The 56,309-nt window shown below is 70.7% G+C and carries 50 protein-coding genes and 3 tRNA genes (2 of these 53 cut by a window edge); 34 read left to right on the top strand and 19 right to left on the bottom strand.

What is annotated here, in order from left to right; all coding sequences use genetic code 11:
* A protein-coding gene (locus AC0Z9V_RS03940) for a glycosyltransferase family 9 protein (protein WP_485140763.1) crosses the window boundary here: on the bottom strand, positions 1-941 show its 5' portion. Its footprint begins 112 nt before the window's first position; 941 of the gene's 1,053 nt are visible here — the first part of the coding sequence; the start codon lies at positions 939-941; its stop codon lies off the left edge, out of view.
* 140 nt (positions 942-1,081) lie between these two features.
* Between AC0Z9V_RS03940 and AC0Z9V_RS03935 the strand changes: the two genes are divergently transcribed.
* From AC0Z9V_RS03935 to AC0Z9V_RS03905, 7 genes are all read left to right on the top strand, one after another.
* Positions 1,082-1,630 carry a D-glycero-alpha-D-manno-heptose-1,7-bisphosphate 7-phosphatase gene (locus AC0Z9V_RS03935; RefSeq protein ID WP_459268658.1) on the top strand — a complete coding sequence of 183 codons (549 nt, stop codon included), beginning with the start codon at positions 1,082-1,084 and terminating at the stop codon, positions 1,628-1,630.
* Positions 1,627-2,730, top strand: coding sequence for a glycosyltransferase family 9 protein (locus AC0Z9V_RS03930; RefSeq protein ID WP_485140762.1), 1,104 nt, complete (start codon positions 1,627-1,629; stop codon positions 2,728-2,730). Before AC0Z9V_RS03935 ends, AC0Z9V_RS03930 begins: the two co-directional genes overlap by 4 nt.
* Complete coding sequence (locus AC0Z9V_RS03925; RefSeq protein WP_485140761.1) at positions 2,727-3,728, top strand: glycosyltransferase; 1,002 nt, start codon at positions 2,727-2,729, stop codon at positions 3,726-3,728. Before AC0Z9V_RS03930 ends, AC0Z9V_RS03925 begins: the two co-directional genes overlap by 4 nt.
* Positions 3,725-5,017, top strand: coding sequence for a glycosyltransferase (locus AC0Z9V_RS03920; protein ID WP_485140760.1), 1,293 nt, complete (start codon positions 3,725-3,727; stop codon positions 5,015-5,017). The genes AC0Z9V_RS03925 and AC0Z9V_RS03920 overlap by 4 nt, the downstream gene beginning before the upstream one ends.
* 95 nt (positions 5,018-5,112) lie before the next feature.
* Entirely contained in the window at positions 5,113-5,715 is a 603-nt protein-coding gene (locus AC0Z9V_RS03915) for a D-sedoheptulose-7-phosphate isomerase (RefSeq protein ID WP_133081028.1), read from the top strand.
* The gene (rfaE2, locus tag AC0Z9V_RS03910) at positions 5,712-7,079 is read left to right on the top strand and encodes a D-glycero-beta-D-manno-heptose 1-phosphate adenylyltransferase (protein WP_485140759.1); all 1,368 of its coding nucleotides are present in this window, start codon (positions 5,712-5,714) and stop codon (positions 7,077-7,079) included. Before AC0Z9V_RS03915 ends, rfaE2 begins: the two co-directional genes overlap by 4 nt.
* A gap of 59 nt (positions 7,080-7,138) precedes the next feature.
* A complete protein-coding gene (locus AC0Z9V_RS03905; protein ID WP_459268663.1) occupies positions 7,139-7,864 on the top strand; it encodes an SDR family oxidoreductase in 726 nt (241 codons plus the stop codon).
* Here the strand turns inward: AC0Z9V_RS03905 and AC0Z9V_RS03900 are convergent.
* The gene (locus AC0Z9V_RS03900) at positions 7,830-8,981 is read right to left on the bottom strand and encodes a glycosyltransferase family 9 protein (RefSeq protein WP_485140758.1); all 1,152 of its coding nucleotides are present in this window, start codon (positions 8,979-8,981) and stop codon (positions 7,830-7,832) included. The two genes, AC0Z9V_RS03905 and AC0Z9V_RS03900, sit on opposite strands and share 35 nt — an antisense overlap.
* Positions 8,982-9,275: 294 nt before the next feature.
* On the opposite strand from AC0Z9V_RS03900, the gene AC0Z9V_RS03895 reads away from it, so the two are divergent.
* From AC0Z9V_RS03895 to AC0Z9V_RS03875, 5 genes are all read left to right on the top strand, one after another.
* On the top strand, positions 9,276-10,688 hold the full coding sequence (locus tag AC0Z9V_RS03895) for an aldehyde dehydrogenase family protein (RefSeq protein WP_485140757.1): 1,413 nt from the start codon (positions 9,276-9,278) through the stop codon (positions 10,686-10,688).
* Complete coding sequence (locus tag AC0Z9V_RS03890; RefSeq protein WP_485140756.1) at positions 10,688-12,232, top strand: PfkB family carbohydrate kinase; 1,545 nt, start codon at positions 10,688-10,690, stop codon at positions 12,230-12,232. Before AC0Z9V_RS03895 ends, AC0Z9V_RS03890 begins: the two co-directional genes overlap by 1 nt.
* On the top strand, positions 12,229-13,092 hold the full coding sequence (locus AC0Z9V_RS03885; RefSeq protein ID WP_485140755.1) for a glycosyltransferase family 2 protein: 864 nt from the start codon (positions 12,229-12,231) through the stop codon (positions 13,090-13,092). Before AC0Z9V_RS03890 ends, AC0Z9V_RS03885 begins: the two co-directional genes overlap by 4 nt.
* Before the next feature lie 59 nt (positions 13,093-13,151).
* The gene (locus AC0Z9V_RS03880) at positions 13,152-13,340 is read left to right on the top strand and encodes a DUF2795 domain-containing protein (RefSeq protein ID WP_133080780.1); all 189 of its coding nucleotides are present in this window, start codon (positions 13,152-13,154) and stop codon (positions 13,338-13,340) included.
* 64 nt (positions 13,341-13,404) lie between these two features.
* Entirely contained in the window at positions 13,405-14,418 is a 1,014-nt protein-coding gene (locus AC0Z9V_RS03875) for a cation diffusion facilitator family transporter (RefSeq protein WP_485140754.1), read from the top strand.
* A gap of 2 nt (positions 14,419-14,420) precedes the next feature.
* On the opposite strand, the gene AC0Z9V_RS03870 is transcribed toward AC0Z9V_RS03875, so the two are convergent.
* The 3 genes from AC0Z9V_RS03870 to AC0Z9V_RS03860 form a co-directional block, all read right to left on the bottom strand.
* Positions 14,421-14,906, bottom strand: coding sequence for a VOC family protein (locus AC0Z9V_RS03870; RefSeq protein ID WP_208741733.1), 486 nt, complete (start codon positions 14,904-14,906; stop codon positions 14,421-14,423).
* Positions 14,907-15,002: 96 nt separating this feature from the next.
* Entirely contained in the window at positions 15,003-15,710 is a 708-nt protein-coding gene (locus AC0Z9V_RS03865; RefSeq protein WP_485140753.1) for a hypothetical protein, read from the bottom strand.
* 39 nt (positions 15,711-15,749) lie between these two features.
* Entirely contained in the window at positions 15,750-15,992 is a 243-nt protein-coding gene (locus AC0Z9V_RS03860; RefSeq protein WP_485140752.1) for a hypothetical protein, read from the bottom strand.
* Between the two features lie 301 nt (positions 15,993-16,293).
* Between AC0Z9V_RS03860 and AC0Z9V_RS03855 the strand changes: the two genes are divergently transcribed.
* Positions 16,294-16,431, top strand: a complete 138-nt coding sequence (locus tag AC0Z9V_RS03855; RefSeq protein ID WP_208741437.1) for a hypothetical protein — start codon at positions 16,294-16,296, stop codon at positions 16,429-16,431.
* 364 nt (positions 16,432-16,795) lie between these two features.
* Here AC0Z9V_RS03855 and AC0Z9V_RS03850 read toward each other — a convergent pair.
* Together AC0Z9V_RS03850 and AC0Z9V_RS03845 are read right to left on the bottom strand one after the other, a co-directional pair.
* Positions 16,796-16,868 (bottom strand) — tRNA-Lys (locus AC0Z9V_RS03850).
* Positions 16,869-16,973: 105 nt separating this feature from the next.
* Complete coding sequence (locus AC0Z9V_RS03845) at positions 16,974-18,101, bottom strand: PQQ-dependent sugar dehydrogenase (RefSeq protein WP_485140751.1); 1,128 nt, start codon at positions 18,099-18,101, stop codon at positions 16,974-16,976.
* 85 nt (positions 18,102-18,186) lie between these two features.
* Here AC0Z9V_RS03845 and AC0Z9V_RS03840 point away from each other — a divergent pair, with 85 nt between their 5' ends.
* Positions 18,187-19,161 carry a 2-hydroxyacid dehydrogenase gene (locus AC0Z9V_RS03840; protein ID WP_485140750.1) on the top strand — a complete coding sequence of 325 codons (975 nt, stop codon included), beginning with the start codon at positions 18,187-18,189 and terminating at the stop codon, positions 19,159-19,161.
* Between the two features lie 5 nt (positions 19,162-19,166).
* On the opposite strand, the gene AC0Z9V_RS03835 is transcribed toward AC0Z9V_RS03840, so the two are convergent.
* A complete protein-coding gene (locus AC0Z9V_RS03835; RefSeq protein ID WP_485140749.1) occupies positions 19,167-19,634 on the bottom strand; it encodes a hypothetical protein in 468 nt (155 codons plus the stop codon).
* 222 nt (positions 19,635-19,856) lie between these two features.
* On the opposite strand from AC0Z9V_RS03835, the gene ilvD reads away from it, so the two are divergent.
* From ilvD to metG, 7 genes are all read left to right on the top strand, one after another.
* The gene (gene ilvD / locus AC0Z9V_RS03830) at positions 19,857-21,560 is read left to right on the top strand and encodes a dihydroxy-acid dehydratase (RefSeq protein ID WP_133080773.1); all 1,704 of its coding nucleotides are present in this window, start codon (positions 19,857-19,859) and stop codon (positions 21,558-21,560) included.
* A 361-nt stretch (positions 21,561-21,921) separates the two neighbouring features.
* Positions 21,922-23,802, top strand: a complete 1,881-nt coding sequence (locus AC0Z9V_RS03825) for an acetolactate synthase large subunit (RefSeq protein WP_459268672.1) — start codon at positions 21,922-21,924, stop codon at positions 23,800-23,802.
* A 1-nt stretch (position 23,803) separates the two neighbouring features.
* Entirely contained in the window at positions 23,804-24,316 is a 513-nt protein-coding gene (gene ilvN / locus AC0Z9V_RS03820) for an acetolactate synthase small subunit (protein WP_133080771.1), read from the top strand.
* Positions 24,317-24,366: 50 nt separating this feature from the next.
* Positions 24,367-25,392, top strand: coding sequence for a ketol-acid reductoisomerase (gene ilvC, locus AC0Z9V_RS03815; protein ID WP_208741431.1), 1,026 nt, complete (start codon positions 24,367-24,369; stop codon positions 25,390-25,392).
* A gap of 136 nt (positions 25,393-25,528) precedes the next feature.
* Positions 25,529-27,121: a phosphoglycerate dehydrogenase gene (gene serA / locus AC0Z9V_RS03810; protein ID WP_485140748.1), complete on the top strand. Its 1,593-nt coding sequence runs from the start codon at positions 25,529-25,531 to the stop codon at positions 27,119-27,121.
* Positions 27,122-27,132: 11 nt separating this feature from the next.
* Positions 27,133-28,062 carry an acetamidase/formamidase family protein gene (locus AC0Z9V_RS03805; protein ID WP_485140747.1) on the top strand — a complete coding sequence of 310 codons (930 nt, stop codon included), beginning with the start codon at positions 27,133-27,135 and terminating at the stop codon, positions 28,060-28,062.
* A 45-nt stretch (positions 28,063-28,107) separates the two neighbouring features.
* Complete coding sequence (gene metG, locus AC0Z9V_RS03800) at positions 28,108-29,682, top strand: methionine--tRNA ligase (protein WP_485140746.1); 1,575 nt, start codon at positions 28,108-28,110, stop codon at positions 29,680-29,682.
* Positions 29,683-29,734: 52 nt separating this feature from the next.
* On the opposite strand, the gene AC0Z9V_RS03795 is transcribed toward metG, so the two are convergent.
* The 6 genes from AC0Z9V_RS03795 to AC0Z9V_RS03770 form a co-directional block, all read right to left on the bottom strand.
* Positions 29,735-30,274: a hypothetical protein gene (locus tag AC0Z9V_RS03795; protein WP_133080766.1), complete on the bottom strand. Its 540-nt coding sequence runs from the start codon at positions 30,272-30,274 to the stop codon at positions 29,735-29,737.
* Positions 30,275-30,305: 31 nt separating this feature from the next.
* Complete coding sequence (locus tag AC0Z9V_RS03790; protein ID WP_485140745.1) at positions 30,306-32,030, bottom strand: ATP-binding protein; 1,725 nt, start codon at positions 32,028-32,030, stop codon at positions 30,306-30,308.
* Between the two features lie 58 nt (positions 32,031-32,088).
* On the bottom strand, positions 32,089-34,647 hold the full coding sequence (locus tag AC0Z9V_RS03785) for an ABC transporter permease (RefSeq protein ID WP_485140744.1): 2,559 nt from the start codon (positions 34,645-34,647) through the stop codon (positions 32,089-32,091).
* A 1-nt stretch (position 34,648) separates the two neighbouring features.
* Positions 34,649-35,434, bottom strand: a complete 786-nt coding sequence (locus tag AC0Z9V_RS03780; protein ID WP_485140743.1) for an ABC transporter ATP-binding protein — start codon at positions 35,432-35,434, stop codon at positions 34,649-34,651.
* A gap of 161 nt (positions 35,435-35,595) precedes the next feature.
* Complete coding sequence (locus AC0Z9V_RS03775) at positions 35,596-36,249, bottom strand: LuxR C-terminal-related transcriptional regulator (protein ID WP_485141275.1); 654 nt, start codon at positions 36,247-36,249, stop codon at positions 35,596-35,598.
* A 172-nt stretch (positions 36,250-36,421) separates the two neighbouring features.
* The gene (locus AC0Z9V_RS03770) at positions 36,422-37,627 is read right to left on the bottom strand and encodes a sensor histidine kinase (RefSeq protein WP_485140742.1); all 1,206 of its coding nucleotides are present in this window, start codon (positions 37,625-37,627) and stop codon (positions 36,422-36,424) included.
* Positions 37,628-37,737: 110 nt separating this feature from the next.
* Between AC0Z9V_RS03770 and AC0Z9V_RS03765 the strand changes: the two genes are divergently transcribed.
* Positions 37,738-38,790 carry a 3-isopropylmalate dehydrogenase gene (locus AC0Z9V_RS03765; protein WP_133080761.1) on the top strand — a complete coding sequence of 351 codons (1,053 nt, stop codon included), beginning with the start codon at positions 37,738-37,740 and terminating at the stop codon, positions 38,788-38,790.
* 97 nt (positions 38,791-38,887) lie between these two features.
* Positions 38,888-39,994, top strand: coding sequence for a branched-chain amino acid aminotransferase (locus AC0Z9V_RS03760; RefSeq protein ID WP_208741415.1), 1,107 nt, complete (start codon positions 38,888-38,890; stop codon positions 39,992-39,994).
* Between the two features lie 121 nt (positions 39,995-40,115).
* Here the strand turns inward: AC0Z9V_RS03760 and AC0Z9V_RS03755 are convergent, their stop codons facing one another.
* Positions 40,116-41,690 (bottom strand): putative bifunctional diguanylate cyclase/phosphodiesterase, encoded by a 1,575-nt coding sequence (locus AC0Z9V_RS03755; protein WP_133080759.1) that lies wholly within the window; start codon positions 41,688-41,690, stop codon positions 40,116-40,118.
* Between the two features lie 435 nt (positions 41,691-42,125).
* Positions 42,126-43,166 carry a tetratricopeptide repeat protein gene (locus AC0Z9V_RS03750; protein ID WP_459268680.1) on the bottom strand — a complete coding sequence of 347 codons (1,041 nt, stop codon included), beginning with the start codon at positions 43,164-43,166 and terminating at the stop codon, positions 42,126-42,128.
* A 209-nt stretch (positions 43,167-43,375) separates the two neighbouring features.
* Between AC0Z9V_RS03750 and AC0Z9V_RS03745 the strand changes: the two genes are divergently transcribed.
* The 8 genes from AC0Z9V_RS03745 to AC0Z9V_RS03710 all read left to right on the top strand — a co-directional run bounded on the left by AC0Z9V_RS03745 (position 43,376) and on the right by AC0Z9V_RS03710 (position 51,015).
* Complete coding sequence (locus AC0Z9V_RS03745; RefSeq protein WP_459268681.1) at positions 43,376-43,516, top strand: hypothetical protein; 141 nt, start codon at positions 43,376-43,378, stop codon at positions 43,514-43,516.
* Between the two features lie 219 nt (positions 43,517-43,735).
* A complete protein-coding gene (locus AC0Z9V_RS03740) occupies positions 43,736-44,509 on the top strand; it encodes a fumarylacetoacetate hydrolase family protein (RefSeq protein ID WP_133080757.1) in 774 nt (257 codons plus the stop codon).
* 117 nt (positions 44,510-44,626) lie between these two features.
* Positions 44,627-46,135: a glutamate--tRNA ligase gene (gltX, locus tag AC0Z9V_RS03735; protein WP_485140741.1), complete on the top strand. Its 1,509-nt coding sequence runs from the start codon at positions 44,627-44,629 to the stop codon at positions 46,133-46,135.
* 3 nt (positions 46,136-46,138) lie between these two features.
* Entirely contained in the window at positions 46,139-46,969 is an 831-nt protein-coding gene (locus tag AC0Z9V_RS03730) for an HAD family hydrolase (RefSeq protein ID WP_485140740.1), read from the top strand.
* 69 nt (positions 46,970-47,038) lie between these two features.
* A tRNA-Gln gene (locus tag AC0Z9V_RS03725) sits at positions 47,039-47,110 on the top strand.
* 67 nt (positions 47,111-47,177) lie between these two features.
* Positions 47,178-47,250: transfer RNA gene (locus tag AC0Z9V_RS03720), tRNA-Glu, on the top strand.
* A gap of 103 nt (positions 47,251-47,353) precedes the next feature.
* Positions 47,354-49,156, top strand: coding sequence for a dynamin family protein (locus AC0Z9V_RS03715; RefSeq protein ID WP_485140739.1), 1,803 nt, complete (start codon positions 47,354-47,356; stop codon positions 49,154-49,156).
* The gene (locus AC0Z9V_RS03710) at positions 49,153-51,015 is read left to right on the top strand and encodes a GTPase (RefSeq protein WP_485140738.1); all 1,863 of its coding nucleotides are present in this window, start codon (positions 49,153-49,155) and stop codon (positions 51,013-51,015) included. The genes AC0Z9V_RS03715 and AC0Z9V_RS03710 overlap by 4 nt, the downstream gene beginning before the upstream one ends.
* A 106-nt stretch (positions 51,016-51,121) precedes the next feature.
* Here AC0Z9V_RS03710 and AC0Z9V_RS03705 read toward each other — a convergent pair whose 3' ends face one another.
* The 3 genes from AC0Z9V_RS03705 to AC0Z9V_RS03695 all read right to left on the bottom strand — a co-directional run bounded on the left by AC0Z9V_RS03705 (position 51,122) and on the right by AC0Z9V_RS03695 (position 53,131).
* Positions 51,122-51,769 (bottom strand): MBL fold metallo-hydrolase, encoded by a 648-nt coding sequence (locus tag AC0Z9V_RS03705; RefSeq protein WP_485140737.1) that lies wholly within the window; start codon positions 51,767-51,769, stop codon positions 51,122-51,124.
* 71 nt (positions 51,770-51,840) lie between these two features.
* Entirely contained in the window at positions 51,841-52,410 is a 570-nt protein-coding gene (locus AC0Z9V_RS03700) for a DUF1697 domain-containing protein (RefSeq protein WP_485140736.1), read from the bottom strand.
* A gap of 1 nt (position 52,411) precedes the next feature.
* The gene (locus tag AC0Z9V_RS03695; RefSeq protein ID WP_133080752.1) at positions 52,412-53,131 is read right to left on the bottom strand and encodes an IclR family transcriptional regulator; all 720 of its coding nucleotides are present in this window, start codon (positions 53,129-53,131) and stop codon (positions 52,412-52,414) included.
* Between the two features lie 145 nt (positions 53,132-53,276).
* Here AC0Z9V_RS03695 and leuC point away from each other — a divergent pair, with 145 nt between their 5' ends.
* The 3 genes from leuC to murA all read left to right on the top strand — a co-directional run.
* Positions 53,277-54,743, top strand: coding sequence for a 3-isopropylmalate dehydratase large subunit (gene leuC, locus AC0Z9V_RS03690; RefSeq protein WP_485140735.1), 1,467 nt, complete (start codon positions 53,277-53,279; stop codon positions 54,741-54,743).
* Between the two features lie 9 nt (positions 54,744-54,752).
* A complete protein-coding gene (leuD, locus tag AC0Z9V_RS03685; RefSeq protein WP_133080750.1) occupies positions 54,753-55,352 on the top strand; it encodes a 3-isopropylmalate dehydratase small subunit in 600 nt (199 codons plus the stop codon).
* Positions 55,353-55,578: 226 nt separating this feature from the next.
* Positions 55,579-56,309, top strand: the 5' portion of a protein-coding gene (gene murA, locus AC0Z9V_RS03680; RefSeq protein WP_133080749.1) for a UDP-N-acetylglucosamine 1-carboxyvinyltransferase. It continues 619 nt past the right edge of the window; the window shows 731 of its 1,350 coding nt (coding positions 1-731); its start codon is at positions 55,579-55,581; its stop codon lies off the right edge, out of view.

Genomic DNA, 56,309 nt, shown 5'->3' with positions numbered 1-56,309 from the left:
GTCAGGACGGTGTGGGGTCCGGGCGGTGGCCCCCAGGAGGACACCGGCGCCGGCCCGAAGAGGATGACCGACGGTCTCGCATAGGCCGACGCGAGGTGGGCCGCCCCCGTGTCCGCGGAGATGACGAGGGACGCACCCGCGATCAGGCGTGCGAAGCGGTCGAGCGGAAGCTCCCCTGCCGCGACGGACTCCTCGGGCAGCCCTGCGGCGTCGGCGACCGCGAGGGCGCGCGGACGTTCCTTCCCGCTCCCCGTGAACACCACCCTGTGACCGGCTGCGGCCAGGGAACGCGCCACCGCGGCGAACCGCTCCACGGGCCAGAGGCGGCTGCCGTAGGCCGCCCCGACATGGATGACGACGGCGTCCGGGGCGGGACTCTCGCCGTCGGGTATCCGGAGGCGGCAGTCCAGCGGATCGGCAGGGACGCCGTGCCAGCTGACGAGCGAGGCCCAGCGCTCGCGTTCGAGGGCGTCGTTGTCCCACTCGGGACCGTCCCAGCCCGGTGAACGGTGTCCCATGCGGCGCCGTGCCCCGATCTCCTCGAGGCGTCCCCTGCTCTCCGCGCCGTTGCCGTGCAGGTTGACGGCCAGGTCGATCCGGCCGTGCTCGATCGGCAGCGGGTCGTCGAGACCGTGCGTGGGCAGCAGGTCGTCGACGGCGTCGGTGAGCGCCACGACAGGGCGGAGCCACTCCTGTGCCGCGTAGAGGATGCGGTGCTCTGGGAAGGCGCGGCGCAGTCCCCGGAGAGCCGGCACCGCGACGAGGAGGTCCCCGAGCTTCAGCGCCCGCAGGGCCAGGATCTCGGGGCGCCCGTCGGGCGGCGGTGTCGTGGCGGGGACTGTCGTGGCGGGGACCGTCGTGGCGGACGCCGCAGGGGTGGCTGGTGGGTGCTGCTGCGATGCGCGCTCGGCGCTCGTGGCACGGGAGCCCTCGGAAGTCATGCGAATCATCCTGCCAGAGGCAGGCGGGTGCCCGTCGTCGTCGCCCCGTCCAGGGCGCGCCCGGCGGTGCGGGGATCCCCGAGGAGAAGAAGTTCGGTGCGAAGTGTTTAGTACTGCTCCTTCCCGGGAACTAAGCCTGTATGCATACTTCGGCCGAACGATCGCGGACAGCCCCCCGGGCGGTCCTGTTCGACCGCGACGGGACCATCGTCGTGGACGTCCCGTACAACGGGGACCCGACCCTCGTGCGACCCATGCCGGGTGCCCGGGAGGTCCTCGACGGCCTCCGGTCGCGGGGGATCCCGGTCGGCGTCGTCACGAACCAGTCCGGCATCGCGCGCGGCTTCGTGACGCGCGGGCAGGTGGACGCCGTCAACGCCCGCGTGGAGGAACTGCTCGGGCCGTTCGACGTGTGGGAGGTGTGCCCGCACGGGGCGGCGGACGGATGCGCCTGCCGCAAACCGGGGCCCGGCATGATCGTGTCGGCCAGCGAGCGCCTCGGGCTCGACCCGTCCGAGGTGGCCGTCATCGGGGACATCGGAGCGGACATGGGCGCGGCAGAGGCCGCCGGCGCACGCGCGGTGCTGGTGCCGACGGACATTACGCTCGAGGACGAGATCCGCGCGGCCCCGGCCGTCGCGGGCGACCTGGCCGGGGCCGTCGCCTCCCTCTGGGCGGGTACCCCGTGAGGCGCCGCGTCCTGGTCGCCCGCCTCGACAGCGCCGGTGACGTGCTCCTGGCCGGGCCGGCCGTCCGCGCCATCGCCGCCGGCGACCACGGCGACTCGCCGAACGACGTCGTCATGCTGTGCGGACCGCAGGGCGCGGCAGCCGCACGGCTGCTGCCCGGCGTCGTCGACGTCGTCACCTGGTCCGCGCCCTGGATCGTGGATCCCGCCCCCGACCCGACGCCCGACCTCGTCGGTGAGCTCCACGACCGGGTCGTGGCGCTCGGTGTCGACGAGGCCGTGATCCTGACCTCGTTCCACCAGTCGCCCCTGCCGCTCGCGCTGCTGCTCCGCCTCGCCGGGGTGCGGCGCATCGCCGGAGCATCCGTCGACTACGCGGGATCGCTCCTCGACGTGCGGCTCAAGCCGGGGGAGGACTTCCCGGAGGACCAGCCGGAGGCCGAGCGTGCCCTCGGCATCGCGGAGGGCGCGGGGTACGCCCTGGCTCCCGGCGACGACGGCCGGCTCCAGGTCACCGACCTGGTCGACGCCGCGGACCTCGTGGGCCGCGGACCCTACGTCGTCGTCCACCCGGGGGCGTCCGTGCCCGCCCGGGCCTGGCCGCCCCTGCACCACGCGGCCGCCGTCGAACTCCTCACCGCCGCCGGGTTCCGGGTGGTCGTGACCGGCGGCCCGGACGAGACGGACCTGACCTCGACCGTCGCCGGCCCGGAGGCCCTGGACCTCGGCGGCCGGACGGACCTGGCCACACTGGGCTCCGTGCTCGCCGGGGCCACCGTCGTGATCACCGGCAACACCGGCCCTGCCCACCTCGCAGCCGCCGTCGGGACACCGGTGGTGTGCCTGTTCTCGCCCGTGGTGCCCGCGATCCGCTGGGCCCCGTACCGCGTGCCCGTCGAACTGCTCGGTGACCAGGACGCGGCCTGCGCCCTCAGCCGCGCCCGCATCTGTCCCGTCCAGGGCCATCCCTGCCTGTCCAACGTCTCGCCGGAGGACGTCGTCGACGCCGTCCTCCGCCTCAGTTCCGGAATATCGTCGCTCGGCTCGCGCCGCAGCATCGGCCGCACCGACGGCCGCAGAACAACGAGGGGAAACCGATGAGGATCCTGCTATGGCACGTCCACGGAGGATGGACCGACGCCTTCGTGAGGGGCACGCACACCTACCTGCTGCCCACCACGCCCGACGGCGGAGCATGGGGGCTGGGCCGCGCCGGCCGCGACTGGCCAGCCTCCGTCGTCGAGGTGGCCCCGCACGACCTGCGGGACGCCGACATCGACGTCGTGGTGCTGCAGAGGATCGAGGAGATCGCCGAATGCGAGCGGCTCCTCGGACGGACGCCGGGCCGGGACCTCCCCGCCGTCTTCCTCGAGCACAACACACCCCGGCGCGACATCGTCGGCACGGTGCATCCGCTGGCGGACCGGACGGACATACCGATCGTCCACGTCACGCACTTCAACGAGCTCTTCTGGGACAGCGGGATCGCGCGGACCCGGGTCATCGAGCACGGCATCGTCGATCCGGGCTACCTGTACACGGGTGAACTCGAGCAGCTCGCAGCGGTCATCAACGAACCCGTCCGGCGCGGCAGGATCACAGGCACGGACCTGCTCCCGCGGTTCGCGGGCGTGGCTCCGCTCGAGGTCTTCGGCATGGGGACGGACCGGCTCGCCGCCGCCCTCGACCTCGGTCCGGCGGAACTGCGGATCGGCGGGGACCTGGGCATGGCGGACCTGCACGCCCGGCTCGGCCGGTCGCGGGCCTACGTGCACCCGCTGCGGTGGACGTCCCTCGGACTCTCCCTCCTGGAAGCCATGCATGTCGGGCTGCCCGTGCTGGCGCTGGCGACCACGGAGGCGGCGCGCGCCGTGCCGCCCGAGGCAGGGGCGATCTCGACCTGCATCGACGACCTCGTGCGCATGGCGGCACGACTCATCGCGGACCCGGACGAGGCCCGCACACGGGGACTGGCTGCACGGGAAGCGGCACTCGCACGGTACGGGCTCGCCCGGTTCCTCGCCGACTGGGACGACGTCCTGGCGCAGGAACCGACGCGGCACCCGGTCCTGGCGGTAACAGAAAGGAAAGCGCAGTGAGGATATCGATGGTGTCTGAGCATGCAAGTCCACTCGCGGCCCTGGGGGGCGTGGACGCCGGCGGACAGAACGTGCACGTGGCCGAACTGTCCCTCGCGCTCGCCCGCCGCGGACACGAGGTCACGGTGTACACGCGCCGCGACGACCCTGCGCTGCCGGATCGCGTCCGGACCGACCCGAGGCTCGAGGTCGTGCACATCACGGCAGGCCCGGTGCGGATCGTCCCGAAGGACATGCTCCTGCCCTACATGGGCGAGCTCGCCGACGGCATCGTGGCGGACTGGGGCACCGAACCGCCGGACATCGTGCACGGACACTTCTGGATGTCGGGACTGGCCGCCCTGAACGCAGCCGGGCAGTCGCGTGCCGCCGGCCGCCCGGTGCAGGTCCTCCAGACCTTCCATGCGCTCGGCACGGTCAAGCGCCGCCACCAGGGGGCCGAGGACACCAGCCCCTCCGAGCGGCTCATGCTGGAGACGATGGTGGGCCGCAGCGCCGACCGGATCGTCGCGACCTGCTCGGACGAGGTCTTCGAGCTCAAGGCGATGGGCGTACCCGGCAGCCGCGTGTCGATCGCGCCCTGCGGCGTGGACCTCGAACTGTTCACCCCGCACGGACCCGTCGAGGACCGCGGGCAGCCGCACAGGATCGTCAGCGTGGGCAGGCTCGTCCCGCGCAAGGGCATGGACCTCGCCATCCGCTCCCTGCATGAACTCGCCGTGATGGGCCGCGACGACGTCGAACTCGTCATCGTCGGTGGAGCGGGCAACTCGACCGGACTCGAGGACGACCCCGAGGCGCAGCGGCTCCGCGCGCTGGCCGTCGAACTCGGCGTCGCCGACCGGGTGGTGCTCCGGGGCCAGGTCTCCCGCGCCGAGATGCCCGCGGTCCTCCGGAGCGCCGATGCCGTCGTGTGCGCGCCGTGGTACGAGCCGTTCGGCATCGTCCCGCTCGAGGCGATGGCGTGCGGCGTCCCGGTCATCGCGGCTGCCGTCGGGGGCCTGGTGGACACCGTGGTGGACGGCAAGACCGGTCTCCATGTCCCCCCGCAGGACCCGGCGGCCATCGCCGCCGCCATCGCCGACATGGTGGGCGATCCCGAGTGGGCGCGCGAACTGGGCGACAACGGCTACCGCCGCGTGAAGGCCCGCTACTCGTGGAGCCGGATCGCCGCCGACACCGAGAAGGCCTACCAGACGGCCCTGGGCGCCGCAGCACCCGTCCAGCAGACCCCAGCGCGGCGGAGTGCCGCGCGTCGACTCGAAAGCACGGGAGGCAGGGCACTGTGACCACGCATTTCTCCGACGTATACACCGGCGCGCGCACCGATCCGGCCATACCGGCCCGGGGTGCGGGTACTCCCGCCCCGACCGCCGCAGGCACACTGGACCAGGTCCAGGTGGACTCCCGGCGCCTCGTCCTGGACCACCTGCGGGCGGTCACCCCCGCAGTGGAGTCCCTCGTCCAGAACGCGGGCACGCTCGCCGGCTGGGGCGTGGAGATGGCCGGCCGCCTGCTGGCCGGGCAACGCCTCCTCGCAGCCGGCAACGGCGGCTCGGCCGCCGAGGCGCAGCACCTCACCGCGGAACTGGTGGGCCGGTTCGACGGCGAGCGCGAGCCGTTCTCGGCGATCTCCCTGCACGCCGAGAGCTCGGCCGTCACGGCCATCGCGAACGACTACGGTTTCGACCGGATGTTCGCCCGGCAGGTGAGCGCCCATGGCCGCCCCGGCGACATCCTGATGCTCCTGAGCACGAGCGGCAAGAGCCCCAACCTGCTGCACGCCGTGGAGGCCGCGAGATCGGCCGGCATCACGACCTGGGCCCTCACGGGGGTGGGCCCCAACCCGTTGACCGAGTGCGTGGACGACTACGTGGCGATCGATGCGGCGTCGGCCAACGCGCAGGAGGGCCACCTGATCGCGCTGCACGCCATCTGCCGGGCCTTCGACGCCGAGGTCCGCCGCTACCGGGAGGCCCAGCGATGAGGATCGTGGTGGTCGGGGACGTCCTGCTCGACACGGACCTCTCGGGCGGCGCCGGCCGGCTCTCACCCGACGCGCCCGTCCCCGTCGTCGACGTCGACGCGGTCCAGCGCCGTGCGGGAGGAGCGGGTCTCGTGGCCCGCATGCTGCAGGCGGACGGGTACGACGCCGTCCTGGTCACCGTCCTCGGCGAGGACGACGCCGCAGGCCTGCTGCGCGCCGAACTCGACGGCGTGACCGTTGTCGCCGGCCCCTCCGGGGCGCCCACGCCGGTGAAGACACGCGTGCGCGCCTCGGGCCAGCCCGTGGTGCGTTTCGACGAGGGCTGCGCGAAGCCACCCCTCCCGGGCTGCACGGCGGACATGCTCGCGGCGCTCGACGGCGCCGACGCGATCATCGCGGCGGACTACGGCCGCGGTCTCCTCGCCAACGACACACTGCGCGCCCGCCTCGAGGCGCTGGCCGCCTCGGTGCCCGTCGTGTGGGACCCGCATCCCGCCGGCGCGCAACCGGTCCCGGGAGTCGCCGCGGTGACGCCGAACATCGGGGAGGCACTCCGCTTCGCCGAGGTCGAGGGCTCCGGCACGCAGGCCGCCGCCGCGGCCGCCGACGTCCTGCTCCGGACCTGGGGGAGCCGGGCGGTCCTCGTCACGATGGGGGAGCACGGCGCCCTCGTGGCGGCGGCCGGCCTGCTGCCCCAGGTGGTGCCCGCACCGCGCGTCACCGCGTCCGACCCGTGCGGGGCGGGTGACCGCTTCGCGTCCGCGCTCGCCGTCGGGCTCGCAGGCGGAGCCGCGATCGACGTCGCCGCACAGCAGGCGACCGAAGCAGCGGCACACTTCCTCGCCTCGGGAGGTGTCGGCGCGATGGGCCGCAGCCGCGAGGAGGCGCCCGAGCAGTTGCCCGTCGACGGCCTCGACGCACTCATGGTGGCCCGCCGGACGCGGGAATCGGGTGGCACGGTGGTCGCGACCGGCGGGTGCTTCGATCTCCTGCACGCCGGCCACGCCCGCACACTCGCGGCGGCCCGACGGCTCGGGGACTGCCTGATCGTCTGCCTCAACTCCGACGAGTCGGTGCGGGGGCTGAAGGGCGAGCACCGGCCGATCATCAAGCAGGAGGACCGCGCCGAGCTGCTCGCCGCACTCGAGTGCGTCGACGCCGTGCTCGTCTTCGGTGAGTCCACACCGGAGAACGCCATCTCGCGCCTCCAGCCGGACATCTGGGTCAAGGGCGGCGACTACGCGGCGGAGGACCTCCCCGAGGCCGCCCTCGTGAGCAGTTGGGGCGGCAGGACGGTCACCGTCCCGTACATCCCGGCACGCTCCACCACCAAACTTGCAGCCGCGCTGGCACGCGTCGGCTGACGGGCTGCAGATCCGTGCTCGGCCTGATTGCGCCGGGCGCACGCAACGAAAGGAACAGCATGACTGAGAACGCAACCACCACTCCGGGGACCAGCGGCTACAACCCGGGACGGGTCCTGGTGACGGGCGGGGGCTCGGGCCTCGGCGCGGCCATCGTCCAGGGCGTCATCGCCGCCGGCGGCACCCCGGTGGTGCTCGACCGCGACATCAGCCGCGTCACGGGCGTCAAGGCCTTCGAGGTCGACGTCGCGGATCGTGCGGCCGTCGAGGCAGCCGTCCGGGAGGCCGCCGAGACGATGGACGGCCTGGACGCCGTCGTCACCGCGGCGGGCATCGACCGGTGCGGGGCGCTCGACACCGTCCCGGCCGACCAGTGGGAGAAGGTGATCGGCGTGAACCTGATGGGCACGGCCTCCACAGCCCGCGCCGCCCTGCCGTACCTGAAGGAGTCGCACGGCCGCGTGGTCACGATCGCCTCGACGCTCGGCATCAAGGCCGTGGGCGACGCGACGGCCTACTGCGCCTCCAAGTTCGGGGTGATGGGCTTCTCGCAGGCCCTCGCCGCCGAGACCGCCGGCCAGATCGGCGTCACGACGATCATCCCCGGCGGCATGAAGACGCGTTTCTTCGACGACCGCGACGAGCAGTACAAGCCGCAGGACGATTCACGCCTCAACGACCCCGAGCGGGTCGCCGAGGCGATCCTCTTCGCGCTCTCGCAGCCCAAGAGCTGCGAGATCCGCGAGATGGTCATCGCCCACGCAGAAGAAGGCTCGTGGCCCTGAGTTCGGCCACGTCCGGATAGACGACGGCGGGCTGGACGGCCGCGACGAACGAGTCATCGTGCTCGCATCGCTCGGCCGTCCAGCCCACCTGCGTGACGTCCACGCCGCACACCGGGCACCGCGTCACCCAGGAGAAGTGGACGCGGTGCAGGGTGCGTCCCATCGCCCCCGCGTTGATGACGTTACCGATCCAGTAGACGCCGACGGTCGGCGTGCCGACGGCCTGCGCGAGGTGCCGGGGGCCGCTGTCGTTGCCGACCATCACGGCGCTGCGATCCAGGACCCCGGTCAGCTCGCCCAGCGACAGCTGTCCGGCGAGCGACCTCACATCGGCCGCCGGGTCCTGCTCGAGCGCCAGGCGTACGATCTCCTCGGCCGCCGGGACGTCCGTCCCGTCACCCACGACCAGCACCTCGCAGCCGTCCGCCGCTGCGCGCACCGCGACCTCGGCGAACGACGACGACGGCCACCTCCTGCGCGGGTCGGTGGCACCCGGGTGCAGTGCGACCACGGCGCCCTCCCCGGTCAGCCGGGCCGCCCGTTCGACCTCCTGCGGCAGCACCTGGATCCTCGGTTCCAGATCGGTCGGCACCGCCCCGGCCAGGCCGACGACCTCGAGGGCGCGGAACACCTCGTGCTGGTAGTAGACGTACGGGATCGTGCGTTCCAGCCCGACGGCGTCGGGCGTCCGGGTACCGACGGTGTGCCGTGCCTGAAGGCGCAGCAGGAACGGATTGGAGTTGCGCCCGCCGCCGTGGAGCTGGACCGCCAGGTCGAAGGACCCGCGGACCCCGTCGAAGAACCGCTCGACCGCGTCCGGATCCTCGGCACCGGGACGGACCCCGGGGAAGACCGGCAGCTCCAGGACCGCGGACACCGGTCCCGGCCTGCCCTCGAGCAGCGCGGCGTGACCGGGCATGCCCAGCAGCGTGATCTCGGCCTCCGGATAGCGGTTCTTGAGCGCGGCGATGGCCGGCATCGCGAACATGAGATCGCCGAGGCCGCCACCCCGCAGGACGGCGATCCGCCGGATGTCCCGGAACGGGGCGAGCACGGGGCCCACCGACCTCGCCGTGTCGTGCCGTCCGCCGAAATCCGCCGTCGTGTCCTGCTGCATCGGATTCTTCCCCGTTCCTGTCCCTGCCGGCCCATGGCCGTCCGCTTCCGTGGCAGCGCGGGCGCACGCCGGCTGTTCCCCACCTCTACACAGCGCTGCTCCCGCTGTCCATCGGCCGGTGCCGGGAAGCGCGGCCCGCCGCTGCTTCTCCCGCCACATTATGCTAAGCGTGCTGATGGATGCGCCGGGCGCAGAAATCGGCCGACGGCGTGTGTGAACACGCGGGAGCGGGGTACGGGACCACTAGCCGCGTGGTGGAACGAGCTGCGGCGGTACACGACATCAAGGAGCGCAATGTCCATCAACTCCCAGGCACATATCGTGCTTGATGTGCAGGACGACACGTCCCTCACCATCCTCGATCCCCGGGACGGCAGCGAGGTGGGGACCCTGCCCTGCGCCGTCCGCGAGCAGGTCTCCCTCGCGGTCTCGCTGGCCCGCTCCGTGCAGCCCGAATGGGCGGCCACGAGCCCGGCCGATCGCGGTGCGGCCCTGCGCCGTGCGGCCTCCGCGCTGCGGGACGGCGCGCAGGAACTGGCGGAACTGAACACCCGGGAGACGGGCAAGCCGCTGGCGGATGCGCTCGGCGGCATCGAGGCCGGCATCTCCACCCTCGAGCAGTACGCGGAACTCGGCCCGGTCCACCGTGGCCTGAGCCTGCGGGGAGCCGTGACGGCCACGGACTACACCGTCGCGGAACCGCGCGGCGTCGCGGCGCTCCTGACTCCCTGGAACGACCCGGTGGCGGTTGCCGCCGGACTCATCGGCGCTGCCCTCGTGACGGGCAACACGGTTCTCCACAAGCCCAGCGAACGGTGCCCGCACGTGGGTGAGCTGCTCGGGCGGCTGCTGCAGCCGGCCTTCCCGGACGGTGTCCTCACGACGTTGACCGGTGGCGCCGAGGTGGGCCAGATGATCACGATGGAGGCGGACGTGGACGTCTTCGCCCACGTCGGCTCGAGCGCCACCGGCTCCCGGATCGCCCGCGCCGCGGTCCTCACGGGCGCGCACGTGATCCGCGAGAACGGCGGCAACGACCCGCTGATCGTGGACGCCGACGTCGACCCGGTCTGGGCGGCGGGCCAGGCGGCGCTCGGAGCCTTCGCCAACGCGGGCCAGATCTGCACCTCGGTGGAGCGCATCTACGTCCATCGGGCCATCGCGGAACCCTTCCTGGCGGCCCTCACCCTCGAGGCCCGGCAGCGCAACGGGAGCGGGACCTTCCCGCCGCTCGTGGACCGGCGCATGCGCGAGTCCGTCGACGCGCAGGTCGGCGAGGCCGTCAGCCTCGGTGCCGAGCGCCTCGAGGGTGGAGTCGTGCCCGCGGGCCCCGGATCGCACTACCCCGCGACGGTGCTCGCGGGCTGCACGGAGACCATGACGATCATGGCGGAGGAGACCTTCGGACCCGTTGCGCCCGTGACCGTGGTGGACAGCTTCGACGAGGGGCTGCGCCTCGCGGCGGCGGGTCCCTACGGGCTCGCCGCATCGGTCCTCACCGGCAGCATCGCGCACGCGCAGCGGGCGATCGCCGGGCTGTCGGTCGGCACCGTCAAGGTGAATGCGGTGTTCGGCGGTGCACCCGGCGGCTCCGCGCAGCCCCGCGGCATCAGTGGGGCCGGCTTCGGCTACGGACCCGAACTGCTCGACGAATTCGCCCTCGTGAAGGTGGTCCACATCAGCGCTCCACCGCAGGACGGCGCCTGATGGGTGACGGGCTGCAGGACCACCCCGAGGGCGGCCGCGACGGAGCCGATCTGTCGGACGTGCGCGGGCTCGCCGCGTGGGTGCCCGCCGCGATCGCCGACCGTGCCCCGCACGTCACCGTGGTCGGGGACGCGATGCTCGACGGCTGGTGGAGTGGCACGATCGAACGCTTCTGCCGTGAGGCCCCCGCCCCCGTCGTGGACATCACCCGACGGGACTACGCCGCCGGCGGTGCCGCCAACACGGCGATGAATCTCGCCGCACTCGGGGCGAGGGTGCGGATGTGCGGGCTGATCGGCACGGACGACGCCGGACGGCGCCTCCGCACCATCCTGGACGACGCCGGGGTGGACACCACCGACCTCGTGCAGGACCCCCGCGTCGGCACCACCACGAAGTACCGGATCCTCGGCGGTGACCAGGTCATGCTCAGGATCGACGACACCCCCGAGCAGCTGTCCGCGGCAGCCGTCACCGCGTTCGCCGCACGGATCCCCGGCGCCGTCGCCGGGGCGGATGCCGTCGTCGTCTGCGACTACGGGTCCGGCGCCCTCGGCGAGGAGGTGCGCGTGGCGCTCGGCCGTGCGTCGAGCATCGACCCGGGCACCCTCGTGGTCGTGGACGCCCACGACACCGCGGGCTGGGCCGTGCTCGGACCGGACATCGTCACGCCCAACGCCCAGGAGGCCGCGCAGGTCCTGGCGACGCGCCTCGATCCGCGGTCCGACAGGGCCGCGACGGTGACGGAGCGGCGCCGGGAGCTCCTCGCGGCGACGAACGCGGCAGCCGTCGTCGTGACCCTCGACCGCGACGGCACGGTGCTGCTCGGGCAGGACGGCGAGGAGCACCGGACGTGGGCCAAACCCGCGACCGAGAAGCAGGCGTCCGGCGCGGGCGACACCTTCGTCGCCAGCCTCACCGCCGCCCGCGCGGCAGGCCTGCCGCTCACCACCAGCCTGGACCTGGCCCAGGCCGCGGCCGACGTCGTCGTCCACCGGCCCGGGACCTCCGTGTGCACGACCGCAGACCTCACCGGGCACCTGCAGCAGTTCGCGGACACCGCGCTGGCCACCGCGGACCTGCTCAGGAAGGTGGAGGAGGACCGCGCCGCCGGCCGCCGCATCGTCCTGACCAACGGCTGCTTCGACGTGCTGCACCGGGGGCACACGCGCTACCTCAACCAGGCGAAGCAACTCGGCGACGTCCTCGTGGTCGCACTCAACGACGACGACGGCGTCCGTCGGCTCAAGGGTCCCGACCGGCCGATCAACCCCATCGCCGACCGGGCGGGCATCATCGCGTCCCTGAGCTGCGTCGACTACGTCACCGTGTTCGGGACGGACACGCTGGTCCCCCTGATCGAGCTGCTGAAGCCCGACGTGTACGCGAAGGGCGGCGACTACACCGCCCAGATGCTCGAGGAGACCCCGGCCGTGGAGGCCTGCGGCGGACGGGTCAGCATCCTGGACTACGTGCCGGAACGGTCCACCGCCGCCGTGGTGCGGAAGATCCGGTCCACCCGGCTCGCGGGGGATATGCCGTGACCAGGCGCTGGTCGGGGGAGTGGGCACTGGATGTTCCGGGAGACGATCCCGTCGTCGACGTGCTCATCCCCTCCTTCGGCCGGCCCGCGGAACTGGCCGTCACGCTGTCGGGGCTCGCCGCGCAGGAGGGTGTGCCGTTCCGCGTGATCGTGAGCGACCAGACCGAGGGAGAGGCGGAGTCCTTCCTCCAGCCCGCCGTGAGCGCGATGGTCCGGGTGCTCCGGGCGCAGGGGCGGGAAGTGCACCTCGAACGCCACCTGCCGCGCAGGGGGCTGGCGGAGCACCGGCACTACCTGCTGGACCTGGCCGGCGCTCCGTTCGTCCTGTTCCTCGACAACGATGTCTGGCTCGAGCCCGGCTCGCTGGACCGTATGTACCGGGCGCTGCGGGCGGCCGGGTGCGGATTCGTCGGATCAGCGGTCCAGGGCCTGTCCTACCTCCCGGACTCCAGGCCGCACGAGCGCTCCGGGCTGTCCCTGTGGCCGGGCGACGAGGTGTCGCCCGAGCGCATCCACCCGGGCTCGGAGGGCTTTGCCCGCTGGCCGCTGCACAACGCCGCGAACCTGGCGCACGCCGCAGCCGAGCTCGCGATCCCGCCGGGCGAATGGCGCCTCTACCGCGTCGCCTGGGTCGGAGGATGCGTGCTGTTCGACCGCGCGGCACTCGTCGAGTGCGGGGGATTCGACTTCTGGGACCAGCTCCCACCCGGGCACGCGGGCGAGGACGTCGCCGCCCAGTGGCGCGTGATGGAACGCTACGGCGGAGCAGGCATCATCCCCTCGGGGGCCGTGCACCTCGAGGCGCCCACCACGGTGACCGACCGTGCCATAGACGCTGCCCACGTGATCCTGGGCCAGTGACGGTGCTCCCGCACCGGGAGCACGTGCAAGGGAACCGAACCGATACGAAGGAGCACACCATGGCAGATCCGAGTCCGATCGACATCCAGAAGGCACTGGGCGGCATGGACTACCCCGCCTCGAAGGAGGACCTGGTCAAGCACGCAGAGGACAAGGGGGCCGACGACGCGGTCCTCGAGACGCTCAGGAACCTTCCCGACCGCGAGTTCGACTCGCCGACGGATGTGAACAAGGAAGCATCCAAGTAGCACCCGACCGCCGGCGGCACTCCTGCAGGAGTGCCGCCGGCACCGGGCGTCCCGGAAGGACGGCATGAAGAACCAGGCATCTCCCGCAGGGCAGGGGGCACGGACCGGCGAGAACGGACCGCGGAAGGAGTCGCCGGGTGGCGAGGGCCCGCTGACCGTCGTCATCGCCTTCGTGGCCAACTTCCTCGTCGCTGCTGCGAAGACGGTGGCAGCGGTCATCACCGGGTCGGCCTCGATGACCGCCGAGGCGGCCCACTCGTGGGCGGACACCGGCAACCAGATCTTCCTCCTGATCGCCGAGCGCAAGTCCAGGCGCCGACGGGACCCCTCCCATCCCCTGGGCTACGGGCGCGAGGCGTACGTCTGGTCCATGTTCGCGGCGTTCGGGCTGTTCACGGCCGGTGCCGTCGTGTCCATCACGCACGGGGTCCAGCAACTGATCGAGCCCGAGCCGGCCGCGGACTACGGCATCGCCTACATCGTCCTCGCGCTGGCCTTCGTCCTCGAGGGAGTCTCCTTCACGCAGGCCTTCCGCCAGGCGAGGAAGGCGGGCCAGGAGCGGGGCACCAGCACGCTGGAGAGCGTCTCCACGACGTCGAACCCCACCCTGCGCGCCGTCTTCGCCGAGGACTCCGCGGCGCTCATCGGGCTCGTCATCGCGTTCCTCGGGATCCTGTTGCACCAGCTCACCGGCTCTCCCGTGCCCGATGCGGTCGGCTCCATCCTGGTCGGCGTGCTGCTCGGCGTGATCGCCGTGATCCTGATCGACCGCAACCGCCGCTTCCTCGTCGGCCAGGCCGTCTCGCCGGCCCTGCTCGAGTCGGTCGCGCAGCGGTTGGGAGCGCACGACAGCATCGAGCGCGTGACGTACCTGCACCTCGAGTACGTCGGGCCGGAACGCCTGTACCTCGTCGCTGCCGTGGATCTGGTGGGAGACCACCCGGAGCACGACGTCGCCGTCGTACTCCGCGCGGTGGAGCGCGACATCGAGGATCACGAGCGGATCGAGGAGGCCGTCCTCACGCTCTCCACGCCGGACGAGCCCACACTGCGCTTCGAGGCGGGCGCGGCCTCCTGACCTCAGACGCCGCTCGGCTCGCCCACCGCGTCGGACCGGGCGCCGGTGCTACCGTCCTCCGACGCACCGGCGGCAGCCGGAGCGCCGGCGATGTTGACCATCCACGTGACACCGAAGCCGTCGATGCACATGCCGAAGCTGTCGCCCCAGGGCGACTGCGCCAGCGGCACGATCTCGCTGCCGCTTCCGGCGAGTGCCTCCCAGTAGCCGCGGAGTTCCGCCTCGTCGTCGCCGCTGACCGACAGCGAGTGCCCGGCGGGAGCGCTGTACTCCATGCTGTTCGGTGTATCCGCGGCCATCAGGACCTGACCCGACGGCGTCGTCAGCATGGAGTGCATGATCTTGTCCTGCTCCGCCGGGTCCTCGCTCACCTGGTACTCGGCGAACGTGCTCCGCTGCAGCTCACCGCCGAAGACGGACTGGTAGAAATCCATCGCCTGTGCGGCGGTGTCCTTGAAGTTGAGGTAGGTGTTGATCGTCGCTGCCATGGTGTCCGCCTCCTGCCGGGTGGCTTCCGCCACGCCCCTGTCATGATGCTGGAATTATTGTCCAGCACGGGCAGGGAGGGAAGGGTGCCGCTGGGCTCACGACGGTGAGGGCTCGGGGCGCGGACCGATCGCCCCGGCCACCTTCTCCTCGAGCGAGGTGATCGTGGCATCGGGCAGCACGATCAGTCCGTCGAGCTCCCGGCGGGCACGGCGGTAGGCGGTCTGGCGTTCCGCGGCCGTGGCGGCGTCGTCGACGGCAACCGTCACGAGCTGCCGGGCCGTGTCCAGACGCTGGCGCTCCTGCACGCTGAAGCCGCTCGCGCGGACACGCCGGGCCTCGGTCTCGGCGATCTGGAACGCGACGTCGTAGGACGTGACGGCGGATCGGTAGGCGGCGAGGTCCTCCGCCGAGACCGTCGAGGGGTCCTCGGGACGCAGGGCGTCGGCTTCGCGCTTCGCCCGGAGGAACGCCACCGTGAGCGGTTCCCGGACGTCGGTCATCATGGGGTAGTCGATGAGTTTCGCCGCATCGAGTTCGTAGGACAGCCATCTCCTGTCGACCTCGTCGTGCATGCGCTCGACGTGCTGCACGTCGCGCTCGGGGCGGCGCACAGGTTCGGATTGCCCGGCCTGCACGTGCGCGCCGTGCAGGACGCCCGGATGCTTCAGGCGGTACAGCTCCATCTTGCGCTGGTGCCGTCGCTCGCTCGCCTCCGACCAGTGCCGCCCCCAGACGGCGAACACGCCGGACAGTGGGAAGACGAGCCACCAGTAGCTGCCTGCGAAGGACAGGATTTCGTTCACGCGTCCATCGTAGGCCCGCGCAGGGCGGGGCCGGGGGAGTCAGTCGTTCGCGTCCTCGCGGTGGGAGTGCTGCCTGCGGGCCCGTCGGAAGAACGAGACGAGGACCAGCACGCTGACGAGGAAGTGCAGGAAGGACAGGGAGGGCAGGACCGTCAGGAGGAGGATCATCACCAGCGTGAGCAGCGCCGCGACCTGCAGGAACACGAGGTACTGCGTCGGGATCGGTCGCGGCCAGGGATGGAATTCGATGGTGGGCGGTCGATCCGCCGCGTTCCTGAACATGGTGGTCCTCCGGGAGTGGGATATCAGCCATCGTGCACGCGCCCGGAAAGCCGGTGCAACGCGCGGTGGAACCGGAGAGGGCCCTTGACGGGCGGCAGGGCGGCGACCCGCGGGTCGACGGCCCGATCGCGCGGTGGGGGACCGCGGTGGGGACCGCGGTGGGAGATGCAGCGCGTGCTTACGCAGCCGGAAACTCCGACGGGGCTCCGGTGTGCTGCGGGCCGATCGCTGTACAGTTCCTCCAACGGCTCTCGCAGCCGGTGCCGGTCTCCTCTTTCTCCTCGCACGATGGGTCTCAGCCATGAAGGAATTCGCCACCCTCGCCCAGTTCCGCCTGTCCTCCCCGGGCGGCAACGATCTCGACCACAAGGCGGCCCTGCTCCTGTTGCTCGCGCTTCCCCGCGCCATGGGGGAGGACGGCTGGCAGAACCAGCCGTAAGGGGCGCGTCCCGGCGCGGTGGCGGTCATGCACGGCGCGGCCCGGAGGTCGAGCAGTGCGTTCCCAGCGGGCGCCGAGGTTCTTCCGCTATAAAAGACAGGGGGCTTACTGTCGGTACCGGGAGAGGTTGGTCGAGAACGATGAAGTTTCTGAGAAGGGGCACTATCGCCCTCAAGCGGTGGATCCGTGGAGTGCGGAACAACGCCGTGGTCCTCGCAGGACCCGACGAACCGCTGTACTGATCCGGCCCGTCCCGTCGAGGACGAACGCGCCCCATCCTCCGCGGAGGATGGGGCGCGTTCGTGCTGGGCAAGACAAAACCCCGCATCCCAGGCGGCGAGACCTGGAACGCGGGGTCCTGTTGTGCACCCCCCGGGACTTGAACCCGGAACCCATTGATTAAGAGTCAATTGCTCTGCCAATTGAGCTAGAGGTGCGTGGCGTTTTCCCTCCCGATTTCACCGGTTCAGGTCATCCGCAACAGCATGAAACTCTACCAGCACTTCGGCGGAAACATGAAACCGAGCCGCTCGGCCCCGATCTCAGCCGGTCCGGACGCGCAGGATCCTCGCGTTGCCGGGCTCGTTCGTCGCGACCAGCAGGGAGCCGTCGCTGCCGGCCACCACGTCCCGCAGCCGCCCGTAGGATCCGTCGAAGTGGCTCACCGGCTCGCCCGCCGTCCCGGCGACCAGGGGGACCTGCCACAGGCGCTGCCCCCGCAGGCCGCCGATGTACGCCACGTCGTCGACGATCGCCATGCCGCTCGGCGAGGACGACGCCGTCGACGGCCACACCACCTGCGCATCGACGAAGCGGGAATCATGCGGCGCCCCAGTGACGTCCGGCCAGCCGTAGTCGGCCCCGGGTTCGATGAGGTTCAGCTCGTCGTCGACCTCCGGCCCGAACTCCGTGGCCCAGAGCCTGCCCGCCGAGTCCCACGCGAGCCCCTGCACATTGCGGTGGCCGACGCTGTAGACCGGGGAACCGGGCGTCGGGTTGTCGGCGGGTACCGCGCCGTCGGCCGTGATGCGGAGGATCTTGCCGCCCAGGCTCGACGGGTCCCGGGCGTTCCCGCGCACTCCTGCATCGCCCGTGCCGATGTACAGGTGGCCGTCCGGACCGAAGGCGAGCCGGCCACCGTTGTGGATGTCGCCTGCAGAAATTCCGGTCAGGACCGGTTCGGGCGCTCCGAGCCGTCCGTCGGACCATGGCAGCCGGACCACGCGGTTGTCGGCGGCCGACGTGTAGTACGCGTAGATCGCCCCGGGAACCGGACCGGGCTCGACGGCGAGACCGAGGAGGCCGCCCTCACCGCCCGCCGAGGCTGCCTCCGGGATGCTGCCGATGACCTCTCCGGCCGTGCCGTCGTAGCGTTCGATCTCTCCGGTCTCGCGTTCGGCGACGAGGAGGGCGCCGTCGTCGAGCACCACGACGGACCAGGGCAGGTCGAGGCCCGTCACGGCGTCGCCCGCGTAGGACAGGGCGGGCAGGGCCGGAGGCTGCTTCGTACCCGCGGTGGTGGACGCCCCGGCGTACACCGGTTCCTCCCCGGCCGGGTCCGAGCAGCCGGGGACGACGAGCAGGATCAGCAGGACGGCGCCGGCCGGGGAGAAGGCGCGGATGTGCGCGCGGGATGCGGCCCGGGCGGATCGCCGTGCTGCGGCTGACATGGTCCGACCCTAGGCCGGGGTGGAGAGGGTGTCCACCGATCGCCGACCGGGCGGGAGGGCGACGCCGCGACACTAGGCTGGCGCCATGACGAATTCCGCACCGCCCGCCCCTGTCCAGACCGTCCGCACCCTCAGCGTCCCGTCCGCCGAGCTGCGGGACGCACTGACCGACGCCTCGCCGGGCGTCGAGGTCGTGCTCTGGGACTTCGCGACGCCGCCCGAGGACTTCGACCTGGCGGACCTCGACGCCGCCGTCCTGCCCTACACCGGGCGCGCCCATCTGGACGGCGCCCTCGATGCCGCTCCGAACCTCCGGCTCGTGCACACCCAGTCGACGGGGTACGACGGCGTCGCGGACCTCGTGGGGCCGGACGTCGCGATCGCGACGGCCGCCGGCGTGCATGCAGCGGCGACCGCCGAACTCGCGGTCGGCCTCGCCCTGGCCTCGCTGCGCGGGATCGACGACGCCGTGCGGCAGCAGGCCGAGGGACGGTGGCACAGCGCCCGCTATCCGGGCCTGGCGGACCGCCGCGTGCTCCTGGTGGGCGTCGGGGGGATCGGTGAGGAGATCCGCAAGCGGCTCGCCACCTTCGAGGCGGTGGTCACGAGGGTCGGCAGTACCGCACGCGAGGACGACCTGGGGCAGGTCCACGGCAGCGACGAGCTGGTGGACCTGGCTCCGCACCACGACGTCGTGATCGTGATCACGCCGCTCACCGATGCGACGCGGGGACTTGTGGGACGCGAGGTGCTGGCAGCCCTGCCGGACGGGGCACTCGTGGTCAACGTCGCGCGCGGCGCGGTCGTGGACACGGAGGCACTGACCCGCGAGGCCATGGCCGGGCGCCTGAAGGCCGCGCTCGACGTGGTGGATCCGGAGCCGCTACCCGAGGGCCATCCGTTGTGGAGCGCTCCCGGGGTGATCATCACTCCGCACATCGGAGGCAACACCGGAGCCTTCCCGCCGAGGATCCTCGCGCTGCTGCGGCGCCAGGTGGAACTGCTCGGCAGCGGACAGGAGCCGGCCAACCTCGTGCGGCGCGGGACCTGGGGGCACTAGGCGGGTCACGCCATCGCGATGAAGGCGTCCATGAACGAGGTGAAGTCGATCAGGTCCTCGTCCTGCGCCAGCCGCAGGGGGCTGCCCGGGCCGATGTCGAGGACGGGAGCGGCCAGCACGCCGAAGCGGAAGATCCGGCCGGTGCTCGTGCCCACCTCGTAGGAGGTGTCGTCCCACTGCAGGGCGTGGGCGAGGTTCGTCATGTTGACCTCCACGGGCACACCGGCACCGGTGATCGCCGTCAGGTCCACCGGCGCGATCATCAGTTCCGCGGGCTTCCAGCGGTAGCCGACCACGTAGCCGACGGCCGCCGTCCCCGCATCGCGGACGCCGCGGGACTGCTGGGCCGCGAAGACGAGGTTGTAGTCGCCGTAGTTCGGGATCTGCCCGTCGAAGACACGGCGCAGGGCGTTCTTCAGTCCCTGTCCGCCGTCGAGCGGTCGGGTGGCTGCAGGAGTCTCATCGGGAGTCATATCACGCCGTTGCGGTAGGGGCTGTCGGTCGGGTCCCCGCGGGGAGTTCGTGGTGCGGCCTGGCCGTTTCCCGCCCACGAGATCCACACTGTACCGGAGCGGAATCGGGCAGCACGAGGAGTCACGCCGCACCGCGCAGGCTCTTCCGCCGACTCCGCAGGAGGCTGTAACAGCGGGGTCACATGGCGAAACCCGCCCGCAACACGGGCTTAGGCTTTGACCATGACCGTGGAAACAACTCCAGACATCAAGCCAAGAAGCCGCGTCGTCACGGACGGCATCCACGCGGCACCGTCCCGCGGGATGTTGCGTGCCGTGGGCATGGGCGACGAGGATTTCGCCAAGCCCCAGATCGGCGTCGCCAGCTCCTGGAACGAGATCACCCCCTGCAACCTGTCCCTCAACCGCCTCGCGGAGGGAGCCAAGGAGGGCGTGCACGACGGCGGCGGGTTCCCCATGCAGTTCGGCACGATCTCGGTGTCCGACGGCATCTCGATGGGCCACGAGGGGATGCACTTCTCGCTCGTCTCCCGTGAGGTCATCGCGGATTCGGTGGAGACGGTGATGCAGGCCGAACGCATCGACGGCTCCGTCCTCCTCGCGGGCTGCGACAAGTCCCTGCCGGGCATGCTCATGGCTGCTGCCCGCCTCGACCTCGCCTCCGTGTTCCTGTATGCGGGAACGATCATGCCGGGCTTCGCGAAGCTCGAGGACGGCACCGAGAAGGAGGTCACCCTCATCGACGCCTTCGAGGCGGTCGGCGCCTGCGCCGCGGGCAAGATGAGCCTGAAGGACCTCGACAGCATCGAACGCGCCGTCTGCCCGGGTGAGGGCGCCTGCGGCGGGATGTACACGGCGAACACCATGGCCTGCATCGGTGAGGCCCTCGGGATGTCCCTGCCCGGCTCGGCAGCGCCGCCCTCGGTCGACCGCCGCCGCGACATGTACGCGCGGAAGTCCGGCGAGGCGGTCGTGAACCTGCTGCGCCTCGGCATCACGGCCCGCGACATCATGACGAAGAAGGCCTTCGAGAACGCCATCGCGGTCACCATGGCCTTCGGCGGCTCGACGAACGCCGTCCTCCACCTCCTGGCGATCGCCCGCGAGGCCGAGGTGGACCTCACGCTCGACGACTTCACCCGCATCGGCGACCGGATCCCGCACCTCGGCGACCTCAAGCCCTTCGGCCGCTACGTCATGTTCGACGTCGACAAGGTGGGCGGCGTGCCGGTCATCATGAAGGCGCTCCTGGACGCAGGACTGCTGCACGGCGACTGCCTGACCGTGACCGGCAAGACGCTCGCGGAGAACCTCGCGGAGATCGACCCGCCGGACCTCGACGGCAAGATCCTTCGCGCGCTCGACAACCCGCTGCACAGGACCGGTGGCATCACCATCCTGCACGGCTCCCTCGCCCCCGAGGGTGCCGTCGTCAAGAGCGCCGGCTTCGACGCCGACGTCTTCGAGGGCTCCGCCCGCGTGTTCGAGCGTGAGCAGGGCGCCCTCGACGCGCTCGATGCCGGCGAGATCCAGGCCGGTGACGTCCTCGTCATCCGCTACGAGGGGCCCAAGGGCGGCCCGGGTATGCGCGAGATGCTCGCCATCACCGGCGCCATCAAGGGTGCCGGGCTCGGCAAGGACGTCCTCCTGCTGACGGACGGCCGGTTCTCCGGAGGCACCACCGGTCTGTGCATCGGGCACGTGGCGCCCGAGGCGGTCGACGGCGGCCCCATCGCCTTCGTGCGCGACGGCGACCGCATCCGCGTCGACATCGCGGCGAAGAGCTTCGACCTCCTCGTGGACGAAGCGGAGCTCGAGCAGCGCAGGGTGGGGTGGGAGCCGCTCCCGGCCCGCTACACGAAGGGTGTCTTGGCGAAGTACGCGAAACTTGTGCACTCCGCCTCCATGGGCGCGTACACGGGCTAGGGGCGTCGCCGGCGAGGTCCGGGCCGGAGGCGATCTCCGGCCCGGGCACCGCTCGCGTTAATGTCCACTAACTGGACGCCGTGTCCATCATGTGAGACAGGAAGGGGAGCGTTTGACACCCTTTCGCGGGGGCGTGGAAACTACAGGTATGCAGCTCCAACCCGTAGTCGTCGTCCTTACCCAGCGCGTGGCCTGAAGCCCGTCCGGTAGACGACTGCAGTCACGCGCAACCCCTCGCAGAGCCCGACAAGGCTGAGGGGTTTTTTTGTCGACACACCCCGTCAGCGAGGAAGAAGCGCGCGGAAGTCCGTCCGCAGTCAGAACTGCAGCAGTGCAGCGAACGCTCCAAAGGAAGTCGAAGATGTCCAAGGGATCGCCCATCAGTCCAGCGTTGCTGGCAGCAAGGCCAGCACCTCCCGCAGCACCCGCGCGCGAGACTCCGCCCGCCGTCCCGGCGAGTGCGGTCCGCGGACCCAATCGTGTCGTGGGCCCCGTCGAGATGCTCGGCTCCGCGGCGATCGTCCGGTCGCTCGAGGAACTCGGCGTCGACGACGTCTTCGGCCTTCCCGGCGGCGCGATCCTCCCGACGTACGACCCGCTGATGGCCTCCACGAAGCTCCGGCACATCCTGGTGCGGCACGAGCAGGGCGCGGGACACGCGGCCCAGGGCTACGCCATGGTGACGGGCCGGCCGGGCGTCTGCATCGCGACCTCGGGCCCCGGGGCCACCAACCTCGTGACCGCCATCGCGGACGCCCACATGGACTCCGTTCCCATGGTGGCCATCACGGGCCAGGTCTCCAGCGCCTTCATCGGCTCCGACGCCTTCCAGGAAGCGGACATCGTCGGCATCACCATGCCGATCACCAAGCACTCCTACCTCGTCACGAACGCCCAGGACATCCCGCGCGTCCTCGCCGAGGCGTTCCACATCGCCACTACGGGACGCCCCGGCCCGGTGCTGGTCGACGTCGCCAAGGACGCCCAGCAGTCGAAGATGAGCTTCTCCTGGCCGCCGAAGGTGGACATCCCCGGCTACCGGCCGGTGGTCCGCGGGCACTCCAAGCAGGTGCGCGAGGCCGCACGCCTGATCAGCGCCTCGCAGCGCCCGGTCTTCTACGTGGGCGGCGGCGTCGTCAAGGCCCATGCCGCGGCCGAACTGAAGGAACTCGCCGAACTCGTCGGCGCGCCCGTGGTCACCACGCTGATGGCCCGCGGCGTCTTCCCCGACTCCCACGACCAGCACGTGGGCATGCCCGGCATGCACGGCTCGGTGTCGGCCGTCACGGCCCTGCAGCAGGCGGACCTCCTGATCACGCTCGGCGCACGCTTCGACGACCGCGTCACCGGCGTGCTCTCCAGCTTCGCCCCGAACGCGAAGGTCATCCACGCGGACATCGATCCCGCAGAGATCTCCAAGAACCGTACGGCGGACGTCCCGATCGTCGGCTCAGTCAAGGAGATCATCCCCGAGTTGACCGCCGCGGTCCGTGACTCGTTCGAGGCGCAGGAGCGCCCGGACATCTCGGCCTGGTGGAAGACCATCCGCCACCTGCGCGAGACCTACCCGGTGGGCTTCACCCAGCCCGACGACGGCCTGTCGGCTCCGCAGCAGGTCATCAAGCGCATCGGCGAGCTCACGGGGCCCGAGGGCGTCTTCGTCTCCGGCGTGGGCCAGCACCAGATGTGGGCGGCGCAGTTCATCCAGTACGAGCGCCCGCACGCCTGGCTCAACTCCGGCGGCCTCGGCACCATGGGGTACTCCGTGCCGGCCGCGATGGGCGCCAAGGTCGGCAACCCGGACCGCGTGGTCTGGGCGATCGACGGCGACGGCTGCTTCCAGATGACCAACCAGGAACTGGCCACCTGCGTCATCAACAACATCCCGATCAAGGTCGCGGTCATCAACAACTCGTCCCTCGGCATGGTGCGGCAGTGGCAGACCCTCTTCTACGAGGGCCGGTACTCGAACACCGACCTGAACACGGGGCACGACACCGTCCGCGTCCCCGACTTCGTGAAGCTCGCGGACGCCTACGGCTGCGTGGGCCTGCGCTGCGAGCGCGACGAGGACATCGACGCCACCATCGAGCAGGCCCTGGCGATCAACGACCGGCCCGTCGTCATCGACTTCGTGGTGAGCCGCGATTCCATGGTGTGGCCGATGGTCCCCTCCGGCGTCAGCAACGACCTCATCCAGATCGCCCGCAACATGACCCCGACCTGGGAGCAGGAGGACTGACATGGCACGACACACCCTTTCCGTGCTCGTCGAGGACGTACCCGGCGTCCTGACTCGCGTGGCCAGCCTGTTCGCTCGGCGCGCGTTCAACATCAACTCGCTTGCGGTCGGACCGACCGAGGTCGCGGGCATGTCCCGCATCACCGTTGTGGTGGAAGCCGAGGGAGACCTCCTCGAGCAGGTCACCAAGCAGCTGAACAAGCTCATCAACGTCATCAAGATCGTCGAACTGACCACCGAGCAGTCGGTGCAGCGCGACCACGTCCTGATCAAGGTCCGGGCCGACGCGGCCACGCGCCTGCAGGTGACCCAGGCCGCGGACCTGTTCCGCGCGTCCGTCGTCGACGTGGCGATCGACTCGCTGATCATCGAGGCGACGGGAACGCCCGAGAAGCTCTCGGCGCTCCTGTCCGTCCTCGAGCCCTTCGGCATCCGCGAGATCGTGCAGTCGGGCACCCTGGCGATCGGCCGCGGCGCCAAGTCGATGAGCGACCGCGCCCTGCGCAGCGCCTGACGATCCGTTCCACACCTTTCCAGCAGCACCCACCCCAAGGAGAAATACCCGTGACCGAGTTGTTCTATGACGACGATGCAGACCTTTCCATCATCCAGGGCCGCACCGTGGCCGTCATCGGCTACGGCAGCCAGGGCCACGCCCACGCGCTGAGCCTGCGTGACTCCGGCGTCGACGTGCGCGTCGGGCTGAAGGAAGGATCCGCGTCGCGCGCCAAGGCCGAGGCCGAGGGGCTCCGGGTGCTCTCGGTCGCCGAGGCGACCGCGGAGGCCGACCTCATCATGGTGCTCACGCCCGACCAGGTGCAGCGCCACGTGTACAAGGACGACATCGCGCCGAACCTGCAGGCCGGCGACGCGCTCTTCTTCGGGCACGGCTTCAACATCCGCTACGGCTACATCCAGCCCCCGTCCGACGTCGACGTCGCCCTCGTGGCACCCAAGGGACCCGGACACATCGTCCGCCGCGAGTTCGAGGCCGGCCGCGGCGTCCCCGATCTGATCGCCGTCGAGCAGGACGCGTCCGGCACCGCACGCGACCTGGCCCTGTCCTACGCCAAGGCGATCGGCGGCACCCGCGCGGGCGTCATCGAGACGACCTTCACGGAGGAGACCGAGACCGACCTGTTCGGTGAGCAGGCCGTCCTCTGCGGTGGTGCCTCGCAGCTCATCCAGTACGGGTTCGAGACGCTGACCGAGGCCGGGTACAAGCCCGAGGTCGCGTACTTCGAGGTACTGCACGAGCTCAAGCTGATCGTCGACCTCATGGTCGAGGGCGGCATCGCCAAGCAGCGCTGGAGCGTCTCCGACACCGCCGAGTACGGCGACTACGTCTCCGGCCCGCGCGTGATCACCCCCGAGGTGAAGGAGAACATGAAGGCCGTCCTCGCGGACATCCAGAACGGTGCCTTCGCCCAGCGCTTCATCGACGACCAGGACGCCGGAGCGCCCGAGTTCACCGAGCTGCGCAAGAAGGGCGAGGACCACCCGATCGAGAGCACGGGCCGGGAGCTGCGCAAGCTCTTCTCGTGGATCAAGACGAACGACGACTACACCGAGGGTTCCGTAGCGCGCTAGCGCCCGCCCTCCCGCCGGCAGGACACGTGGTCAACGCTCAGCGACGAGCAGGTGTCCTGCCGGAGGTATGTCCGGCCCCTGAACCGGGCCGGATCCGTCCCGCTTGAACCGCCGAAATCCGCAGAAGGAACCTCCCGTGACTCCCAAGCCCGTCGTCCTCCTCGCCGAGGAACTCTCACCCACCACTGTCGAAGCACTCGGCCCGGACTTCGAGATCCGCAGCACCGACGGAGCGGACCGCTCCCAGCTGCTGGCAGCACTCGCCGACGTCGACGCCGTCCTCGTCCGCTCGGCGACCCGGATGGACGAGGAGGCCATCCGCGCGGCACCGAAGCTGAAGGTCATCGCCCGCGCGGGAGTGGGCCTCGACAACGTCGACATCAAGGCGGCCACCCAGGCCGGCGTGATGGTCGTCAACGCACCGACGTCGAACATCATCTCCGCCGCCGAGCTCACCGTCGGGCACATCCTGAGCCTCGCCCGGAACATCCCGCAGGCCAGCGCCGCCCTGAAGGCGGGGGAGTGGAAGCGGTCGAAGTACTCGGGCACCGAGCTGTACGAGAAGAACATCGGCATCATCGGGCTCGGCCGCATCGGTGCCCTCGTGGCTGCACGCCTCCAGGGTTTCGGCACCCAGATCCTCGCGTACGACCCCTACGTCACCTCCGCGCGGGCGGCACAGCTCGGCGTCCGTCTCGTGTCCCTCGACGAGCTGCTCCGCGAGGCGGACTTCGTGACGATCCACATGCCCAAGACGCCCGAGACCGTCGGGATGCTCGGCGCGGAGGCCTTCGCCCTCATGAAGGACACCGCTTACGTGGTCAACGTGGCACGCGGCGGCCTCGTCGACGAGGAAGCACTGCACACCGCACTCGAGCAGGGCCAGATCGCCGGAGCCGGCGTCGACGTCTTCGTCCAGGAGCCCAGCACGGACCTGCCGTTCTTCGCGCACGACAGCGTCGTGGTGACACCCCACCTCGGGGCGTCCACCGAGGAGGCCCAGGAGAAGGCCGGGATCTCGGTCGCCAGGTCCGTCCGCCTGGCCCTCGCGGGCGAGCTCGTGCCCGACGCCGTGAACGTCGCGGGCGGGGTGATCGATCCGGCCGTGCGTCCCGGCATCCCGCTCATGGAGAAGCTCGGCCGCATCTTCACGGCGCTGACGCATGCCTCCCTGACCCGGATCGACATCGAGGTGGCCGGCGAGATCGCCTCGCTCGACGTCAAGGCCCTCGAACTGGCCGCGCTCAAGGGCGTGTTCACCGACGTCGTCTCGGAGCAGGTCTCCTACGTGAACGCGCCCGTCCTCGCGGAGCAGCGCGGCATCACCTCCCGGCTCGTCACCACGCCCGAATCGGAGGAGTACCGAAACGTCCTCCGGCTGCGCGGGGCCCTCTCCGACGGCAGCCAGATCTCGGTGGCCGGGACGCTGACCGGACCGAAGCAGGTCGAGAAGCTCGTCGGGGTCAACGGCTACGACCTGGAGATCCCGATCAGCGACCACCTGCTGGTGCTGCTGTACACCGACCGCCCCGGCGTGATCGGAGCACTCGGGCGGCTCCTCGGTGAGCGGGACATCAACATCGCCGGCATGCAGGTGGCGCGGAACAAGGAGGGCGGCCAGGCGTTGTCCCTGCTCACCGTCGACAGCTCCGTGCCGCAGGACGTCCTCGACGCGATCCGCGCCGAGATCGGTGCCACCGTGGCCCGCGAAGTGGACCTCCAGGACTGAGGGGAGCCTTCATGGCCACGCACCACCTCGCAGCCGAGCAGTCGACCGCGGTGCAGGTCCTGTCGCGGGACACGCCGCCCGTCCTCCGCATCAACCCGGGGGACCGCGTGGTCGTCGAATCACTGGACGCCTGGGGGCACCTCGAGCGGCAGCAGTCGCCGGGAGCCGTGACACCCTACCGCTTCCCGGACCGGCGCGGACACGCCCTCACCGGTCCCATCGAGGTCGTCGGGGCCGAGCCGGGCGACGTGCTCGCCGTCCGTCTCGAAGCGCTCGAGCCCGCGGACTGGGGCTGGACGGTGACCGGGAAGCGGGACGACGCGTTCACGCGCAGCCTGGGCCTCGAGGGGACGGACCCGGCGTGGCTGCTGTGGGACCTCGACCGGGACGCCGGGACCGGGACCAACCAGTACGGGCACGTCGTCCGCCTCGCGCCGTTCCTCGGCCTGGTGGGGCTGCCGCCGGCCGAGCCGGGGGAGCATTCGACGACGCCGCCGCGGGCTGCGGGGGGCGGCAACATCGACTGCCGGGAACTGACGGCCGGCTCCACCCTGTTCCTGCCCGTCACGGTCCCCGGCGCGCTGCTCCACCTCGGCGACGGGCATGCGGCGCAGGGCGACGGAGAGGTGGGCGGCACGGCCATCGAGTGCGGCATGACGACCACCGTCACGGTCGACCTCGTGCGCGATGCGCCGCTGGCGAGCATCCACGCGCTCACCCCGTCGGCCCGCATCACCTTCGGGTTCGATGCGGACCTCAACCGAGCGACGGCGCAGGCGCTCGGCGCCATGCTGACCTGGCTCCAGCAGTTGTACGGCCTGGAGCGGAAGGCGGCCCTGGCCCTCGCCAGCTCCGTCGTCGACCTCCGGGTCACGCAGATCGCCAACCAGACCTGGGGTGTCCACGCCGTGCTCGGGCTCGACGCCGTCGGGGTGGCCTGACGCCGCGCTTGGGCAAATCCGTGCGGGCCGGGGTAATTTCATAGGGTGACCTCCGCAGCTGACGCAAAGCCCTCGTTCTACATCACCACGGCCATCTCCTACCCCAACGGGGTGCCGCACATCGGGCACGCCTACGAGACCATCGCCGTCGACGCCATGGCTCGCTTCAAGCGCCTCGACGGCTTCGACGTCATGTACCTGACGGGCACGGACGAGCACGGCCTGAAGATGCAGCAGGCGGCGGACCGGGAGGGCATCCCGGTCCGGGACCTGGCAACGCGCAACGCGCTGGCGTTCCGGGAGATGAACGACGTCGTCGGGACCTCCTACGACCGGTTCATCCGGACCACCGACGAGGACCACTACGCCGCCGCGACCGAGATCTGGAAGCGGATGGAGGCCAACGGGGACATCTACCTCGACAAGTACGCCGGCTGGTACTCGGTGCGCGACGAGGCGTTCTGGGCCGAGGACGACACGGAGGTCCGCGAGGACGGCGTGCGGTACGCGAGGGAGACCGACACCGAGGTCACCTGGACCGAGGAGGAGAGCTACTTCTTCCGGCTCTCGGCCTACCAGCAGAAGCTCCTCGACCTGTACGCGGCGCAGCCCGAGTTCGGTGCGCCGCAGCCCCGGTTCAACGAGGTCATCTCCTTCGTGCGGCGCGGCCTGGAGGACCTCTCCATCAGCCGCACCACCTTCGACTGGGGCGTCCCGGTCCCGGGCGATCCCCGGCACGTCATGTACGTCTGGGTCGATGCGCTCACCAACTACCTGACCGGCGTCGGATTCCCCGACACCGAGTCCGAGCGCTTCCGCAGGTTCTGGCCCGCGGACGTCCATGTCATCGGCAAGGACATCTCCCGCTTCCATGCCATCTACTGGCCCGCCTTTCTGATGTCCGCAGGCATCGAGGTGCCGAAGCGCGTCATGATCCACGGCTTCCTGCACAACCGCGGGGTGAAGATGTCCAAGTCGCTCGGCAACACCGTGGCACCGGCGGACTGGGTGGACCAGTACGGCCTGGACTCCGTGCGTTTCTTCCTCCTCCGGGAGGTACCGTTCGGTGCGGACGGCTCCTACAGCCACGAGGCGGTCGTCGGACGCATGAACTCCGACCTCGCCAACAACTTCGGCAACCTGGCCCAGCGCTCGCTCTCGATGGTCGCCAAAAACTGCGGCGGCGCGGTACCGGAGCCCGGGGAGTTCGGGTCCGCCGACACCGCGATCCTCGACCAGGCCCACGCCCTGCTGGAGGCCAGCCGTGCGGCCTACGACAGGCAGGAGTTCTCCCGCGCACTCGAGGCCGTGTGGACCGTGCTCGGCGACACGAACGCGTACTTCGCCGACCAGCAGCCATGGGTCCTCCGGAAGACCGATACCGAGCGCATGAACACGGTGCTGTACGTGACCCTGGAGGTCCTGCGGGTGGTGGCGATCCTGGCCCAGCCGGTCATGCCCGGCAGCGCGGGGCGGATCCTGACAGCCCTCGGGCAGGGGACGGAGCACGACGACGCCCTGCGCCGCTTCGCGGCACTCGACCGGCGGATCGAGCCCGGTACGGACCTTCCCGCACCGTCCCCGGTCTTCCCCAAGTACGAGGAGCCGGGCGAGTCCTGAGGCCCCTGGGTCCGGGCCGGCCGGGGTCGGTCCGGCCAGGGCCGGCCGGGGATCAGGTCCGGAGGAACCGAGCTGCCGCAGTCTCCGTCATGACACGCGCCACCGTGTCCTGCTGACGCTTCGAGGCGACGAGCAGGCGCTCCAGGGCGGGCCGGTTCAGCACGGGATCCCCCGGAGCGGCGTCCGCGGACGGCGAGAGTGCGAGGAGTGTGGACCAGAGGGACTCCTTCCCCCGGAGCAGTGATTGCAGGGCCTCGAGTTCCAGCTGCGCACCGGTCGTGGCCCTGCGCCTCTGCGGGTTGAGCGGGTCCAGGTCCGCCACGACGGACATGGCCCGCGCGAGGGTCATCTTGACGACGCCCGGGCGGTGCCCGAGCGCCCGGATCAGTCTCTTCAGGAACGCACGCTCCTCGCGGATCTCGTCCCGCAGTCGGGTGAAGTCCTCCTCGTAGGGCGTCCCGGCCCAGGAGACCCGAGCGGCGCTGAACAGCCGGACGCCGTTGGTGGCGCCGACCAGATGCAGGTCGAGATAGGGCAGAAGCGTCTCCAGATCCAGCTGATGGACCGGGATACCGACCGCGGCGCGCGTCATGGGGTGTTCCTTCCGGGATGTGTGCGGCTCATCAGCCTACGGCAGCGGGATTCAGCAGCGGAAGCGTGATGGCGACCGCCGTTCCGGCGCCCAGCCTCGATTCGACCGTGATAGTCCCATGGTGTGCCTCGAACGTCTTCCGTGCGACGGAGAGTCCCACACCGGCGCCCGGCAGCACCTGATTGGAGTTCGCGGCCCGGTGGAACGAGTCGAAGAGGTTCGGCAGGTCGTCCGGCGGGATACCGATCCCCGTGTCCCTGACGAGGACGACCACGTGCCCGTGCCCCGGATCGAGGGTCAGGCCGACCGCCACGCTGCCGTCCTCCTGCGTGAACTTGATCGCATTCGACAGGACGATGGCGATCGCCGCCGAGAGCTGGTCGCGGTCACCGGAGACGGTGATGGCATGGTCCGGCAGGGTGCAGTCGAGGGTGAGGCCGCCCGCCGAGGCCTCGAGCACGGCGCGGCTCGTGAGCTGGGACACGAGGTGGACGATGTCCACGGGCCCGTAGTCGGACGCGTCGGTCTCCCGGGAGGAGAGGGCCGAGATGTTCTCGATCAGCTCGCTCAGCTTCGTGGTGTTGCGTTCGACGGCGTGCAGCATGGTGCTCGCCTCCGGCGGCAGTTCCCCGCCGACGCCGTCGATGATCATCTCGAGGTATCCGGCGATCGACGCGAGCGGCGTCCTCAGCTCGTGGTTGACGGTGCCGACGAAATCGCTCTTCGCCTGGTTCAGGGCGCGCAGCTTGCGCACGGCCTGCTGCTGGCGGGAGATGAGCTGCGCCTGGATCAGGCCGTGGGCGAGGTTACCGAGGACGTGGTGCGTCAGGGCGCCCTCCACCGAGGACCAGACGAGCGGGGTCCCCTCGCGGATGATCCAGAGCAGCCCGAAGGGGGTGTCCCCTTCACCGAGGGCCGCGACGACCCCGCTGACCGTGCGCTCCCGTCCGACGGCGTCGAGGAGCCACCCGGGGGTGCGGATGTCGCCGGCCTCGGGGGCGGCGTCGGGATCCGCGGCGGGTCCGGCACGGAATCCGGCGGTGGCGGAGTCTTCCCACAGCTTCAGGGCGAGGGTGAGGGCGGAGTCCTGCTGCAGGTGCGACGGACCCGCGAGGGACGCCCTCGCCGTACCCTCCCCGCTGCTCCAGGTGCTGCTGCGGGCTGCGACACGATCGTCGTCGAAGACCTGGAGCGCGAGGTGGTGAGCGCCGAGGGCCCGCCCGACGGCGGGGAGGAACTGGTCCACCATCACCACGGGATCGTTCGTGGCCCTGATCCGGGCGGAGATGCGCCTCATGTCCTCCCGCAGTCGTGCAGAGGATGCACGCTGCTCCTGATGGCGCCGCCGTCGTGCGATGGCGGCAGTGAGCCTGTGGAGCAGCTCGGCGGGGCGGACCGGGCGGAACACGACGTCCGACACGTAGGGCGCCAGGCCGGCCGGGAGCGTCCCGCCGCCGCCCTCGGGGAGCAGGAGGATCACCGGAAGGCCGGTGAGGTGTGCATGCTCCGCGACGATGTCTCCCAGGGTGCCCGCGTAGGCCGCCGCGATGGAAAGGTCCACGAGGAGCACGTCCGGGTGGATCGCCAGGACGTTCTCCAGCAGGGCCTCCGGGGAGGTGACGGACCGGGCCGAGAGGCCCTCCGCCACGAGGTGTGCCTCGAGCTCACCGCAGTCCTGCAGGGACGGCGAGGCGATGACGGCCAGAGCTCCGTGTCCTGCTGTCTCGTCCTGCCCCACGACGTCCTTCCGACCCACTGCTCCGATCTCCCTAATATATGCCGGTCGCAGCGGGAACCGAGGACGCCGTGCGGGGTCAGTCCAGCGCGAGTCCGGCGACGGGCGAGAGCCGTGCTGCCCGGCGGGCGGGGAGCACGGAGGCCAGCAGCCCCGCGGCGACCGCCACGGCGAGGACCGCTGCGATCTGGCCGACCGGCACCGACGGGCTGACCGCCGCGATCCCGCCCAGCGCCGACTGCGCCCCGAGCCAGCCGTACAGGACGCCGAGGACGGTGCCCAGGAGCGCCGCGACCCCCGCGACGAGCACCGCCTCGACCGCCAGCATCCCGCGCAGCTGGGCCCGAGTGAGGCCGAGGGCGCGGAGGAGGGAGTTCTCCCGGCGCCGCTCCAGCACGGACAGGGACAGCGTGTTGGCGACCCCGATCAGTGCGATCAGGACGGCGACGGCGAGCAGGGCCGTCACGATCAGCAGCAGCACGTCGATGATCTGGTTGTAGGCCGCCCGCTCGGCGGCTGCTCCGGTGACCTGGTACTCGGAGACCCCGGTGGCCGCCACGATCCGCGACTGGATGTCCGCTACCGTCGCGGCGTCCCGCGCGTCGTCGAGCCCGAGCCAGAAGGTCGGGCCGACGTAGGTGGACAGCGACCCCTGCACCTCCGCCGGGTCCGTTGTCCCATCGGTCCCCAGGTAGGTGGACAGGGCGCCGTCCGGGGTGCCGCCGAGCGCCTCCGCGGTGGCGGTGGTGACCAGCGGGAGGAAGAACGTGGAGTCGGTGGGGGTGACGGGAAGGGTGGCAGGACCGTTCGCGCCCTCCACGGTCACGTCGCTCTGGATCCAGTCCTGGGGCGCAAGGACCATCCCGTCCGTCAGTGCGACGCCCTGGGCCCTCAGCACGTCGGCGATCGCCGCCGGATCGGCGGCATACACCAGGGACCCGCCGTCCTCGGCGCTCGTGAGCAGCGCGGGGGTCAGTTCGACGGCCGTCCGGACGCCGTCCACCTGCAGTAGAGTGGACGCGTCCACGCGCGTACCGGGCACCGCGGCCGCAGTGCCGAGCCCCGAGACCTCGAGGTCCACGGCGTAGTTCCCGTCCAGCTCGCGGTCGAACGACGTCCGGGCGGTCTGCGCACCGACCATCATCATGGTCACGAGGGTCACGCCGACCATCAGCGCCGCCGACGACGCGGTGGTCCGCGCCGGATTGCGGACGGCGTTCACGGATGCGAGGGTGCCGGCGACCCCGAGCGGGCGGGCCGACCTGCCGACGGCGGCCACGCTCACGGGGACGAAGAACGGGGCGAGGAGGATGATGCCGAGGAAGGACACGGCGCCGCCTGCCACGGCCGGCAGGATCGCGACCGACACGGCGCCGAGGAGGAGGAGCGCCGCCCCGCCACACACGGCCACCACGCCCGTGAGGACGCGGACGCGGCCGCTCGTGCTCCCGGTGGTCGGTGGGTCCGACGGACGGAGCGCGGCCAGGGGCGCGACGCGTGTCGCGGCCCGCGCGGGCACGACCGCCGCGAGCAGCGTCATCAGGACCCCGACGCAGACGCCGATCACCGCGGCCGACGGCGGAACGGCCAGGACGGCGAAGGACCCGAAGCCCGTCCGGCGGGCGAGCCCCACGAGGACGGCCATGACGCCGACGGCGAGCAGGACGCCGAGCACCGACGAGACCAGGCCCACGAGGGCGCCCTCGGTCAGCACCGATGCCCGGACCTGACGCCGCTCGGCGCCGATGCAGCGCAACAGGGCCAGTTCACGCGTCCGCTGTGCCACCAGCACCGAGAACGTGTTCGAGATGACGAGTCCGGCGACGAGGACGGCCACGGCGGCGAAGGCGAGGAGGATCCCCGTCAGCGAGTCTCCGCCGTCCGAGAGCGCCGCGACATCCGTGAGGGTCTGTTCGGCTGCGGTCCGCACCACCAGCTCCGAGGCCCCGTCGGTCGATGACGCGGCGAGGGAAGCGGTGACGGCCGAGGCGACCGCCCCCGGATCGGCGTCGGGCGACAGCGCGAGCTGGACGGAGCGGTAGGTCGCCTCACCCTCCTTGAGCTCGCGCACCACGGAGGAAGGCGCGAGGACCTGCGCAGCCCCGGCGAGCATGGGATCCGCACTCGGTGCGGTGAGTCCCGTGACGGTGAGCGCATGGCCCGGGGAGGTGGGCGCGGCTCCGGAGTCGACGGCGAGCGTGTCGCCGGGGACGACGCCCAGACGCACTGCCGAGGCCTCGTCCAGTGCCACGTCACCCGGTCCCGAAGGGTAGGAGCCCTTCGTCACCCTCGTGGTCTCGAGCCGGTCCGGTGCCGTCGCGGTCAGGACGGCGAGCGCGGTGGCAGACCCGGTGGTGACCCGGGTGTAGGCGCGCTCGAGCCCGTGGACGACGTCCACCCCGGGGACGGACGCGAGCTCCCCGACGATCCCGGCGGGCACCTCCGGGCCCTCCTGCCCGGACACCACGAGGTCAGCCTTGGCATAGGAGGCGCCGATGCTCTCGCCGAGGCTCGCCCTCGTGGTGGCACCGACCATGAGGGTCGCGGCGAGGAAGGCCACGCCGAGCATCACGGCGAGGCCGACGGCGAGAAAGCGCCGTGCGTGGACGCGGACCTGCGCCAGGGCTACCTGCAGCACGTTATGCCCCCAGCTTCGCGAGTGCACCGAGGATGGCCTCGGGGGTGGACTGCTCGAGTTCGCCGACGAGCGCGCCGTCCTCGAGGAGGACCACGCGGTCGGCGTAGGAGGCCGCGACCGGGTCGTGGGTGACCATGATGATGCTCTGGCCCATCTCGCGGCAGCTCCGCCGCAGGAGGGACAGGACCTCCGCGCCCGTCGTCGAATCGAGATTGCCCGTCGGCTCGTCGCCGAAGATCACGTCGGGCCTCGTCAGGAGGGCGCGGGCGACGGCGACCCTCTGCTGCTGTCCGCCGGAGAGCTCGTGGGGGCGATGGGACAGCCGGTCCGCCAGTCCGAGGGAGGACGAGATCTGCTGCAGCCACGCGGTGTCCACGCTGCCACCGGCGAGGGCCACCGGCAGGGTGATGTTCTGTTCCGCGGTCAGGGTCGGCACGAGGTTGAAGGCCTGGAACACGAAGCCGACGCGCTCACGGCGCAGTCGGGTGAGCGCGGTGTCGGGCAGCCCGGTGATGTCGGTCCCGCCGATCCAGAGCCGTCCTGCATCGATGCTGTCGAGGCCGGCGAGGCAGTGCATGAGGGTCGACTTGCCGGAGCCGGACGGACCCATGATCGCCGTGAAGCGTCCCCGGTCGAAGTCGACCGAGACGTCGCGGAGTGCGTGGACGGCGGTCTCGCCGCGGCCGTAGCGCTTGGAGACGCCCCTGGCGGAGACGGCGGCTGTCGGAGCGGGGGAGCCGTCCCCGGGGATCGCCGTCGAGCCGGCGGGATGCAAGGAAGTAGTCATGCCTCCACGCTATGGACGCTCCGGGCCCTGCGGATCGGCGCCAGGTCCGGGGTTGTGGCGCAGCTCCTCATACCGGGGGATGAGCAGGACGGGCCGGGACCTATGACCGTGCCGACGGTATCGCCGGCTGTACCGGAGGCACCCTGCCGTCCGGGGCGGTGTCAGGGGCGGACGATGCCCGTCTCGTAGGCCATGACGACGGCCTGGACGCGGTCCCGCGCCTCGAGCTTGGCGAGGATGTGGCCCACGTGCGTCTTCACCGTGGCCTCGGAGAGGAACAGCTTCAGGGCGATCTCCGGGTTCGAGAGCCCCTGGGCGATGAGTTCGAACACTTCGCGCTCGCGGGTCGTCAGCCGCGCCACCGCTGCCGCATGCGCGTCCTGCGTGGCCGAGGGCAGGCGCAGGAGCGGCGCCACGTGGTCGAGCAGCCGGCGCGTGGTGGACGGGGCGATGACGGCGTCCCCCCGGTGTACGGTCCGGACCGCCTCGAGCAGTTCCTCGGGCGGGGCGTCCTTGAGCAGGAAGCCGCTCGCCCCGGCGTGGATCGCGGACAGGGCGTACTCGTCGAGGTCGAAGGTCGTCAGGACCACGATGCGCGGGCCTGCGTCCCCGCCGCCGGACGGGGTGGACGCGGCGGGTGGACGGCGGAGGTGCTCTGCGAGGATACGGCGCGTGGCCTCGATGCCGTCCATGCCCGGCATGCGCACATCCATCAGGACGACGTCGGCTTGCGTGATCGCCAGGGCACTCACCGCCTCCTCCCCGTTCGCGGCCTCGGCCACCACCTCGAGGTCGGGCTGCGAATTGATCAGCATGGCGAAGCCGCTCCGCACCAGGTGCTGGTCGTCCACGATGGCGATGCGGATCGGAGACGGGGCGTCGACGGCCGACGGGATGCCGGACGGGGCGGTGCTGCTGGCGGTGCTGTCCACGGTGGTGTCGCTCTCCTGTGCTGTCCTGGGTGGGCTGCTGGGCGGTCTCCCCAGCCTAGGCCTGGGTGTACGGGATGAATGCCTCCACGCGGTAGCCGCCCCCGGTGCGCGGCGCGGCCGAGACCGTGCCGTCGTAGAGCCGGACCCGTTCGGTCATGCCGATGATGCCCTGGCCCGCCCCCGCCGTGGCAGGATCCGGAGCGGCCCCGCGCCCGTCGTCGTCCACCGTGATGGTCAGTCCGCGCGGGCCGTACTCGAGCGACACCTCCGTGGACGTGGCCGATCCCGCGTGCTTGAGCACGTTCGTGAGCGATTCCTGCACCACCCGGTACGCCGTGAGCTCGGCTCCGAGCGGCAGGGGCCTGCGCGGCGTGCCGATGCGGCGGCAGTCGATCCGCACACCGGATCTGCGGACCGACTGGATGAGGGAATCGATGTCGTCGAGCGTGGGGAGCGGCCGGGTGGACGCACTCTCGTCACCGCGGAGGACGCCGAGCAGCCGCCGCATCTCGCGCAGCGAATCCCGCCCGGTGTCGGCGATGGTACCGAGCGTCCGGACGGCGATTTCGGGCGCGTGCGCGCTCGCATACCGTGCGCCGTCGGCCTGCGTGATGATCACCGACAGGGAGTGCGCCACGATGTCGTGCATCTCCCGGGCGATGTGGCTGCGCTCGTCGGCCGCGGCGAGGTCGCGCTCCTGCTGCCGCTCGACCTCGAGCCGCCGGTTCCGGTCCTCGAGCGCACGGTACGTGAGCCGCCGGGACCGGGCGAGGTCGCCCATCGTCCAGGCGAGGAGCGCGAGGGACTCCACGAAGAACAGCAGGATGAGAAACAGGGGCACCGTCGTCAGCACGGAATCGCTTCCGCTCACACCCAGCAGGTCGCCGTACCGGACGAGGCCGATCGCGGCCCCGGCGATGGCGAGGCCGAGGCCCCCGAGGCTCGCCCACCGCGGGCCGAAGGCCGCCAGGGTGTAGATCGTGACGAGGATGACGAACTGGGCGGGGACCGGTTCGATGCCGGTGACGAGCTGCAGTACGGAGACGCCCGCGATGACCGAGGCAGAGAGCACCACGCGCGAACGGCGCCATGCGAGGGGGAGCACCAGGGCCACGGACACGACGACGGTCGGGCTCATGCCCCCCACGCCGCTCGGCGCGAACGGCAGGACGAGGAAGACGAAGATCCCCAGCGCGAGCCATGCATCGATCGTCCCGGGGTGCGCTCGGACCCAGCGTGCCAGCCGCAGGTGGATGTCCATGGGGACCAACTCTAGGTGGGGCCCCGCCGTCGTACATCCGACCACGGGTGGAGCCGTCTCACCCTGCGGACGGATTGTCGCGGGTTCTGGCGCTTTCCTACGCTGGGAGCATGACTGATGCCGCGCACCACATCGACCTCGCCGTCATCCCCGGAGACGGGATCGGACCCGAAGTGACCGCCGAAGCGGTGAAGGTCCTGCTGGCGGCCGTCGGGAACGCCGTCGATGTCGCGCTGACCGAGTACGAGCTCGGCGCCGAGCACTGGCTCGCCACGGGGGAGACCCTGCCGGATGCCACCCTCGAGCGACTGCGGAGCCATGACGCCATCCTCTTCGGGGCGGTAGGTGCCGCCCCGGGCGACACCCGCATCCCCTCGGGCCTGATCGAACGGGAATTCCTGCTGAAGCTCCGCTTCTCGCTCGACCACTTCGTGAACCTGCGCCCCTCGAGGCTGTACCCGGGCGTCCCCAGCCCGCTCGCCGCCCCCGGCACCATCGATTTCGTCGTCGTCCGTGAGGGCACGGAAGGTCCCTATACGGGCAACGGCGGAACGCTGCGGGGCGGAACACCGCACGAGGTGGCCACCGAGGTCTCCCTCAACACCGCCCACGGTGTGGAGCGCGTGGTCCGGGATGCCTTCGTGCGGGCCTCGGGACGCCGGAAGAAGCTCACGCTCGTGCACAAGCACAACGTGCTCGTCTACGCGGGCCACCTCTGGAAGCGCACCGTCGAGGCGGTCGCCGCCGACTTCCCCGACGTGAGCCACGACTACCTGCACGTGGACGCGGCGATGATCTTCCTCGTCACGGATCCTTCGCGCTTCGACGTCATCGTCACCGACAACCTGTTCGGTGACATCGTCACCGACCTCGCCGCCGCCGTGTCGGGAGGGATCGGCCTCGCCGCGTCCGCGAACCTCAACATGGACCGCACCGCGCCGTCCATGTTCGAGCCCGTCCACGGATCGGCCCCGGACATCGCCGGCCGACAGGTGGCCGATCCCACGGCCGCGATCCTGTCCGCGGCCCTCCTGCTCCGGCATCTCGGCCACGACGCTCCCGCGGAGCGGATCGAGCAGGCCGTGGAGCAGGACATCGCCGCCCGTTCCGGGGCCCGCAGCACGTCGGCCGTCGGCGATGCTATTGCCGCTGCCGTGTCCTAAGGTGGTTACACATCATTAACCCAGTGCCGGAGCACTGACCACCGACGGGCGACGGCGGCCACGCCGCACGTGCAGTCCGTTCCAGCGCGGAGGAACCATGACAGCCACCGATACCCAGTTCGCCCAGCACCTGTCGACGCAGCGGGCGTCGGCCGAGGAGCGCGAGGCGGTGCTGGCGAATCCGGGCTTCGGCAATTTCTTCACCGACCACACGGCCGTCGTCGACTTCCGCGTGGACGAGTCCGGCGTCGGCGGCTGGCACGATGCACGACTCGAGCCCTACGGTCCGATCGCGCTCGATCCGGCGGCCGCCGTCCTGCACTACGGCCAGGAGATCTTCGAGGGGATGAAGGCCTACCGGCATGCCGACGGTTCGGTGTGGACGTTCCGCGCCGATGCGAATGCCGCCCGCCTCAACCGCTCCGCAGCCCGCCTGGCACTGCCCCAGCTGCCCGAGGAGCTGTTCCTCGAGTCCCTACGCCAGCTCGTCTCGGTGGACGCCGACTGGATCCCTTCCGGGGACGGCGAGAGCCTCTACCTCCGGCCGTTCATGATCGCCACCGAGGCGTTCCTCGGGGTCCGGCCCGCCCGCGAGGTGTCCTACCGGGTCATCGCATCACCTGCGGGCAACTACTTCGGCGGCGAGGTGAAGCCGGTGGACATCTGGGTGTCGCGCAACTACGCCCGGGCCGGGCGCGGCGGAACCGGCGCAGCGAAGGCCGGCGGCAACTACGCCTCGTCGCTCGCCGCCCAGCTCGAAGCCGAGGCGCACGGCTGCAAGCAGGTGCTGTTCCTCGACCAGTTCAACGACAACGCCGTCGAGGAGCTCGGCGGCATGAACGTCTTCTTCGTCTTCCGGGACGGTTCGCTCGTCACTCCTGCCCTGTCCGGCACCATCCTGGAGGGCATCACCCGGTCCTCGATCATCCAGCTCGGACGCGACCGGGGGCTCACCGTCAGCGAACGCAAGATCACGCTCGACGAGTGGCGTGACGGCGTCGCCGGCGGCGACATCACGGAGGTCTTCGCCTGCGGTACGGCGGCCGTGATCACGCCGATCGGACAGCTGCGCGACGGCGACGAATTCATCGGTGCCGCCGGCACGCCCGCCGGAGAGGTGACCATGTCGATCCGCAGCCAGTTGCTGGGCATCCAGACCGGGACCGTCGAGGACACGCACGGCTGGCTCACGCGCCTGGTCTAGGAGCCACCGCGGGCGGCGTCCGTTCCACCCGGAAGGGGTGGGCGGGCGCCGTTCCCGTACGTCGCGGTACGACCGTCGCGGGGGAACGCGGTCCGGTTCCGTCCCCGTCCGTGCGCAGGGATCAGCGCGACGGCGCGGTCTCCGGGCCGTCGACCCCTTCGCCGACCCGCAGGTAGCGCGTGGTGGACAGGAGCGCGCCCGTCTCCTCCGCAGGCATCGGGCGGCTGAAGTAGTAGCCCTGGCCGCTCGCGCAGCCCAGTGCCCTCAGCTGGTCCGCCTGCTCCCGTGTCTCGATGCCCTCGAAGACCGCTTCGAGTCCGGCGGCCCGGATGAGCTGGAGGATCGCCGCGACGAACTCCAGCTGCCCCGCCCGGGTGTTCAGTTCGACGAGGAGCGAGCGGTCCACCTTCACCATGCTCACGGGGAGTTCCCGGAGGTAGCTGATGGAGGAGTAGCCGGTACCGAAGTCATCGATCTCGATGCCGACACCGAGCTGCTGCAGGCTCAGCAGGGAGTACATCTCCACCTCGCCCCGCGTCACGATCGCCGTCTCCGTGATCTCGACGACCAGGTTGCGGGCGGGCAGGTCGAGCTCGCGCAGCAGGGTCCGGATGTGGTCCACGAGGTCGAGCTGTTTCAGTTCGACGGCCGAGAGGTTGACGCGCAGCTGGAAGTCGTCGTCGAGGACGAAGTCCCTGCGCCACTGGGCGAGCTGCCGCAGCGAGGCGGACATCACCCATCGGTCGAGGTCGTGGATGACCCCGATCTCCTCGGCCAGGGGGATGAACGTGTCCGGCGGGATGAGTCCGCGCAGGGGGTGCTGCCATCGCACGAGGACCTCGACGCCGAGGATCCTGTTGGTCGCCAGTTCGACGACGGGCTGGTAGTGCAGCACGAGTTCGTCCGAGCTGATGGCGCCGCGCAGTTCCGTCGCCATCTGGCTGCGGAGTTGCCGGGAGTACAGCATGACGGGTTCGAAGACCTTGATGATGCTGCGGCCTTCGCGCTTCGCGGCATACATGGCGGTGTCCGCGTCCAGCAGCAGTTCCTCGGCCGTCTGGTCGGCGGTGCCGAGCCGGACGCCGATACTCGCGCGGGAGTGGACGTAGAGGGAGTCGAGGCGGATCTGCTCGCCGAGGACCTCCAGGGCCCTCCGGGCGACCTGCATGGCGATGTCCATGGTCGCGGCCGGCAGCAGGATCGCGAACTCGTCCCCGCCGAGCCGTGCCACGAGGTCGGTCTCGCGCACCACGCTGTTGAGGCGGTTGGCCACTTCCTGGAGGACGCGATCGCCCGCGTCATGACCGAACCGGTCGTTGACGTTCTTGAAGCTGTCGAGGTCGAGGAGGAGGAGGGCCGGTGGCGGGGCGCCGTTGGCGGCCTGGGTGAGCGCCTCCTCGATGCCGTCCATGAGTGCCACACGGTTGGCGAGCCCGGTCAGGGCGTCGGACATCGCCATCTTCATCATGTCGAGGTGCGCCTGGCGGAGCATCGCCGTGCGGCTCTCGACGCGCTTCTCGAACTGCTCGTAGACCTGTTCGAGTTCCTCAGCGAGCAGGTTCACGCCGGTGATGACGGCGTCGACCTCGTCCCGTGCGCTCGACGGCTCGATGCGGCTGCTGAGTTCTCCACGGGACAGGCGGACGATGCTCTCGACCAGCATGGCCAGCCGGGGGTCCTTGTGGTCAGCGCTCATTTGTCCCAGCGTACAGTCCGGAGGCGGAGCTTCCCCGTGAGCGGAGCCCGGCGGGGCGGAAGCGGGCGCAGGGCGCGGGGACGGCGACAACCAGCCATGTCGATACCCCCGAATCGTCGCCGTCGAATCACGTGGTCCACGCCGGCCGGATGGGCGGCGTGTCCTGTGTCGCGTGTACCTGGAGCGCAGTGCCGAGGCGCGACGTGACGGGGAAAGGTTAGCACTGTGCATCGACACTTCCCGGCCGTGCGGTGGACGCCGATCCATCGAGCACCGGCCACTCGTCCCCCGGCAGCAGGAAACCCCGGTCGGGGTGGGAGTAATGGGGGAAACGCCCAGCCCGACCGGGGCCTGCGGACGAGTCTACGGCAGAAGTGTCGGGGGCACGTCCCGAGGCGGGGTCAGGAACTCCTTGACATCGCACCGGGAGCAGGTTCAGGGCCGGGACGCTCCGATGTCCCGGATCAGTGCCCGGACTGCCGATGCCCTGTCGTCGGCTCCCGACTGGAGGAAGAGCTCTTCGCTGGCCTCGAGGCTGTCCACCGCGTCACTGCTGAGGCCCTGCCCCGACAGGGCCTGGCCCAGGAGGAAGTGCGCCTCGGCGGCCGTGTGCGTCGCGAGCAGCTGTTTCCGCCCGATGATGCCGTCGAGCTGTTCGATCGCTGTCTCGAATTGTCCGGTCAGCACGAGCCACTGCGCCCTCGTCAGGCCCAGTTCCAATCGGTCCCGTTCCGTCCCCCCGACGATCGAGCTGGCAAGTTCCGCCCGCTCGATGCATTCCAGTGTCTCCGGCTCGATCACGCCGGCTGTCAGTCGGAGCGAGGCTGAAGCCCGGTTGAACCGAGCCCAGAGGTCCAGGTCATTCGTGGGGGAGAGGCTCTTCGCCGCGAGCTGGTGATAGCTCACGCCATCCGTGATCCGCTTCAGAAGGAAGGCCACATTGCCGATCGCCCAGTACGACTGCCCGGCATACTTGCTGTCCGGCTCGCGGCTGAGCAGTTCCGCGAGCAGGACACACTGCTCCCAGGCCTCCTCGAGCTGACCACTCTCGGCAAGAGCAGCGATCAGGGCGTTCCGTGCTTCGATCTCGATGCTCGAGTGGTCCGGCGCGCAACTGGCGGCGTCCACGGCTCGTTGGGCCGCGTCGACGGCTCTCGTCAATTCACCGCTGCCCTGCAGCGCGAAAGCCACCAGGGTGGCGACGCGAGCGCTCAGAGCATTCGACGAGCGCGTCAGCGCATGGCTCGAGAGGACGTCAGCGACCTCCAGCGACTCCGCCATGAAGCCGAGCTTGCGGAGGCATTCAGAAACGAGGAACTTCGCGTTCCACCAGGCCTCCTCCTCGCCATCCTGCTCCGCGGTGGTAGCGAGTTCCTCGGCCAGGTGCTGGGCTCCAACGTAGTCGCGTTGGTTCCAGGCATCGCGCGCTTGGAGCTCGAGCAGCAGTCGCTGGCCGGGAGCTTCCCTGAATGACATGCGTACCTTCGGCTTTCCGTGTGGTCGGGCTGCTCATCCCATTATTCGGTGCACGAGGTCCAAGAACCATCCGCTGGAAAATACTTCAAAAAAAGTAGTCGGAAAATGTTACTAAAGTGACTGGAGTGGCTTACGATAATTATCGAGCCGCTTGTGGTAGTGAAGCGGTTCTCCACCACCACTGTTGATCAAGCCAAAGGACCACCGTTATGAAGCGCCTCACCTCCGCACTGCTCCTCGCAAGCCTCCTCGTCACCGGCGGTGCAGCAGCGGCCAACGCCGCCCCCGCCAAGTCCGGCACCGGCACCACTGTCACCTCGCCCGATCGCGTCGGCAACTGGCCGTTCTGATCCACTCTCGGCTGTACACCGCCATCCGTTAGGCGGACAGCACCAGTAGGGCTTGAAATGCAGTACTGATACCGCGGGCACCCTCGACGCTGGGGAGGGAGTGCCCGCGGTATCTCCTTTTAAGCGTTCCGCCGGGCGTCCTCGGCCCCGCTCGTGTGCCGATGATGGCAGCGGCAGGCGCCGCGCCGGGCGCCGGTGCCTCACGCTAGGCTTGGCCGCATGCGAATTGCACGCTTTGTCGTAAATGATGACCCACTGTTCGGCGTCGTGGAAGGTGCGGCGGGAAGCGAGGAGGTGGCCGTCATCCAGGGCGACCCCTTCTACGCCGGCGTCCAGCTGACCGGCGTCCGCCATGCGCTGGAGGACGTCCGGCTCCTGGCCCCCGTGATCCCCCGCAGCAAGGTGGTGGGAATCGGCAGGAACTATGCGGACCACATCCAGGAGATGGGCAGTGAGACGCCTGCCGCACCGCTGATGTTCCTCAAGCCCAACACGTCGGTCATCGGTCCCGGCGACCCGGTCATGCTCCCGTCCTTCTCCGACCAGATCTCGTACGAGGCGGAACTGGCCGTCGTGATCGGCAGGATCTGCAAGGACGTCCCGCTCGAGCGGGTCGACGACGTCGTCTTCGGGTACACGTGCGCCAACGACCTGACGGCGCGTGACGTGCAGAAGACGGACGACCAGTGGGCACGGGCGAAGGGCTTCGACACGTCCTGCCCGATCGGTCCGTGGATCGAGACCGACCTCGACCCCGAGAACCTCACCGTCCGCGGATCGCTCGACGGCGAACTCCGCCAGGACGGCTCCACGAGCGACATGATCTGGGGCGCGCGGGAACTCGTCGCCTACGTCTCGCAGGCGTTCACCCTCCTTCCCGGAGACGTCATCCTGACCGGGACGCCTGCCGGCGTCGGTCTGATCACGGACGGCCAGCGGTACGACGTCGAGATCGAGGGCATCGGCCGCCTCTCCAATCCGGCCCGCCGCTGACGGTTCCGCCTGACCGCTCCGCGCCTCCTGGTCCGTCGTCGGCCCCTCACTGTCAGGCCCGACGACGGACCCGCGGCTCGCGCGGCGCCTGATGGACCCACCTAGACTGGGATCATCATGACTACTGCCGCAGAGATCCCCACCGTCACCGATGCCACGTCCGTCCGCGTCCGATTCTGCCCGTCGCCGACGGGTACGCCCCACGTCGGGCTGATCCGGACCGCCCTCTTCAACTGGGCCTACGCGCGCCACACCGGTGGCAAGCTCGTCTTCCGCATCGAGGACACCGACGCCGCTCGGGACAGCGAGGAGAGCTACCAGCAGCTCCTCGAGGCCATGAGGTGGCTGGGCATCGACTGGGACGAAGGCGTGGAGGTCGGCGGACCGCATGCCCCCTACCGCCAGTCGCAGCGCGGCGAGCTGTACCAGGACGTCATCGAACGGCTCGTCGCCGCGGGGCACCTCTACGAGTCCTTCTCCACGCCGGAGGAGGTGGAGGAGCGCCACCGCGCAGCCGGCCGTGACGTCAAGCTCGGCTACGACAACCACGATCGTGACCTGACCGACGAGCAGAAGGACGCATTCCGGTCCGCCGGGCGGCCCGCCGTCCTCCGCCTGCGCATGCCGGACGAGGACATCACCTTCACCGACCTCGTCCGAGGCGACATCACGTTCCGCGCCGGCAGCGTGCCCGACTTCGCCGTCGTGCGTGCCAACGGGGCGCCGCTCTACACGCTCGTGAACCCGGTGGACGACGCGCTGATGGGCATCACGCATGTCCTGCGCGGAGAGGACCTGCTGTCCTCGACGCCGCGCCAGGTCGCGCTCTACCGTGCACTGATCGACATCGGCGTGGCCCGCTACATGCCGCTGTTCGGACACCTGCCCTATGTCATGGGCCAGGGCAACAAGAAGCTGTCCAAGCGGGATCCCGAGTCCAACCTCTTCCTGCACCGTGAGCGCGGCTTCATCCGCGAGGGGCTGCTCAACTACCTGTCGCTGCTGGGCTGGAGCCTGTCGGCCGACGAGGACATCTTCTCCGTGGAGCAGCTCGTCGAGAAGTTCGACGTGCGCGACGTGCTCGCCAACCCCGCGCGCTTCGACCTCAAGAAGGCAGAGGCGATCAACGGGACGCACGTGCGGCTCCTCGATCCCGCCGAGTTCCGCTCCCGGCTCCTGCCCTACCTCGCCTCCGCCGGGCTGATCGCCGCCGAGCCCTCCGAGGAGGAGCTGCGCATCATCGCCGAGGCCGCCCCGCTCATCCAGGAGCGCATCACGCTCCTCGGCGAGGCTCCCGAGATGCTGGCCTTCCTGTTCAAGGCCGACGACGCCGTGGACGTCGCCGACGACGCCCGCAAGGGCCTGCCGGACAACCTCGGCGAGGTGCTCGACGTCACGCTGGAGGCCCTCGAGGGCTGCGAATCCTGGGACGCCGAAGCGCTGCAGGCCGCGCTCCGGGGTGCCCTGGTCGACACGCTCGGACTCAAGCCGAGGCTCGCGTTCGGACCGGTCCGCACGGCGATCTCCGGACGCAGGATCTCCCCGCCGCTCTTCGAGTCGATGGTGATCCTCGGCCGCGAGTCCTCGGTCGCGCGCGTGCGTGCGCTGCGCGCCACGGTGGACTGACCCGTGCCCGATCCGGCAGCCGAGGCGGCGGGGGGCATCGGCCCCGGGGTCGACGGCGTGCTCTTCGACATCGATGACACCCTCGTGGACCTCGAACAGGCTATGGGGCGGACGCTCCAGGCGATTCCCGATCCTGCGCTCAGCCACCTCACCGATGACGACTGGGCGCGCTACAAGGCCCTGTACACCGGCGACCCGCACAGGCACTACGACCGCTTCCTCGCGGGGGAACTGACGTTCGAGGAGCAGCGCGTCCACCGCGTGCGCCACGCACGCTCCGCATTCACCCCGGAACCCTTCCTCGGCCGGGTGGCGGACGAGTGGGTCCATGAGTACGAGCGCACCCTGCCGCTGCATTTCCGGGCGTACGACGACGTCGGGCCGCTGCTCGACGAGCTCGACGCGCGCGGGATCCCCTACGGAGCGGTGAGCAACAACGTCCACGACTACCAGCGGGCGAAGCTGGACCGGGCGGGGCTGTCCCGCGTCGAGGTGCTCGTGGGCATCGACACCGTCGGCGTGGCCAAGCCCGAGCCCGGCATCTACCTCGAGGGCGCACGACGGATCGGCACGACGCCGGCCCGCACCCTCTACGTCGGCGACAACCGGCTGGTCGATGCCGTGGGTGCACGGTCGGCCGGACTGGTGGGGGTCTGGCTGGACCGCGCCGGGACGGGGCGGGAATCCGGGACCGATTCCGGGGCGGGCGCCGCGGCGGACGGGTCGTCCGGGGGAGTCCCGGTACCGGGCCGGGGCTCGGCGGAGGACGCCCTGGAGGTGCCGCGGATCACCGGGCTGGCGGCCGTTTTGCAGTTCCTGCCCTCTGTCCGGTAAAGTTATATCTCGGCGCGGAGCGGTTACGCGATCGAAACCCAGCACCATCGGGGCTTCGGGAAGTGCCATTGGGGTATGGTGTAATTGGCAACACACTGGTTTCTGGTACCAACATTCTAGGTTCGAGTCCTGGTACCCCAGCGCACTCCGGTCCTCGCGGACGGGATGGCACAAGCAGTAGAAAAACAGTAGTAGGATGAAAAGTACTGGCCCCATCGTATAGCGGCCTAGTACGCTGCCCTCTCACGGCGGTAACGCGGGTTCGAATCCCGCTGGGGTCACAACGGTCCGCAAGGACACGACGGGAAGTCCCGGACATCAACACGATGTCCGGGACTTCTTCGTTGGTGGGGTGCGTCTCCGGGCGGCTGGCATGATGGAGCCATGAGTGCACCGATCACCGCCGGCGAGCCCCGCGGGCTGTCACCGCTGCTGCGGGAGGTGCGCGCCGCGCTCGAGGGCCTCGTGTTCCCCCTCGCCCTGCCCGGTTCCGTGGAGGCACGCGAAGCGGCCACCGCAGCCCGGGCCCAACTGAACGACTACATCCTCCCGCGCCTCGCCAGCCTCGACGCGCCGCTCATCGCCGTCGTCGGGGGATCCACCGGTGCTGGGAAGTCCACCCTGGTGAACGCCCTCGTCGGGCGGCCCGTCTCGGTGACGGGTGCCGTGCGGCCCACCACGCGCCAGCCCCTCCTGCTCCACCATCCCGAGGACGGCGCGTGGTTCGACGACACACGCGTGCTGCCGACCCTGAGCCGCGTGCGGATCGCGGACGACGACGGTGCCGACCAGGATCCGGACGGGCCCTCGACCCTGCCTGCACGCATCGGGCAGGCAGCCGACGCGAACACGCTATTGCTGCGCCCCACGCGGTCCCTGCCGGTAGGGCTCGCCCTGCTCGATGCCCCGGACGTCGATTCCATCGCCGACGAGAACCGCAGGCTCGCCGGACAACTCCTGGCAGCTGCGGACCTCTGGCTCTTCGTCACCACCGCCAACCGCTACGCGGACGCCGTGCCCTGGAAACTGCTGGCCGAGGCGGGCAGGCGCGACGTCCTGGTGGCGATCGTCCTGGACCGCGTCCCGCCCGGGGTGGAGGAGGAGGTCAGGAGCGACCTGCTGACACTCCTGTCCGCCGAGAACCTCGGGCACGCACCCATCTTCGTGGTCCCGGAGACGCCCCTCGTGGCCCCGGCGAAGATGCTGCCCGCCGGCGCCGTCGAGCCCATCACCCGCTGGCTCCAGGCCCTGGCCGCCGACGCGGAGGGGAGGCGGGACATCGCACGGCGGACGGTGGGCGGTGCGATGCGCGCGCTGGCCGGGCGCATCGACTCGATCGCCGCTGCAGCCGCGCAGGAACAGGCCGCCGGGGATGTACTACGCGCGGCGGTGGACGGTGCGTACCGTGACGCGTTGGCGGACGTCCTCGCGGCGACCGAGGACGGCAGGCTGCTGCGCGGCGAGGTCCTCGCCCGCTGGCAGGATTTCGTCGGCACGGGCGAATTCATGCGAGGGCTCGAGTCGAGGATCGGACGCGCGCGTGATCGCGTCAGTGCCTTCTTCACGGGAAGGCCGGCTCCTGCGGCGACCGTGGCCGAAGCCATCGGGAGCGGCCTGCAGACGGTCATCGTGGAGCAGGCGGCCCGGGCCGACGAGGTGGCGAGGCGACGCTGGCGGGCGGAGCAGGCCGGGACCGCGCTGCTCGCCGGCGTGCCCTCCTGGCGTGCCGAGGACTTCTCCACCGCGGTGGCCCGCGAGATCCGGGCATGGCAGCAGGACCTGCTGCAGCTCGTCCAGGCCGAAGGAGCGGACAAGCGGTTCACGGCACGCATGCTGTCCTTCGGCGTCAACGGGATCGCCGTGGCCCTGATGGTGGTGGTGTTCGCGTCCACCGGCGGACTCACGGGAGGCGAGCTGGGCATCGCGGGCGCATCGGCGATCGCCGGACAGAAGCTCCTCGAAGCAGTCTTCGGTGACGACGCCGTGCGGCGCCTGACCGTCACGGCACGCAGGAACCTGTCGCAGCGCGTCGAAGGACTGTTCCGCCAGGAACGCATCAGTTTCGACCGCTGCCTCGACCCGCTGGCACACCAGACGCCGGCGGAGACGCTGCGGGTACTGGCCCGGCAGCTGCGGACAGCACTGCCGGGCGGGCAGCAGCCGACGACTATCGAGGACGACGCATGAGCCGACCGGGGGACGCGGCGGTCCAGACACCGCTCGCGTCATCGCTCACGGACGCCCTCGGCCGGTTGGGGACGGCCCACGACCTCGGTGTGGACCGGTTGCCGCCGGAACGGCTGGAGAGGCTGCACGCCACACTCGACCGCGCCGGCTCCCGGCGATCGCTGTCCGGGAACCACACGGTCGTCGGCGTCTTCGGGCCCACCGGCAGCGGGAAGTCCTCCCTCGTGAACGCCCTGAGCGGGACGGACGCTGCACGGGTGGCAGTGCGGCGGCCGACGACGTCTGAACCGCTCGCCCTGGTCTGGGAGAGCGCGGGAAGCGGCGAGTTGCTCGACTGGCTGGGCGTCGGCCAGCGCGTGGAACTGCCGGCCGGGGCGCCGCTCCTCCGGGGACTCGACCTGCCGGGACACGACGGCGGTACCCCGGACGCCGGAGCGTCCACGCCGTCCGCCCTCCTGCGGGAGGAACCGGACGGTGCGCGAGGCGCGGGCGACACGGGACGGGGACCGGCGAAGGAGTCCCGCGGAGTCCTGCGCAGGATCTTCGGCCGGCGGCGCAGGGGCGCGGTGCCGTCCCGACGGGACGATCCCTCCGGATCCGCGGCGCCAGGGGCGGCAGCTGACGCCGCAGGTTTGATCCTGCTGGACCTCCCGGATTTCGACTCCACCGCCGCGGCGCATCGCGACGTCGTGGAACGGCTCGCCCGGCAGGTGGACGTCCTGCTGTGGGTCGTCGATCCCCAGAAGTACGCCGATGCGGCGCTCCATCACGGTTTCCTCCGTGGACTGGCGTCCCACGAGGCCGTGACCCTGGTCGCGCTCAACCAGGCGGACCGGTTGGAGCCGGCGGACCTCGACGCCGTCACGTCATCGCTGGCCGGGATCCTCGCGGGGGAGGGGCTCCCCGGCGTGGCCGTCCTGCCGGTGTCCGCACGCACGGGAACGGGCCTCGACGCGCTCGCCGCGGCGATCAGGGCCCATGCCGAGAGCCGCGCCGCCGCCACGAGACGGCTGTCCGCCGACGCCGCGGGAGCGGCCACCGAGCTCCTGCCCTTCGTCGCGGAGGAACCGGTGCCGCTGCCCGCAGCGGACGCGGAGTCCGCGCTGTCGGACGAACTCGGTGTCGCCGCCGGTGTCCCGGTGGTCGTCGACGCGGTGCGGGCCGCCTATCGCCGGGACGCGCACGCCGCCGCGGGCTGGCCCGTGACGCGCTGGCTGGCGAGGCTCCGTCCCGACCCCCTGCGACGCCTCAACCTCCGGAGCCAGGATGTCGTCCCCGAGGTGCGCCGGTCGTCGCTACCGCTCGGGCAGCCTGCCCAGCGCGCACGCGTGGACCACGCACTGCGGGTGTTCGGCGATGCATCGGCGCAGGGCGCACCCGAGCCCTGGCACACCTCGATCAGGGACGCGGCCCGCGGGACGGCGGGGGAGCTCACGGATGCCCTCGATGCCGCCGTCACCGGCACGGACCTCGAGACGGATCGACGCTGGTGGTGGGGGGTCTTCGGTGTCCTGCAGTGGGTCGCCTTCGCGGCGCTCGTCGCCGGACTGGTGTGGCTCGGCGTCCTCGCCGTCCTCGGGTTCCTGCAGCTGCCCGCTGTCGACGTGCCCCGCGTCGAGGGGTTCCCGGTTCCCACGCTCCTGATCCTGGCAGGCGGCGCGGCCGGCATCCTGCTGGGGATACTCGCCGCGCTGCTCGCGCGGTGGGGAGCCGCCCGGCGCGCGACACGGGTGCGCCGGCGACTCCTGGCATCGTGCTCCCGCGCTGCCCGGGACATTGTGATGCGGCCCGTGGAGGGCGAGGTGGGGCGCTGCAACGACTTCCGGGCAGCGGTCCTCGGGGTACTCCGGCGGACCTAGCGGCTGTCCGGCCCGGTCCGTCCTACTGCGGTGGCCGAATCCGGCCGTCAGGCCCTCGTGCAGCAGGCGGTGCCACGCCGGGTAGGGGGCCGGCCGTCGAGGCGGGTCATGGCGTCAGCGCGCTCGTCCGTGCCACCGCGTTGTGGCCCGAGCAGATCCAGTCGACGGAGCCCGTGCGGATGCGCTCGGCGAGCAGCTGGACGGTGCGTGCGGCCACAGGCTTGTCATTGATGACGATCGCGTAGAAGTCGCTGACGGTGCCGTCCGCCGACACCTTCGCGGCGTCGCCGGTGAAGAGCACCCCACGCCACTGGTACGCGTAGTGGCCGGGCGTGTGCCCCGGCGTCGGGAAGTACTCGAGTCCGGAGAAGATCTCGCCCGACCCGTCCAGCTCTTGGGCACCCTCGGGGAAGGGGACGCGCGCCACCTTCTTCAGGACCTTCCGGAAGACCGTCCTCGGCTCGACCCTGCCGCGAAGGATGTCGGCATCGGCGGCGCCGATCCATACCGTGGCCCCGAGCGTCTCCTGCAACCGCTGCGCGACCTGCGCGTGGTCGGCGTCGTAGTGGGTGAGGACGATGTCCGTGATCGGCCCGGTCGTCGACTCTCCGGCGCGCAGTTCGGCGACGATGCCGTCGAACCCGGAGGACATCCCCGGGTCGATGACCGCCGCGCGACCGGCTCCCGCCACGACGAACCCGTGCGAACCCTTCTGGTGTTCGAGCTGGTAGCAATCCTGGGCGATGAGGCGCATGGGTATCCTTCGGCTGGTCCTGGGGCTGCACGAACACTATCAACGCAGTCCCGTGCCCGGCACTCCCGTGCTCAGGCGAGGAGGCGCAGCACCTTGTCCACGGTGTTGATGTTCCGCGTCGTGGACGTCGACGCATACCGGGCGCGGGTGAGGAGCTTCGCCACGGGCACCTCCGTCGACTGACCCTTGGGGGAGAACCAGCTGATCGCCGTGCCGCCCGGGAGCACCGTGGGCTGAGCGGCCAGCGCCGCGGCGTCACCGAGGAACCCGTCCCGTTCGGCGCGACCGGTGAAGAAGGTCACGTAGGTGTGGACTCCTCCCGGCGGTCCCGGCGGTCCCGGCGGTCCCGGCGGCTCGGGGACCGCGGCGGCGATGTCCACCAGGCCGGCGCGCTCGACGACGACCACCCAGGCCTCGTAGCCGAAACGGCGACGCAGCGCCTCCTCGACGCGCTCCTTGAGATCGGCGGGCGCCAGGGAGGAGGAACAGGTCACATTGCCGCTGGCCAGCACCGTGGCCACCTCCGTGACGGGAAGACCGGTGAGTTCGTCGCGGACGTCGGCCATTCTCAGGGTGACCCCTCCGACGTTCACCCCGCGGAGGAAGACGGCGTACCGGAACCCCGCAGCGGGTTCTGCCATGTCAGTCCGCCGCCTTCGCGACCGCGAGGGTCAGCTGGCGCGCGGCGTCGGAGACGACTTCCGCGTGGATCCGTCCGGGCTGCCGCGTGAGGCGTTCCATGGGCCCGGAGATCGAGACCGCGGCGATGACGCGCCCGGACGGGCCGCGGACCGGTGCCGACACCGATGCCACGCCCGCCTCACGCTCCCCGAGGCTCTGCGCCCAGCCCCGCCGGCGGACGCCGGCGAGGACCGTCGGGGTGAAGCGTGCGTTCTGCAGTCCCTTGAGCAGCCGGTCGTGGTCCTCCCACGCCAGGAGGCACTGCGCCGCCGAGCCGGCCTTCATGGACAGCTGGGTGCCCACCGGGATGGTGTCGCGCAGGCCCACGGGGCGCTCCGCGGACGCGACGCAGACGCGCCAGTCGCCCTGCCGCCGGAAGAGCTGGGCGCTCTCGCCGGTGGCGTCGCGCAGGCTCAGGAGGACGGGCCCTGCTGCCGCGATGAGCCGGTCCTCGCCCGCAGCGGAGGCCAGTTCCACGAGCCGGCTGCCGAGCACGAAGCGACCCTGGATGTCACGGCCCACGAGGCGGTGATGGGCGAGGGCGAGGGCGAGCCGGTGCACGGTCGGTCGGGCGAGGCCCGTCGAAGCGACCAGTTGCGCGAGGGTGGTGGGTCCGGCCTCGAGGGCGTCGAGCACGAGGGCGGCCTTGTCGATGACTCCGACGCCGCTAGAATTGTCCATAGGATGATATTGCCGTCTCATAATCTGAGACGCAAGCCGTCGGACTGGCACTCGCCGACGCGTGGCTGGTTGAGTTGATGCACCAAGGGTCGGGACGGCGGACACCCCGCCGCCGTGGTCCACCGGAACAGAGAAGGACGATCGTATGGGCAAGACACTGGCAGAGAAGGTCTGGGACGCGCACGTCGTCCGCAAGGGCGAGGTCGTCGGCGCGGAAGCGCAGCCCGATCTCCTCTACATCGACCTGCACCTGATCCACGAGGTGACCTCGCCGCAGGCGTTCGAGGGCCTCCGCCTGGCGAACCGGCCCCTGCGCCGTCCGGACCTGACGATCGCCACCGAGGACCACAACACGCCGACCCTCGACATCGACAAGCCCATCGCCGATCTCACCAGCCGTACGCAGATCGAGACGCTGCGCGCGAACTGCCGCGAGTTCGGTGTCCGGCTGCATTCGCTCGGCGACGCAGAACAGGGCATCGTGCACGTCGTGGGCCCCCAGCTCGGTCTGACGCAGCCCGGACTGACCGTGGTCTGCGGCGACTCCCACACCTCCACGCACGGTGCGTTCGGAGCACTCGCCATGGGCATCGGCACCTCCGAGGTGGAGCACGTGATGGCCACCCAGACGCTCTCACTCAAGCCCTTCAGGACCATGGGCATCACGGTCGAGGGCACCCTCAAGCCCGGCGTCACGTCCAAGGACATCATCCTGGCGATCATCGCGAAGATCGGCACCGGCGGCGGGCAGGGCTACGTGCTCGAATACCGCGGCTCGGCGATCCGGTCCCTGTCGATGGAAGCCCGCATGACCATCTGCAACATGTCGATCGAGGCGGGGGCGCGGGCCGGCATGGTCGCGCCGGACGAGACCACCTTCGACTACTTGCAGGGCCGGCCGCATGCGCCGCAGGGTGCCGACTGGGACGCCGCCGTCGCCGACTGGCGGAACCTGCGCACCGACGACGACGCCGTCTTCGACGCCGAGGTCTTCCTCGACGCGGACGACCTCGAGCCCTTTGTGACCTGGGGGACCAACCCCGGCCAGGGCGTCTCCCTCTCGCAGGCCGTGCCCTCACCCGACGACTTCGCCGACGAGAACGACAAGGCCGCGTGCAGCCGGGCGCTGGACTACATGGCCCTGGAACCGGGCACCCCGATGAAGGACATCCGGGTGGACACCATCTTCCTCGGCTCGTGCACCAACAGCCGCATCGAGGACCTCCGGATCGCGGCGGACATCATCCGCGGCCGGGAGAAGGATCCCGCCGTGCGCATGATGGTGGTCCCGGGCTCCGCGCGCGTGCGCCTGCAGGCCGAGGCCGAGGGACTGGATCGTGTGTTCAAGGACTTCGGCGCCGAGTGGCGCTTCGCCGGCTGCTCGATGTGCCTCGGCATGAACCCCGACCAGCTGGCACCGGGGGAGCGCTGTGCGTCGACGTCGAACCGGAACTTCGAGGGACGCCAGGGCAAGGGCGGTCGCACCCACCTCGTCTCGCCCGTGGTCGCCGCCGCGACCGCGGTCCGCGGCACCCTCAGCTCGCCGTCGGACCTGGTGCCGCGTCCCGGTACCGGTGCGCATGCCGCCGAGTCCACCGTTCCAGCAGCCTAGGAGAGCGCCATGGAGAAGATCACCACGCACACCGGCATCGGCGTCCCGCTGCGCCAGAGCAACATCGACACCGACCAGATCATCCCCGCCGTGTACCTCAAGCGCATCACGCGGACGGGGTTCGAGGACGCCCTCTTCGCCGGCTGGCGCAAGGACGAGGACTTCATCCTCAACCGGGAGCCGTACTCGCGCGGTTCCGTCCTCGTGGCCGGGCCGGATTTCGGGACCGGTTCGTCCCGTGAGCACGCCGTCTGGGCACTGAAGGACTACGGCTTCAAGGCCGTCCTGTCCTCGCGCTTCGCGGACATCTTCCGCGGTAACTCGGGCAAGCAGGGCCTCGTCGCCGCGCAGGTCGCGCAGGACGACATCGAGCTCATCTGGAAGATCCTCGAGAACGAGCCGGGGGCCACGGTCACGGTGGACCTCGAGTCGCGGATGGTGCACTGCGGGTCCGTGAGCGCACCCTTCCAGCTCGACGACTACACGCGCTGGCGGCTGCTCGAGGGTCTGGACGACATCGGGCTCACCCTGCGGCAGGAGGAGCACATCACCGCCTTCGAGGCCAGCCGCCCCCGCTGGAAGCCGACGACGCTCCCGGCTCGCACGTAGGCGCTGCGCGCCGGGAGCAGCCGGACCCGGCGGGAGCCGCTGTCGTGCAGATCACGCCGCCGGGACCCGTCCGCGAGGAATGGCGACGCACCCGCGCTGGTTCCTCTCTGGAAACAGGGAGTGCACGAAGTACCCTTGTATTTCTGTCTGCTCCGTGGTTCTCCTATGCTTGGAACGAGCATTTTCGAGTCCGCAGGGGTTCAACGTAGAAGGAAAATAGGTATTCATGGGTAGCGTTCTGACCATCCGCGGCGGCATCCCGCTGACCGGCAAGGTATCCGTCCGCGGTGCGAAGAACCTGGTCCCGAAGGCCATGGTCGCCTCCCTGCTCGGCAACACGCCGTCGGTGCTGCGCAACGTCCCGGAGATCAAGGACGTCGACGTCGTCACCAGCCTGCTGCAGCTGCACGGCGTGACAGTGACCAAGGATCCTGTGACGGGCGACCTCACCATGGACCCCAGCGACGCCAAGATGGCACGCTCCAAGGACATCGACGCCCACGCCGGCGACTCCCGCATCCCCATCCTCTTCTGCGGGCCCCTGATGCACAGCATCGGCGAGGCCTTCATCCCGGACCTGGGCGGCTGCAAGATCGGCGACCGCCCGATCGACTACCACCTCGAAGTCCTCCGGAACTTCGGCGCCGTCGTGGACAAGCGTCCCGGAGGCATCTCCATCTCCGCCCCCAAGGGTCTGCACGGCGCGAAGCTCACGCTGCCGTACCCGAGCGTCGGTGCCACCGAGCAGGTGCTCCTGACCGCCATCCGCGCCGAGGGCATCACCGAGCTGTCGGGTGCCGCCGTCGAGCCGGAGATCATGGACCTCATCGCCGTCCTGCAGAAGATGGGCGCGATCATCACGGTGCAGACGGACCGCGTCATCCGCATCGAGGGCGTGAAGGAGCTGACCGGCTACAACCACAAGGCCATCTCCGACCGCAACGAAACGGCGTCGTG

It is taken from the genome of Arthrobacter sp. UYP4 (genome assembly GCF_057291175.1).
This window is presented reverse-complemented; position numbering and strand designations above follow the sequence as displayed.

Bases quoted from the DNA above. Each gene is read 5' to 3' on its own strand.
- AC0Z9V_RS03825 (WP_459268672.1), top strand. From the start codon at position 21,922: ATGTCCAAGGGATCGCCCATCAGTCCAGCGTTGCTGGCAGCAAGGCCA.
- AC0Z9V_RS03935 (WP_459268658.1), top strand. From the start codon at position 1,082: ATGCATACTTCGGCCGAACGATCGCGGACAGCCCCCCGGGCGGTCCTG.
- AC0Z9V_RS03870 (WP_208741733.1), bottom strand. From the start codon at position 14,906: ATGGCAGCGACGATCAACACCTACCTCAACTTCAAGGACACCGCCGCA.
- AC0Z9V_RS03770 (WP_485140742.1), bottom strand. From the start codon at position 37,627: ATGGACATCCACCTGCGGCTGGCACGCTGGGTCCGAGCGCACCCCGGG.
- AC0Z9V_RS03740 (WP_133080757.1), top strand. From the start codon at position 43,736: ATGCGAATTGCACGCTTTGTCGTAAATGATGACCCACTGTTCGGCGTC.
- AC0Z9V_RS03855 (WP_208741437.1), top strand. From the start codon at position 16,294: ATGAAGGAATTCGCCACCCTCGCCCAGTTCCGCCTGTCCTCCCCGGGC.
- AC0Z9V_RS03700 (WP_485140736.1), bottom strand. From the start codon at position 52,410: ATGGCAGAACCCGCTGCGGGGTTCCGGTACGCCGTCTTCCTCCGCGGG.
- AC0Z9V_RS03925 (WP_485140761.1), top strand. From the start codon at position 2,727: ATGAGGATCCTGCTATGGCACGTCCACGGAGGATGGACCGACGCCTTC.
- rfaE2 (WP_485140759.1), top strand. From the start codon at position 5,712: ATGAGGATCGTGGTGGTCGGGGACGTCCTGCTCGACACGGACCTCTCG.
- AC0Z9V_RS03705 (WP_485140737.1), bottom strand. From the start codon at position 51,769: ATGCGCCTCATCGCCCAGGATTGCTACCAGCTCGAACACCAGAAGGGT.
- leuD (WP_133080750.1), top strand. From the start codon at position 54,753: ATGGAGAAGATCACCACGCACACCGGCATCGGCGTCCCGCTGCGCCAG.
- AC0Z9V_RS03875 (WP_485140754.1), top strand. From the start codon at position 13,405: ATGAAGAACCAGGCATCTCCCGCAGGGCAGGGGGCACGGACCGGCGAG.
- AC0Z9V_RS03715 (WP_485140739.1), top strand. From the start codon at position 47,354: ATGAGTGCACCGATCACCGCCGGCGAGCCCCGCGGGCTGTCACCGCTG.
- ilvN (WP_133080771.1), top strand. From the start codon at position 23,804: ATGGCACGACACACCCTTTCCGTGCTCGTCGAGGACGTACCCGGCGTC.
- AC0Z9V_RS03805 (WP_485140747.1), top strand. From the start codon at position 27,133: ATGGCCACGCACCACCTCGCAGCCGAGCAGTCGACCGCGGTGCAGGTC.
- AC0Z9V_RS03760 (WP_208741415.1), top strand. From the start codon at position 38,888: ATGACAGCCACCGATACCCAGTTCGCCCAGCACCTGTCGACGCAGCGG.
- gltX (WP_485140741.1), top strand. From the start codon at position 44,627: ATGACTACTGCCGCAGAGATCCCCACCGTCACCGATGCCACGTCCGTC.
- AC0Z9V_RS03845 (WP_485140751.1), bottom strand. From the start codon at position 18,101: ATGTCAGCCGCAGCACGGCGATCCGCCCGGGCCGCATCCCGCGCGCAC.
- AC0Z9V_RS03880 (WP_133080780.1), top strand. From the start codon at position 13,152: ATGGCAGATCCGAGTCCGATCGACATCCAGAAGGCACTGGGCGGCATG.
- AC0Z9V_RS03695 (WP_133080752.1), bottom strand. From the start codon at position 53,131: ATGGACAATTCTAGCGGCGTCGGAGTCATCGACAAGGCCGCCCTCGTG.
- AC0Z9V_RS03745 (WP_459268681.1), top strand. From the start codon at position 43,376: ATGAAGCGCCTCACCTCCGCACTGCTCCTCGCAAGCCTCCTCGTCACC.
- AC0Z9V_RS03900 (WP_485140758.1), bottom strand. From the start codon at position 8,981: ATGCAGCAGGACACGACGGCGGATTTCGGCGGACGGCACGACACGGCG.
- AC0Z9V_RS03835 (WP_485140749.1), bottom strand. From the start codon at position 19,634: ATGACTCCCGATGAGACTCCTGCAGCCACCCGACCGCTCGACGGCGGA.
- AC0Z9V_RS03710 (WP_485140738.1), top strand. From the start codon at position 49,153: ATGAGCCGACCGGGGGACGCGGCGGTCCAGACACCGCTCGCGTCATCG.
- AC0Z9V_RS03765 (WP_133080761.1), top strand. From the start codon at position 37,738: ATGACTGATGCCGCGCACCACATCGACCTCGCCGTCATCCCCGGAGAC.
- AC0Z9V_RS03755 (WP_133080759.1), bottom strand. From the start codon at position 41,690: ATGAGCGCTGACCACAAGGACCCCCGGCTGGCCATGCTGGTCGAGAGC.
- AC0Z9V_RS03750 (WP_459268680.1), bottom strand. From the start codon at position 43,166: ATGTCATTCAGGGAAGCTCCCGGCCAGCGACTGCTGCTCGAGCTCCAA.
- AC0Z9V_RS03890 (WP_485140756.1), top strand. From the start codon at position 10,688: ATGGGTGACGGGCTGCAGGACCACCCCGAGGGCGGCCGCGACGGAGCC.
- leuC (WP_485140735.1), top strand. From the start codon at position 53,277: ATGGGCAAGACACTGGCAGAGAAGGTCTGGGACGCGCACGTCGTCCGC.
- AC0Z9V_RS03840 (WP_485140750.1), top strand. From the start codon at position 18,187: ATGACGAATTCCGCACCGCCCGCCCCTGTCCAGACCGTCCGCACCCTC.
- AC0Z9V_RS03905 (WP_459268663.1), top strand. From the start codon at position 7,139: ATGACTGAGAACGCAACCACCACTCCGGGGACCAGCGGCTACAACCCG.
- AC0Z9V_RS03780 (WP_485140743.1), bottom strand. From the start codon at position 35,434: ATGACTACTTCCTTGCATCCCGCCGGCTCGACGGCGATCCCCGGGGAC.
- AC0Z9V_RS03775 (WP_485141275.1), bottom strand. From the start codon at position 36,249: ATGCTGATCAATTCGCAGCCCGACCTCGAGGTGGTGGCCGAGGCCGCG.
- AC0Z9V_RS03795 (WP_133080766.1), bottom strand. From the start codon at position 30,274: ATGACGCGCGCCGCGGTCGGTATCCCGGTCCATCAGCTGGATCTGGAG.
- AC0Z9V_RS03860 (WP_485140752.1), bottom strand. From the start codon at position 15,992: ATGTTCAGGAACGCGGCGGATCGACCGCCCACCATCGAATTCCATCCC.
- AC0Z9V_RS03895 (WP_485140757.1), top strand. From the start codon at position 9,276: ATGTCCATCAACTCCCAGGCACATATCGTGCTTGATGTGCAGGACGAC.
- ilvD (WP_133080773.1), top strand. From the start codon at position 19,857: ATGACCGTGGAAACAACTCCAGACATCAAGCCAAGAAGCCGCGTCGTC.